The following is a 44,650-nucleotide window of genomic DNA, read 5'->3' on the forward strand; positions in this document are numbered from 1 at the left end:
CATGCGGCGAGCCGTATCCTGCTCTAAGCTGTATTCTGCTCTAGCAGTATAGCGGTCCCGTAGGGACTAGCGCTCCCATTGCCCCAGTAGCTAATTCCATCCCAGTCCTAACTCTTTCCGCCAAGCTTGCGGGTGTCCAGAGGGTGCAACCCTTGGGGCCCTCCCTTGGAAGGGAGGGTTTGGGAGGGATCGAAAATATTTTAAAGTAGCTTTTGAATTAGAGCTTTTGAATAGAGTTTTAGAATTTTTAAAAAGAAAAATAAAAACTTGCTTTTGAAATAGTTTTTTATAAAGGAGAGGTACCGTTGGCGAACGAAAGTATAATAATCAAGGGCGCAAGGGCCCATAATCTCAAGAACATCGACGTAACGATTCCGCGTGACCGCTTCGTCGTGCTGACGGGACTGAGCGGCTCGGGTAAATCATCTTTGGCATTCGACACAATTTATGCCGAGGGCCAGCGCCGTTACGTTGAATCGCTGTCTGCCTATGCCCGCCAGTTCCTGGGTCAGATGGAGAAGCCGGATGTGGATTCCATTGACGGGCTATCCCCGGCAATATCGATTGACCAGAAAACTACAAGCCGTAACCCGCGTTCGACCGTAGGTACGGTTACAGAGATTTATGACTATCTGCGGCTGCTGTTTGCCCGGGTTGGGCATCCCCATTGTCCGGATCATGGTATAGAGATTACATCACAGACTGTTGAACAGATGGTTGACCGGATTATGCAATACCCGGAGAAGACCCGCCTGCAGATTCTGGCACCTGTGATTTCCGGCCGTAAGGGTGAACATAAAGGCTTGTTCACGGATATCTCGAAGCAAGGTTTCGTTCGTGTGCGTGTTGACGGTGAGCTTCGCGAAGTTACGGAAGATATTGTACTGGAGAAGAATAAGAAGCATACGATTGAAGTCGTTGTCGACCGGATTGTCATTAAGGATGATATTGAGACTCGTCTTACCGATTCATTGGAGACTGCACTGAAGCTGTCGGGCGGTCAGATTCTGGTCGATGTGATGGGCCAGGAAGAGCTTTTATTCAGCGCAAGCTTTGCCTGCCCAATCTGCGGGTTCAGTATAGAAGAGCTTGCTCCGCGTATGTTCTCGTTCAACAGCCCATTTGGTGCCTGCACGGAATGTGACGGGCTTGGTGTGAAGATGGTAGTCGATCCGGATCTGCTGATCCCGGATGCGGAGAAGTCCATCGAAGAAGGTGCATTCTTGGCCTGGACAGGCAGTACGTCGAACTACTATCCGCAGTTTCTGAAGTCGGTATGTGAGCATTTCAAAATTCCGCAGAATGTTCCTGTCAGCAGCCTGTCGCCGGAGCATATGACCAAGCTGCTGCACGGAACGGGCAGCGAGAAGATCCGCTTCCGTTATGAGAACGACTTTGGCCAGCGCAAGGATGCACTTGTTGCTTTTGAAGGGATCATCCCGAATCTGGAGCGCCGTTACCGCGACACTGCCTCTGAAGGCATCCGTGAGTTTATCGAAGGCTTCATGAGCGCCAAGCCATGCCATGTCTGCAAAGGCAAAAGACTGAAGAAAGAGATTCTGGCCGTGACGATCAATCAGCAGAATGTTGCCGATGTAACGGATCTTTCGATTGGAGATTGTCTGGATTTCTTCGAGAATCTCAAGCTCAGTGAAAAAGAAACGGCCATCGCTAACCTGATTCTTAAGGAAATCAGCAGCCGCTTAGGATTCCTCGTAAATGTAGGGCTGAACTATCTGACGCTTAGCCGCGCAGCGGGCTCGTTATCCGGCGGTGAAGCGCAGCGGATCAGGCTGGCTACACAGATTGGCTCCAGTCTGATGGGTGTCCTGTATATTCTGGATGAGCCGAGCATCGGGCTTCATCAGCGGGATAATGACCGGCTGATTGCCACGCTGGCTCATATGCGCGACCTGGGCAATACTCTGATCGTCGTTGAGCATGATGAGGATACCATGATGGCTGCCGACTATATTATCGATATTGGTCCCGGTGCCGGAATACATGGCGGACAGGTAATTGCTCAAGGTACACCTCAGGAGATTATGGACGATCCAAACTCTCTCACTGGTGAATACTTAAGCGGACGCAAATTCATCCCTGTTACCTCCACACGCCGTCCTACCGATAATGAACGCTGGATAGAGATTCGCGGGGCTAAAGAGAACAATCTGAAGAATGTAAATGTGAAGATTCCGCTTGGTGTCTTTACAGCGGTCACCGGAGTATCCGGTTCCGGCAAATCTTCGCTTATTAACGAAATTCTCTATAAGAGCCTGGCACGCCAGCTCAACAAGGCCGTCAAGGTCCGTCCCGGTGTGCATAAAGAAATCCGCGGTCTAGAGAATCTGGATAAAGTAATTGAGATTGACCAGTCACCGATCGGGCGTACACCACGCTCCAATCCGGCCACGTATACAGGTGTGTTCGATGATATCCGCGACCTGTTCTCCAAGACCAATGAGGCTAAGGTACGCGGCTTCCAGAAGGGGCGCTTCAGCTTCAATGTGAAGGGCGGCCGCTGTGAGGCTTGCCGTGGAGACGGGATTATCAAGATTGAGATGCACTTCCTGCCGGATGTGTACGTGCCTTGTGAAGTCTGCAAGGGCAAACGGTATAACCGCGAAACGTTGGAAGTGAAATATAAAGGCAAGAGTATCTCCGATGTATTGGAGATGACCGTCGAGGATGCAACGGAATTCTTCAAGAATATCCCGCGTATCCACCGCAAAATGCAGACGCTGCTTGATGTGGGGCTGGGCTATATCAACATCGGCCAGCCGGGGACAACCTTGTCCGGTGGTGAAGCGCAGCGCGTGAAGCTGGCTTCCGAGCTGTACCGCCGCAGTACCGGCAAGACGCTGTACATTCTGGATGAGCCGACAACCGGCCTGCATGTAGATGACATTGGCCGTCTGCTTGAGGTGCTGCACCGTCTGGTGGATTCCGGTGAATCGGTCCTGGTCATTGAGCATAACCTCGATGTAATCAAGACTGCTGACTATATTATTGATATGGGGCCGGAAGGCGGCAGCGGCGGAGGAACGGTGCTTGCGACCGGAACGCCGGAGAAGCTGATTACTGTTGAGGAATCCTACACAGGCCGGTATCTGAAGCCGGTCCTCATCCGCGACACCGAACGCACTCAGGCGCTTGAACTTCAGACCTCTGATACGGTGTAACCGGAGGAAGCTGCAAGCTGCAAACTTAAATAGCCCATGGTCCACTGCGAGGTGGGCATGGGCTGTTTTTTTACTACAACTCACTCCAGATACCAAAGATCAATTTGAATTGATTGCGCGCTTTTGTGGTTTTCTTGAAGCCGTCCTGTGAATCCAGAATCCATACCGTTCTTCTGATCCAGACTCTTATATACAGGGAACGGCATTTAACAGTTAGCTGTCAGAATTCCCCCACTTCTCTAAGTGGCTGGATGAATGTCAGCGGTCTTTCTCATAGACAATTACAACCTAAAATATTACAATAAAACTATTCAGTAGTATTATGAAATAGGTTGTGATATCCGTGGAATTAGACACAAATAATCATTCAGTATTCTCTCTTCATTATCACCTTGTTCTAGTCGTGAAGTACCGCAGAAAAGTAATAGACGATGACATTTCGAATCGGTTACAAGAGATATTTGAGTCTATTCAGCCTAATTACAATATCACCCTGCAGGAATGGAAGCATGACAAGGATCATGTTCACATTCTAATGAAAGCTCATCCCAATAGCGATATTTCTAAATTTCTGAACGCTTATAAGAGTGCATCCTCCCGTCTAATTAAGAAAGAATTTCCTGTAATTCGTCAACAGCTGTGGAAGGAATATTTCTGGTCCAGAAGTTATTGTCTACTGACGATTGGCGGTGCGCCGATTGAAGTCATCCGGAAGTACATCGAATCTCAAGGTCAGAAATGAGGTGGGCAGGTGTTAAAGGCTTATAAGTATCGAATCCATCCCACCTATGAGCAAGAGCAGTACTTCACTAAAGTATTCGGCGCTGTTCGCTTCATCTACAATCGAATGCTTGCAGATAAGATTGAACATTACAAGCAAACGGAAACGATGCTCAAAACGACACCTGCGCCATACAAAAAGGATTTTGCCTGGCTGAAAGAAGTGGATAGTCTAGCCTTAGCCAATGCCCAGCTTCACTTAGAGAAGGCTTATCAGAATTTCTTCCGTGAACCGAACGCGGGATTTCCAAAATTCAAGAGCAAGAAGAAGAATAGCCATAGCTTCACAACCAATAACCAGAAGGGAACCATTGCCATTACAGATGGAAGGATCAAAATTCCCAAACTAAAAACGAAAATCAAAATCAAGCTGCACCGTCCATTCGAGGGACGTATTAAATCATGCACCATTTCCAAAACACCCACGGGAAAATATTACGCTTCCGTATTGGTGGAAACGGATATCATCCCATTGCCCCCACTCGAGACGAAGATCGGTGTGGATCTGGGGTTGAAAGACTTTGCGATTCCTTCACATGGCGAAATCATACCGAATCCGAAGTACTTGGCGAAGTCTGAACAACGATTAGCCAAGCTGCAAAAGGACTTGTCACGAAAGAAGAAAGGGAGCCGTAACCGGTATAAAGCAAGGCTGAAGGTCGCCAGACTGCATGAAAAAATAGCGAATCAACGGAAAGACTTTTTGCACAAAACGTCCACCCAAATGATAAACGAAAACCAAGTGATCGTGATGGAGGACTTGCGTGTAAAGAACATGATGCAGAATCATAAGTTAGCGAAAGCCATATCCGAAGTGTCTTGGAGCCTGTTCAGAGACATGCTGACCTACAAAGCGAAATGGTACGGCAGAGAATTAATCATTGCTCCCAAACACTTTGCAAGCAGTCAATTGTGTTCCTGCTGTGGCTACAAAAATGCAGAAGTAAAGAACCTAGCCGTACGGGAGTGGTCCTGCCCTGCCTGTCATACGGAGCATGACAGAGACCGGAATGCGGCACTGAATCTTCTACAACTAGCCATGTAAATGTTCCTTAGCGGGTTAGGAACTAGCCTATAAGCTTGGGTAAACTTGGAGCAGTAGCTCTATTGACCAAGAAGCACCCACCTCTTAGGTGGTGTGTAGTTCACCAGGCCCGATAATTCCCTGTGTTTCGGTCTCTGTACCATCAGGATTCTCGGTCTCAGTTCGTACCACCCATCTGTTTCCTAATCCGAATTCAGCGGGTTAGGAACTAGCCTATAAGCTTGGGTAAACTTGGAGCAGTAGCTCTATTGACCAAGAAGCACCCACCTCTTAGGTGGTGTGTAGTTCACCAGGCCCGATAATTCCCTGTGTTTCGGTCTCTGTACCATCAGGATTCTCGGTCTCAGTTCGTACCACCCATCTGTTTCCTAATCCGAATTCGATGTATTTCAAGCCGGCGGGCACCTCCAGTTCTGCATGACTGATCATAACATCGTCGTCCGGAATTTTACAGTGAGGGTTGTGGCATGCGATTTCATGTGTGCAGACAAAAATTAAGCTGGCGGCAGAGAAGCAGAACTGGCATAACTACAGCATGTCCGCAGTAAGATTCAAAGAGAGGGTTTTGCGTTGAATGATTAGCAAAGGCTGTTTGCGGTTGCAATAGGAATCAGCTCCTTGAAAATCACATATCACAACGAATGGTCAATGATAAATATCTCTGTATTTTAGCTGATTTCCGGCTTCGGAAATATTTTTTATGACAAATGCATAATTTTTAGACAATTTCTATTGCGTCACTGAAATGGTAGCGATAACATAGAAGGTGATATGGATTAGATGAACTTGCTTGACAACACTTTCAGGGAGGGATTGCCATGCTGCTTGCAGAAGCTGCCGCGCAAGAACCGTCTACATTTCATACCTTCGATGTATTTATGATTCTATTCACGATTCTTATTCTTATCGGTGTGGTCCGGCTATTGAAAGCTCCGCAGAAGAACAAATTTGCAATCGGCTTCGGAGTGGTGAGCCTGCTGGTTTTTGCAGTCTCTGACTATGCAATGATTATGAATTGGTTCAGCTAAGTTCAGGCACAACTAACTTCAGAAGCAAGGTCTTTCAAAGACACCTTTATCCGCCACCCGGCGAGCCTAAAGGCGTCTTTTTTTTAAACGATATGTACAGGAGAAAGGGGGAAGGCGATGAACGGGGGAAAGAATGCAGTTGCCCGGAGTGGCGTTGTTCTGTTGTGCGGGTTGCTATTATCAGGATTCACAGGTAGTCCGCTGTCTGCACTTGGCGCAGTGTACGGAGGGACAGGTCCTGTAACGGCTGGACAAGTAGGCGGAGTCAAACCCGTTAACAAGGAGCAAGTGGCTAAACCCGCAGTGGATCCGGTTCCGCAAATCATCCGCGCGGTGTCGGCATCGGTCGTGGGCATTATCGGCAAAGCCAGTGGTGAATCTGGAGGCCCGGATGACCGCTACAATCTGACACACGGGTCCGGAATTATCGTCAAAGCAGATGGGTGGATTATTACCAATGCCCACGTCATGGAGGGGCTGCAGAATGCAGTAGTGGTTACCTCAGACGGCAAGAGCTATAACATTACGGATACATATATGGATGAGGTAAGTGACCTCGCTCTGATCAAGATTACAGCCAAATCCCTGAAGCCGGCAAAGTTCGCCGCTAGCCCAGCAGGGTTACAGGTTGGAGAGAAGGTCATAGCGATTGGCACACCTATTTCGTTCTCCCTCAGAAATTCGGCTACCGTAGGAGTGATTAGCGGCCTCAACCGTTCGGTGGATGCGGCTTACCGGCTGATTCAGAGCGACACGGCGATTAACCCCGGCAACAGCGGAGGGCCGCTGGTCAGCATGAAAGGTGAGGTGCTTGGGGTCAACAGCTTGAAATTTGCGGCAGTAGGCGTGGAAAATATGGGCTTCTCCATTCCGGCAGATACGGTGCAGTATATTATGAATCAGCTGCTCAAATACGGTGAGGTCCGTCGCCCGAGCCTTGGAGTTGAGCTGGAGGAGAGCTGGCCCGTCATTGTCGGGCTGCCTACCCAGGAGCCTTTAACGGTTACGAAGGTGGTCACTGCAGAAGCACGGAAGGCGGGGATTGCCGAGGGAGATGCACTGTATGCGATAGACGGCCACCGGGTCACGTCACTTGTGGACATTAACGAACGGTTCAAGCAATACAAGCCGGGAGCAGTGGTCAAGCTGCTCATGCAAAGTGACGGCGATATCGTCGCCAGAAGCCTTGTTCTGGGGCAAGGTGATCCATTGGTGAATACGGAAGAGGCGGAGGGGGATGGCGATGATCAGGCGGAAGAGTAGAAGACTTGCAGAAGCAGGAACGCGGCGATTGGGGAGGAAGTCTATACCCCGCGGACTGTCTGTCATGCTGGTAGTGCTATTGTTGCTTGCCGTATTTCCGGGCATGAATGCCTATGCGGCAGAAACTCCGATTCTAAAGCTAAGCCTCAAAGTAGGCAGTACATCTGCAAAGGTTAACGGCGAACCGATAGTGATTCAGAAGCCTTTTACGGAGAGCGGGGCGGTCATGGTGCCGCTGGGGATTTTCAAAAAAGCATTCGGCAGCACAGTCTCTCTTGAAGGTAACGATGTAGTGAAGGTGATGTACGGTCCGCATACCGGAGCGATGACGATAGGCAGTACCACTGCATGGAAGGATGGCGTCAAAATTAAGCTTGCTGCGCCGCCGCGTATGGTTTCCGGTGTGCTGATGGTGCCCCTGCGGTTCGTGACCGGAGTGCTCGGTGCGCGGATTACTGCGGCAGATGGCGGGGGATTGCTGGTTACACTTACTCCTTCGGAGAAGGAGGCGGCAGCAGAACCGGAGAGCGGCATCGACAGTGATGTCGGCAAAACCCGGATCGGCAACAGTTATTTTGAATGGAGCATGAATTATCCGTCCGGACTTGTTGTGGGTGACAGCGGGGGGAATGAGAATGTAGCGACTTTTATGAGTGCGGAGAATAATTATTATCTGGAGGTCCATGCTTCACCGCAGGAGGTGCCGCTTGATCCGGAAGGGCTGCTGGAGAATCTGGTGCGGTCATCGGAGGAGGGCGGAGAGACTGTACTGGATCGGGAGGTCGTGCCTGAAGCCAAGGCTCCTTACGCCCGGATAGTCAGCAAGGATTCCAGCGGAGCGCTGTGGGAAGGCAGGCAATATTATGCTGACGGCAGGCTGTATGAAATTTATCTGACGGACGATAACGCGGTGAACTATAAAGATCTGGATCAGTATGCCGTGCTGCTGGACTCATTCCAACCTTCCTATAATTTTTCCGACAAAAGCATCCGTGATCTCTCCACAGTCACAAACGGGTTGCGCGAAGGATACAACGAAGACTACGGAATCTCGCTGCTGGTGCCGGCAGACTGGAGTGTGGATGACCAGCATTTATATTATGAGAGCAAACAGGGAAGCTATCTGCGTGTAAAAGTGAGCTCCGCCCCCGCGGGCTCAACGCTCGAGAGCTGGAGCCGGGAACTGGAGTCGCAGCTACGTGACACCTATGTGACCGAAGCTTATACCCTGAAGAACGGCATTGCAGGCAAAGTCTCCGGTGAGCCGGTATTGATCAATGAAATCGGACTCAATCCAGGAAACGGCTGGAGTACAGAATATCAAATTCTGCTGCTGAAGAACGGCTACCGCTATTATTTTGAATACCGGACAGCATCGGGACAGGATGGCGACAAGGCGCGGTTCACAGATGTGCTAAATTCCATCGATATTGATTTTGCGCAGATCAAGGAGAACTTTGGCCGTCTGGAAACCGATGATTACGCGCTGCTCAGCACAAAGTCGATCCCTAAGAGCTCCAAAGCTTACGGCTACAGCATTGATATTCCGCAACTGTGGACGCCGTATCAGGATGTTTTTGAGAGCCAGACCGTGGAATACCGCTTCACCGGCGGACGGCTCCAGATTTATGCCAGTCCGGATGTTACCATGGAATATGCCGTCAGCCAGCTGCAAAGCTATTATCAGAACACCAAAAAAGACCCGAAAGGGCCGCAGGTGAAAAGTGTGGAGGAAACCACCTTTGCGGGAGTGCCCGCCACAATCCTCACAGTAGAACAGACTAAGAGCAGCATCCCTGTGAGCACGCGAAACATCATTTTCGGCAAAAATGATGTGGTCTACACGATCACCGTCACGCTGAACGCTGCCAATGCAACGGCCAGCCAGCTGGCGGTGTTGGAGAGGGTGCTGGGGTCGTTTGGGTGGGGGGAATCCTCATAGTTTAATGTTAGCGTAAAATTAGCTATGACTAAGAACGTCTCAGTTGCCGGCAGGCAGCGGGACGTTTTTTTATGATGGGAAAGAGTTTGTGGAGTTTGTACGGATATTGGAAAAGGTTGATCGACTACAGCCGGACGGTATTTCGTACACTGGTGATTTGCGATGTAAAAGACAAAAAAATGCAGCATGATGCTTCTGTCCTCCTATTATTCATATAATTCTTGCCATTTTGATGGCGCAGAGGTGTGATATTTGATACAATTAATAAGTTAAAAAGCTGTAAATGACCCGCCGAACAGGCGGTTTAGGAGGATATAAATGAAAGAGCAACAAATACGCAGAGAAGACGTAGAACTGCTGGCTCCGGCGGGAGACTGGGACTGCATGCGTGCAGCGGTGGCGAACGGGGCGGATGCTGTCTTTTTTGGCGTAGAGAAATTCAATGCACGGGCCAGAGCCAACAACTTCCGTATGGACGAGCTGCCGGAGATTATGGCCTTTCTGCACAGCTATGGAGTGAAGGGGTTTCTGACCTTTAATATACTGGTGTTTGAGAATGAGCTGCCGGATGCAAAAGAACTGATCGATGCCTGCGTGGATGCCGGTGTGGATGCAGTCATTGTACAGGACTTGGGTCTGGTTCAAATGATCCGTGAGATCTCTCCGGATTTCCCGATTCACGGTTCTACGCAAATGACGATTACTTCACCGGAAGCGGTGGAATTCACGAAGCCTTGGGGGCTTGAACGTGTAGTCCTTGGCCGTGAAAATAATTTGAAGCAGATCCGCACGATTGGCGAACAAGCCCGCCTGCCGATGGAAGTCTTCGTGCATGGTGCACTATGTGTATCCTATTCCGGACAATGTCTGACTTCCGAAATGTGGGGCGGACGCTCTGCGAACCGCGGAGAATGTGCCCAGGCCTGCCGCCTGCCGTATGACCTGGTGGTAGACGGAGAAGTGAAGCCGATGGGTGATGTAACCTACCTGCTGTCCCCGAAAGATCTTGCCGCCATTGATCTGATGCCCGAACTGATTGAAGCTGGAGTGACCTCTTTCAAAATTGAAGGCCGGCTCAAGACTCCCGAATACGTTGCGAATGTGGTTAGTAAATACCGCAAAGCGATTGATAAGTATTTTGACGGTAACTGGACACCGACCTCGAAGGAGGACATGCGAGAGCTGCAGCAGAGCTTCTCGCGCGGCTTCACTCATGGTTTCCTGGACGGTACTAACAATAAGAAATTAGTTGATGGCACCTTCCCGAAAAGCCGGGGTGTATTCATGGGAACCGTCGAACAGATTCTGCGCGACGGTGTAGTCTGCCGTATTCATGCTCCACTTAAGCGCGGAGACGGAATCGTGTTCGATGCCGGAGATCCGACCAAGAAGGAAGAAGGCGGCCGCGTCTACGATCTGCGCCGCAAAGGCGTCAAGCTGGAGGGCGAAGCCGGCGAAGGCTGGATTATCGACATCGTGCCCGGCCGCAATGATGTGGATCTTCGCCGTCTCCATGTTGGCGACCGCATCTGGAAGACGAATGATCCGGCACTCGACAAGGCGCTGCGGCAGTCGTATGAGACCGAGAAGCCTTACCGGGTATTCCCGGTTCACGTGAGAGTGCAAGGCTGCGCCGGTGAGAAGCTGACGACTTGGTGGACGGACATTCAGAAGAAGGTAACCGTCCGTGTGGATTCGGAGCTCGCGCTGGAGACAGCGCAGAAGCGTCCGATGGATACCGCGCTGCTGGAAGAACAATTCGGGCGCCTGGGCGGAACCGTGTTCCAGCTTGAAGCGCTGGAGTCGCATCTGCAAGGCGACGTGATTGTGCCTATGCGCGAGCTGAACAGCATCCGCCGCCAGGCGGTGGAGCTGCTTGCAGGCGAGCGCCCGAAGCCTCCCGTGTATGTGAAACGGGAGGTAGAGGTCTACGGCGGCGCTTCCCGCAGGGACGCCGCAGAGGCGCGCGGTGAAGCGGAGCTCACCGCGCTATGCCGCAGCCTGCCGCAGGTGCAGGCTGCGCTCGAAGCCGGCGTGACGAGCATTTGCCCGAAGCCTCCCGTGTATGTGAAACGGGAGGTAGAGGTCTACGGCGGCGCTTCCCGCAGGGACGCCGCAGAGGCGCGCGGTGAAGCGGAGCTCACCGCGCTATGCCGCAGCCTGCCGCAGGTGCAGGCTGCGCTCGAAGCCGGCGTGACGAGCATTTACGCCGATTTCGAGTTCATCAAGCAGTTCCCGGCGGCAGTAGACGCTGTGCGGGCTGCAGGGGCCAGCATCACGCTGGCCACACCGCGCATCCATATGCCGAACGAGAACGGCTATCATGCCAACATCCTGCGGCTGCAGCCGGATGCTGTGCTGGTGCGCAATACCGGCGCACTTTATTATTACCTGCGCCACCGGATGGAGCATCCGGCTGCTGTGCATCCGCGGTTGATCGGCGATTTCTCGCTGAACATCGCCAACCACAGAGCGGTTGATCTGTTCCTGAATGCTGGCTGTGACGTGGTGACACCGTCGTATGACCTGAACATCCAGCAGATGGTTGATCTGCTCGGACACAGCGACACCTCGCGGATGGAGGTTGTTATTCACCAGCATCTGCCGATGTTCCACACCGAGCACTGCGTGTACTGCACCTTCATGAGTGAAGGTACAGACTATACTAACTGCGGACGTCCTTGCGAGGAGCAGCGTGCTTCACTGCAGGACCGGATCGGTATGTCTCATCCCGTCCGTGTAGATGAAGGCTGCCGTAACACTGTTTATAACGCTGTTGAACAGTCAGGTGCAGAATACCTGAATCACTTCCGTGAGCTTGGCGTATCTTCTTTCCGTGTAGAGTTCCTAGAGGAAACGCCGGAGCAGGTAGCAGAGGTTATCAGCCTTTACAGCCGCGCACTTCGCGGAGAAATCTCCGGAACGCAGGTTTGGAAAAGCCTGAAGGCCACCAATCAGCTTGGGGTTACACGCGGGCAGTTGGTTAATGCGAAGTAAGGATTAAAAACTGTATACAAGGCCAGTCTTACCGAAGTATCAATGGATAATCTTCGGAACAGGCTGGCCTCTTTTTTTAGACTTTCATTTGAAAGTGCCTCTTCTATCATAAACAGCATTACATATACATCCTATGTATCATAATTGATCTGCCCAATATAGCCCATAACTGCTATAATTGAATCAAATATGCCATTTTTCTTTAAGGAATTAGTGATAAAACATGAAGCCAGAAGGAGCTATGAGATGAAGATCCGTAAAGCAATTATTCCCGCAGCTGGTCTGGGTACCCGCTTTCTGCCTGCGACCAAAGCGATGCCCAAAGAAATGCTGCCGATTGTAGATAAACCGACAATTCAATATATTGTTGAAGAAGCAGTAGCTTCCGGGATTGAAGATATTATCATTGTGACGGGGAAAGGCAAGCGTGCGATTGAGGACCACTTCGACAATTCCTTCGAACTGGAATTCAACCTGGCTGAGAAGCAGAAGTGGGAGCTGCTGGAATCGGTACGTAAATCCTCGGAAATGGCCGATATCCACTACATCCGTCAAAAAGAACCGCGCGGCCTCGGACATGCCATCTGGTGCGCACGTAAATTCATCGGCAATGAACCTTTTGCTGTTCTGCTTGGGGATGACATTGTAGAGTCGGATAAGCCATGTCTGAAGCAGATGATTGATGTATACGATCAGTACAAATCCTCTATTGTGGGAGTTCAACAGGTGCCGTGGGAAGAAGTTTCCCGGTATGGACTGGTGGATGGAACTGAATTAGCAGAACGTGTCTACAAGGCCAACCGCCTAGTCGAAAAGCCGAAGAGAGAAGATGCTCCATCCAACCTGGCGATCCTGGGACGGTATATCCTGACTCCGCGTATCTTCGACATGCTTGGCGAACAGCAGGTGGGCGTAGGTGGAGAGATTCAGCTTACGGATGCTATCTCACGTTTAAGTGAAGTAGAGCGGATTATTGCTTATGATTTTGACGGCAAACGTCATGATGTCGGTGAGAAGATGGGCTTCATTCAGACAAGCATCCATTATGCACTTCAGCATGAGGAGCTTAAAGAAGGGCTATTGCAGTATCTTAAAGAGGTTATAGAAAATGAAGAGAAGCTGTACAGCAGGTAGCTGATTGGACTAGTATCAACTACAGTTCTAGGCGAATCATTTAATCATAAAAAAGCGGTCTACTGTACTCAGACAGTGGACCGCTTTTCTCTATGTGTTCTTATGATGTTTCCTTTGAACGATTAGTACTGTGTATTCACAATGACGTCAATCTCTGCAGCCTCTGCAGGATCAGCGGCAATGAGCTTATCATAGACCGTCTGGTCTTGCGCGGACTCAGATTTCTTCAGTGCCGCTAAATACCAGCGGGCTGCATCGCGGTTGGCTGCATCGCTGTAGTCATCGCTCAAGGCAAGTTTTAAAGTCGCCGCAGCTGCCTGTACCTGACCTGCCATATACTGAAGTTTTCCTGCATTCAAGTTGATTGACGAAGGAAGAGGCTGGCCTTGCAGATCAGATGCCACTTGATTGTAGGCATCCAGTCCAATATTGAGATGAATCATCTTGTTAGCCTCATCCTGCTGAGTGAAGGATTGTTGTGCCAGTTCGAAGGCGCGGGCAATCAGAGAGCTATACCAGTTAGTATCCCATAGTGTTGTGCTACTGACGATATCTGCATAATTGTCTGCAAAACCGAGCTTCAAGGTAGCAGCAGCTTGCTCAGCTTGTCCTGATAGCAATTGCAGCTTTCCGGCATTCAATGCAATTGTTGGCGTGATTGAGAACGGGCGGCCCTGCAACTGTTCAGGCGGCAAAGTCTTCAGGTGCTCTACCCCGTCAACCACATGCTGGTACGCTTCAAGACCGGCAGTCAGGTACTCCTGTTTCTTAGCTTCGTCTTTTTGCACATCGGCAGCAGCTGCAAAAGCCTGTGCACGGCGACTCAATGCTTCATACCAATCGATATCCCAATTGAATTTATCTGCGTTGTCGCGGTAGACATTGAAGCCCAGATCATTTTGTCCTTTGAGATCGTAGTAACTGATCAATTGTTTCAGTAGATCTTTATTGTAAGGCTCATCCTTGAGTGCACGGCTCAGAACATCATAAGCTTCAGCCAGATACTGCTCATCTTGTGATTGTTTAAACACCGTGAGGTCAAGGGAAGCAAGGTAGATTGCTGCTTCCGGCTGGAACGGACGGCTCTTCAGCGCCTCGACCAGCGGGGTCTTAATCTCTTCATAGGATTGACTCACGCTAACTAGATTTTTACCTTTGAGTGCAGCATTGCTGGACCCGATGTAGCTGATGGACAGGAAGAGCAGGAACACAGAACCGATGGCCAGCACAGCAAAGTACCCGAAGCGCAGTCCAGCTTTGTTCCAGCTCTGGCGTAGAGGCTTGTTGTCCATAACAGCTCCCATACCTGCCAAACCAATGAATACCAGAATCCCCATGAACGCGTAACTCATGTTAAAGTCCAGCAGACTGTGAACAAGAATGGACAGAGCAATAATGTAGAAGAAGAATCCATTATTGAACTCGTCCTTGTCCCGTTTCAGGTATGCACGGATGTATTTATAGAAAATATATCCGATAAAGCCCATAAACACGATAAATCCGACAATTCCAACCTCAATCAAATACTGCAGGAAGAAGTTGTGAACCTGCCGGCTTACATAAGGGTTGTTCTGATAATGTTCATAAAGGGAAGCCCAGCCTCCACCACCGGATCCAATGATCGGATAATCCTTCACAACCTTCATAGCATCCTTATAAAAAGTGATGCGCTCCAGTACACTATGCTGTTTGAAGTTAATGTTCTCTAGCCGGGTTTCGATATTATCAGGTAATATACTGCGTACGCTTGTTCCAATAAGCAGGAAAGCAACAATCGCTACAAGAACAATGGAGCCGAGTGGAATCCACAGCCCAGTCATTTTACGTGTTTCCCAGCTTCCCAGCTTCTCTTGCAGCCATGGAGCGGCGAAACGCTGAATCGCCCAGCCAAGAGCTGCAACAACTGCTGAGGCCACAAGCAGGTACACCCAGGCTTTTAACGCAGCTGACGAAGTGAAAGTAGTATTCAGTTCAGTTCCAATCGTAGTTAGCGGGCTGGTAACCAGCAGAGCGGCGATACCAGAAATCGCAAGATGAATAATCCACAGAATCTGCTGAGCAGGCTTCAGGAACAACAGTAGAAGAATAAACACTACAGGCAGCATTACGAGCCCGCCACGGGATAAGGTCAGCAGCAGAGACACAATAATCGGTACAAGCATGAAGCTGTGAGTCAATGTGCCGTACCACTTTTTAGAGCGGACGAGTGCAAACACTGCAACAAACAAGAAAGCCATCAGGAAAGCAGCGTAAGTGTTGGCATACTGGAAAATAGAAGTCAGACGCAGGCCGTTCGAGTCTGTCATCACGGCGTCCAAGTATTTACCACTGCGTACTGTGTTGGAGAACCAGCCTACAAGGCCTCCAGCGAATTTCCAGCTTCCAAGCCAATTCAACAGGCCAAACCCCACGATGAAATAGGCAATCGCCAGAATAGCATTTTGAATGACAACATTTAGTTGCTTTTGCTGAAGCAGATATAACGCTATAATGAATATTGCGACATACATGCTCTGTATAAACAGCAGGTTCATCGCCATATAATGCGATACAGCGCCAATAAGCGACAACGCATACGTAGCGGGAAGCAGGAGCGAGGCTACAGCCAGCAAGTCACGCTGACCCTCCAGCTTGAACTTTGTGAAGTACAAGCCTACCCATATCAGCAGCAAGAGGCTGCTAAGCAGCGATGACACATAAATCGGCTTCTCGAAGTCGATCTGCTGCCCATTAAACAATCCCACTTGAAACGGGGTCCAAACCAAAAACACAATGAAACCAATAACCAAAGCCCATATGTAACTGGATATCTTTTCAACATTTCTCGACTGTACAGCATTTTTACCGTATACTGGTTTCGACACGTTATGATCTCCTTTTCCTGTAGGTACGACAATATTTTAGCATATAGAATTATAACAGAGCTACTTTGCTCGGATTTTTGTGTTGTTTTTTGCGATATAGTTAAATGAATGTTTCACCTAGACATATTATGGGGGCTTTGTTAATGGAATTCAATATAGGGTTGAATGTTAGATATGAGTAATATTAAATCTTTACTTTATAAAAGGCTTTATAAGATTGCTGTTAAATTAAAACCAATTGCAGTTAAGGTGTTTTCCTTTGAAAAGAGACAAAATATTAAACGGAAATTGCTTAAAACTGCTTTTCCGCTTGATAAAAGTGGTGATACAAGTTCCATTAAAGGAAAAGTAACAGGTGTTAATTTGGTGGGGTATTCAAGGGCTGAAATGGGCATTGGAGAATCTTGCAGGATTGCCGCTAAAAGTATAAATGCTGCTGGAATACCCTTCGGTATGATAAATTTTACAGGCACTAATTCGGCTAGGATGAGTGATACGACTTGGATGCACAAAGAAACGGAAGAACCCGAGTTTAATCTCAATGTATTTCATATTAATGCCGAACAAATGATCGAAATATACGCTCATTACGGGAATTCTATTTTTAAGGACCGATACAATATAGGATTTTGGCACTGGGAGCTTCCGGATTTTCCAGATGAGTGGAAGGAAAGCTTTAATTTAGTGGATGAGATATGGGCTCCTTCAACCTTTGTTGTTGATTCTATCGCGATGAAAAGTCCGGTGCCAGTTGTGAAAATCCCTCACAGCATCGAAGTGAGTATTGCTGATAAGCGTGATAGAAGCTATTTTGGTTTACCAGAGCATGCTTTTCTATTTCTCTCAATGTATGATTTAAAGAGCTATCAAGAGAGGAAGAATCCACAAGCATCCATTAAAGCTTTTCAACTTGCATTTGAGTCTGATGATATGTCTGTTGGTCTTGTTATCAAAGTGAACAGTGCGGAGCAAGGCTCCAAAGAACTCGAAGAATTACATCAATTGATTGGAGTCTACAAGAATATTTATTTAGTAGACAAAACCCTATCCAGGAATGATACAAATGCTCTGATCTCAGTAACGGATAGCTATGTATCTCTGCATAGAAGTGAAGGATTTGGACTTGGCCTCGCAGAGGCGATGTTTTTAGGTAAGCCCGTTATCGGTACAAACTGGTCATCTAATACCGATTTTATGAATCATAACAACTCATGTTTGGTTGACTATTCACTCATACGACTTAACCATGATCACGGTCCTTATAAAGCGTATCAGACTTGGGCTGATCCTAGTGTTGAACATGCAAGCCGTTATATGCGTAGACTTTGTGACGATAAGAACTTTTATAAAGAGATCTCGTCTAAAGCTGAAGAACATATAAAACAAAATTACTCACCAGCAATAATAGGTGAAATGATTAAGCAAAGATTGGAATACATTTCTTTGTGGAAATTTGGAGGATGAAATGACAATTACATGCGTGATTATGGCAGGCGGTAAAGGGGAACGTTTTTGGCCTAAGAGCCGGACTAATCTCCCCAAACAATTTTTAAACATATCGGGTAATAAATCAATGATTCAACAATCAATTGCCCGGCTGGAACTGCTGATCGATATCAGTCAAATCTTCATTGTTACCAATGAGTTGTATGCTGAATTGATTAAGGCTCAAATTCCACATTTGCCTCATGAGAATATCATCATTGAACCGGTAGGTAGAAATACAGCTCCTTGCATTGGATTGGCATCTATAATTATTGAAGATCGCTTTCCTGACAGCACTATGATTGTTATCCCTTCCGATCACATCATTGAGAACGAAGAAGGATTCGTTAAAATATTGCAAACTGCGGTTGAGGTAGCACAGGATAACAGTAATCTGGTAACTCTTGGAATACAGCCAACTTATCCGGAGACAGGGTATGGCTATATTGAAAGCAGTGATCAGTCAGAGCAAATTAATGAACTCTTCGTTCATAAGGTGAATAAATTCGTTGAGAAACCTGATTTGGCAACAGCCCAGTCTTATCTGGAATCAGGTAATTTTTACTGGAACAGTGGAATCTTTGTCTGGAAGATTGAAACGATTAGAGGGTACATACAAGAACTGATGCCTGAGATGCATGATATCTTGGAAACTATGAAAACTGTTCTTGGTTCAAAAGATCGTGATGCGATTATCCGCTCTGAATTTTTGAAGATGCCTGATCAGTCAATAGACTACGGTATTATGGAAAAGGTCAATAATATCTATGTAATCCCGTGTGTGTTCGGCTGGGATGATGTTGGCAGTTGGACGGCGCTGGAACGAATCAACGATTTGGATGAGAATGGAAATGTCATAAAGGGCAATATTTTAAATCTCGATACTAAACATTGTATTATTGAAAGTAATGGCAAACTGATTGCTACCTTAGGGATTGAGAATTTGATTATTGTTGATACTGAAGATGTTACTCTTATCTGCACCAAAGACAAAGCACAAGAAGTGAAACTTTTGCTTAAAGAACTGCGGATGCAAAAGCTTGAACAATATTTGTAAGTTGATTAAACTAAATGTTTAATCTTTAATCCATATAACGGCAAAGGGGAATTTTAAACATGGCTAAGAGTGCATTAATTACAGGAATCACAGGACAAGACGGATCATATTTAGCAGAGCTTCTGCTGTCTAAAGGATATAAGGTGTTTGGTTTGCGTCGTAGAACAAGCATGCCTATTATGGATAATATTGAACACCTCAAGAATGATATAGAATTTATCGATGGAGATCTGATGGATCTGGGTTCATTAATTAATGCTGTGCGGATCTCTGATCCAGATGAAGTTTATAATCTGGCTGCTCAATCGTTCGTAGCAACTTCCTGGATTCAACCCGTAGCAACTGGACAAGCAACGGGAATTGGTGTTACCAATATGCTGGAAGCTGTTCGTTTGACCAAGCCAGAAGCGAGATTTTATCAGGCTTCAAGCAGTGAAATGTTCGGTAAAGTAGTAGAGACACCACAAAAAGAAACAACTCCTTTCTATCCACGTAGTCCTTATGGTGTTGCCAAGGTTTATGGTCACTGGATCACTGTTAACTATAGAGAAAGCTATAATATGTATGCTTGCTCTGGTATCTTGTTTAACCATGAGTCCCCACGTCGTGGGATAGAATTCGTTACCCGCAAAGTTACTGACGCTGTTGCTAGAATCAAGCTCGGCTTGCAAACAGAACTTCGGATGGGTAACCTGGATGCGAAGAGAGACTGGGGATTCGCCGGCGATTATGTAAAAGCAATGTGGTTGATGTTGCAGCAGGATAAAGCTGATGACTTCGTTATCTCGACTGGGGAGACTCATACTATCGAAGAACTTGTGGAAATTGCATTTAGTCATGTTGGTTTGAATTGGAGAGATTACGTTGTAGTTGACCAGAAATTTGTTAGACCAGCGGAAGTGGATTTGTTGCTTGGTGACTGCAACAAAGCTAAACAGGAACTTGGTTGGGATCTTGAGGTTGGGTTTGAGCAGTTAGTGAAAATGATGGTGGATAGTGATATGGAGAAAGTATCTAAAAGCTGGCACAACGATTTGAAAAAAGGTGTCTGACATGCGAGCTTTGATTACAGGTATTACTGGATTCGTAGGAAGTAATTTGGAGAAGGCGCTAAAACAGCAGGGATATGAGGTATGGGGGACAACTAGGAATAGTTGTTCCCGTGCAGATCATTCAGGAATAGAAAACAATATTATACAAATTGACTATAATAGTGAAGAGAAAATTATAGAATTAATTAATAAAATTAAACCGGATGAAATTTACCATTTAGCAGGGCAAAGCTCTGTGAAATATTCATGGGATAATAAAATTGAGACGTTTGAAACAAATATTATTATTACATTACGATTGCTGGAAGCATTACGTAAAAGTGATATGGCGGAAATTACAAAATTAATTTTAGTTGGCTCTTCTGAAGAATATGGATCGATTGATAATGGTGATATTGCTATTAGGGAAACGGAAAATCTACGGCCAATAAGCCCATACGGCGTATCAAAAGCCTCAACATCACTGTTATTTCAACAATATGTTAGAGTATATGGATTGAAGCTTATATATACCAGACCATTTAATCATATTGGTCCTGGTCAGGAGCTTGGTTTTGTTACGTCTGATTTTGCACAACAAATTTCTAGAATAGAGAAAAACATATTAGAACCTGTGATTTCTGTTGGCAACTTGGAGGCGCGAAGAGACTTTACTGACGTGCGCGATATAGTTAGAGCTTATATTATGTTGGCCCAAAGAGGCAAGGTAGGAGAAATGTATAATATTTCGTCAGGAGAGCCTTTGTCCATAAAATATATTTTAGACTACTTGTTATCACTAAGTACTCATAAGAACATCAAAATACAACAAGATGATAAAAAAATGAGACCATCAGAGTTTCCAATTTATATTGGTGACTCCACCAAAATAAAGGAAGCTATAGGCTGGGAAAAAGAATATTCAATTGAACAGTCGTTGCAGGATATTCTAGATTACTGGAGGAATTTGGCCTAAGGAGATTGCGAAATGTTAAGGAAAGTAAAAGAAATATTTAACTACAGACAAATGCTTGAAAGTATGGTTTTGACAGATTTGAGAACACGATACAAAGGGTCGTTTTTAGGTTTTTTTTGGACGCTACTTAACCCTTTACTAATGCTCGCAGTTTACTCAATGATTTTTAAATATGTAGTCAGAATCTCTCTTGATAACTATACCTCTTATTTATTCATAGGGATTATTACTTGGAATCTTTTAAGTCAGTCACTTACATCTGGAGCTTCCTCGATAATTAGAAATGCTAGTCTTGTAAAGAAAATTTATTTCCCTAAAGAAATATTGCCTTTGGCCGTAGTTATAGGAGGCATTATTAATTTCTTGCTGAGCTTAATAGTTCTTTTTCCAGTTCTGATAATATCGCGTATTGAATTGGGATGGTCTTTGTTACTTGTACCAGTGATCTTGCTGGTATACTCAATCTTTACTCTTGCTTTAACTACGTTAGTCTCTTGTCTAAATGTCTATTTCCGTGATTTAGAACATATTATTGGCGTTGTTATCATGGCATGGTTTTACTTAACACCAATAGTTTTTACAGCGGATATGATTCCGGAGGCTCTACAGACTGTATTTAGGCTCAATCCGATGACTACTATAATGGGAAGTTTTCATGATGTCTTTTTCTTTAATAAAACTCCGGATTTATTCAGTCTCGGTAGCATAGCTATTATATCAATAATATTATTAATGGTCTGTTACGTTATTTTTGCTAAGTTAAGTAAGAATTTCGCAGAGGAAATCTAAGGAGGGGGCTCTAATGGATGCAATCTCCATTAAAAATGTGACTAAATCTTTTAAAATATTTACGGAAAGATCAGCGACACTTAAAGATAGAATTGTTAATCGAAGAAGGAATAATTTTCAACAATTTTTTGCATTAGAAAATGTTTCGCTTGAAATTGAGAAGGGTCAAACTGTCGGCTTCATGGGAAGAAATGGTTCAGGCAAGAGCACCCTACTCAAACTTTTGACCGGAATTATTTATCCGGATGCTGGCGAAATCAATGTTAAAGGGAAGGTTTCGAGTTTACTTGAACTTGGAGCTGGATTTCATCCTGATTTTACGGGCAGAGAGAATATTTTTATGAATGCTGCAATACTGGGGCTTACAAAAAAAGAAATTAAAATGAAATTAGATGAGATAATTTCATTTTCAGAATTGAAAGAGTATATAGATAACCCTGTTAGGAACTATTCTTCAGGTATGTATATGAGACTTGCATTTTCAGTTGCAATTATGGTTGAACCTGATGTATTGCTAATAGATGAAGTATTGGCAGTTGGCGATGCAGCGTTTCAACAAAAATGCATGGATCAATTACTCAGAATGAAATCTAAGGGAACTACAATCGTTTTTGTCTCGCATGACTTAGGTGCAATGGAGAAGTTGTGTGATCGGGTGGTCTGGATCAACAAAGGGAAAATGATGAGTGATGGCAAGCCTAAAAAGGTTATTGACCAATATTTGTCATTTCTTGCGGAGGAAGAAAATGAACGATTAATTAATGAATCGTCGTCTGCAAGAATAGAAGCAAAAGAAGAAGTTGAAACAATACCTGGATTATCGGAAAGAAAAGGGGAAACCGAATCAATTGATATTCTTGAAGAAAACAGATGGGGAAATCGATTTGTGGAAATAACGGAAGTTTATTTTACTGACTATAATCATCAGAATAAGTTTAGTTTTATGTCAGAAGATAATATGATCATCAAAATCAAGTACAAAGGTATAAAAAAAGTGGAAAATCCTATTTTCGGATTGGCTATTCACACGATTGATCAAATTCATTGCTATGGAACAAATACATTTATTGATTACTTTAAGATAGATAGTATACAACCTAAAGAGGATGGCTTGGTTAAATTTAATATTCCTTCCTTGAATTTATGTGCAGGAACCTATCTTGTAACTGCTGCTGTACATGATGAACATGGAAATCAATTTGATTTTCATGATAAAAAATTTTCATTTAAGGTTACTAGTCTTGTGAATGATGTAGGGGTAGCGAAAATATCTCATACATGGGGAATTAATCGTTAAAGAAGGAGGGTTTTTAATGCCTGAAAAGAACAGTGATCCTGCCAGTATTATGCAACAAATTCGTTTAGGTGTTAGAAAACAAGAAATATTAAAGCCAATTAATAATAGGGTTGAAGATGATATTACAATTAATAATTCACTACACATGGACAGTGGGTTTAATGAAGAATTTCAAAACATGAACATTAAAATCAATAGATTGGTTCATCGTATTACACCTAATATACCGGTTGCTTTTTTAGAACCCCGTTTAGTCTCGCGATACAAAATATTAAATAAATTTGTTACACCGATTAGAAAATTTGGTAACAGGTTTTTTTCGAAATGGTATATGGATACATTATCTAATCAGCAAAAATATTTAAATAATGATTTATGGTTTGGATTAAATAGTTCAATTGAGGTTTTAGTGGATCAAAGTAGATTAATTGCACAATTAGCGAATAAGGTTTCCACTTTAGAAAATGAAACTGTGCACTTAAAAAGTGAAGTTGAGCAATTGAAAATTGAAGGGGAAAATAATAACGTTGTTCAGGAGCAGTATAACAAATTTATTGATGAATTTAATTCTAAATATAAACTAGAAGATTTTCAGTATTCGGATTTCGCTAAACAGTTTAGTGCTTCTGGGGATGAAGTTAAAGGGATTTTGAAACAATATTTACGTTTTTTTAAGCCGACTGACACAATAATTGATATTGGTTGTGGAAAAGGGTTCTTTTTAGAGCTTTTAACTGAAAACAATTTGAAAGGTATTGGAATTGACACAGATCCTCAACTAATTGAGGAATGTAAGAGTAAGAATTTGGAGGCTTATGTTTGTGAGGGGAGCCAATATCTTTCAAAACAAAATGACATGAGCATCGACGCTGTGTTTTTTGCTCATGTAATTGAACATCTAACTGTACCACAAAAGATTTCTTTTTTTAGACTGTGTCATCAAAAACTAAAAAAAGGTGGGGTTTTGGTTATTGAAACACCCAATACCACCTCAGGGTACGTATTGAACAATTTGTATTATTTAGATCCAACTCACGAAAGACCGTTATTACCCGAGGCATTGAAACATTTGGCAAAAATGACTGGCTTTAATGTGATCAACTCTTACTTAAGTGGAGAGATAGGTTCAATAGTGGATGGTGTTCAATATTACAATTACTCATTGATTTTGGAAAAATAAGATAACAAGGGGATAAGTAATGAAGATAGCAATTGTAACTCCTTGGTTTACTGACAGCATATCCGGGGGCGCAGAACGGTTTGCGGGTGGAATTGCTAACAGCTTAATAGAAGCTGGATGCGATGTTGAGTTACTAACTACCTGTGGAAAGGACTCTTTTTGGGATTGGGGGGAGGATTTTTACGAAGAAGGAGTTTATGAAATAAATGGATTATCAGTGCGTAGATTTGAATTGCGAAAAAGAAATAAGAAGAAATATGAAGAAATATTAGTAAAGATAATTAATAAAGAACAGATTTTATATACAGAAGAAATGCAATTGTTGCACGAAACAGTGAATAGTGATTCTATGTATGACTTTATAGCTGAAAATAGAGAAGAATATATATTTTTATTCATCCCGTATTTGTTTGGAACGTCATACTGGGGGAGTAAAATTGCACCTGAAAGGAGTTTCTTAATTCCTTGTCTGCATGATGAGGATATGGCGTACTTAGAGTCTATAGGTCATATGTTTAATAGAGTAAAAGGAGTTTTATTTAATACTGTTGAAGAACAGGAACTGACGAAAAAACTCTATGATTTTGACACTTCTAATTCTGTAGTTTCGGGTGGAGGAGTAGAGGTTAAACATATTCCTAAAAGTGCAGCTTTTCGTGAAAAATATAGCGTTGATTATGATTACTTTATATACGTAGGTAGATTAGTAGGCGGGAAAAACGTGCCTCAAATGATTGAACAATTTAATAAATACTATGAAGAGAATAAAAATGTAAAGCTTTTAATAGTGGGTAAGGGTGAAGAACAAATAGTTGAGACTATTAGAAAATCATCAGGAATTATTCACATGGGGGAACTTAACGATGAAGATAAGTTCAATGCAATTGCTGGCAGCATAGCATTGATGCAACCTTCATTAATGGAGAGTTTTTCAATAGTAATCATGGAAAGCTGGCTATGCGGTACCCCAGTTATTGTGAATGGATACTGTGAAGTAACCAAAGGACATTGTGATCGGAGTGAAGGTGGACTTTACTATAAAGATTATGACTCTTTTAAAACAGTTTTAAACGAACTTCTTGCGTCAAAAGAAGAGGCGGAACTAATGGGTCAGAGAGGGAAAAACTATGTTGAGAAGGAATATACATGGGAAATGACAGCTGAACGGATTATAGATTTTCTAAGTGTGAGAGGATTTAGTAAGGAGGTACTGCTAAAATGAGAGTATTAATAGATATTCAAACTCTTTTTACGGATGAAAAAAAAAGAGGCATTGGTATATACACTTATAATTGGATTAAAAGTTTAATTAAACTAAGTAATACCGATAGGTTTTACTTAATGAGGAAAGTTTCTGATAAATGGTATTTTACGTTTATATCTAATTCCCTTAATTTTGATGAAAGGATTAATGAAATGAGGTTTTGGCATCCTCAGGAATTAGAAGATTTTATAGAACAAAAAGAAATAGATATTATACATTTTACAAGTCCGTATATGTTTGATATAGAAGTTCCTAGGGTGACGAATCCAAGAGTGAAAAAATCCTATTTAGTTTATGATTTGATACCATTGGTTATGAAACAGGAGTATTACTTAAAGTGGCCCAAAAATATACAATCACTTTACGATGAAAGATCTGAGAGAATAAAAGAATCAGATATCATCTTAACAATATCAGAAGCATCTAAACAAGACCTTGTTAAGTTTTTGAATATAGATTCAGATAAAATTAAAGTAATCTTTGCCTCTACTAATGAAGAATTATTCAATCCCAAATCATATGTTAAACAATTAAATTTATTAAAAGAGTTGAATATAAATTCTTCTTTTGTATACTCTTTAACTGGATATGATCCGAGAAAAAATAATAAGGGTTTAATCAGTGCATTTTCACAAGTAGCTAAGGTTAATGAAAATATTATATTAGTGATTGGTGGTATTAAGCGTTCTGAAGAACAAAAGGAGCTTGTGGAATATGCTGAAAGTAGAGGATTAAGTAAAGAAAGGTTGGTTTTATTAGGGTATGTTTCGGAAGAAGCCTTAGTTGAACTATACCAAGGTTGTGAAGTTTTCGTATTTCCATCTCTCTATGAAGGATTTGGTTTGCCTGTCTTAGAAGCAATGAGATGTGGAACTGCAGTAATTACAAGCAACCGATCTTCACTGCCAGAGATTGCAGGAGATGCTACATTACTGGTAGATCCTCTTAATGAACAAGATTTGGAACGTGAACTCAAAAAAATAATTTTTGATAGTACTTTGCGAAATGAATTGACCGAAAAAGGATTACGACAAGCTACAAATTTTTCATGGAGTAACGTGGTTACAAAGAGCATGGAGCACTTTCGTGACGTGTTTTTTTGGAATAATAATGTCCTACATCATATAAATAATGATAAACCTCGATTAGCGTATTTTAGCCCACTTAATCCTCAAGTTTCCGGAATCTCAGACTACAGTGAAGAGCTTTTATTATACTTGAAAGATTATTATGATGTTACTATTTTTGTGAAAGGTTACAAACCCTCTAACACTATTATTAACGGATTGTTTGAAGTGATCGATATTGATCGTGATAAAGTTGATTTGGAGAGTTTTGAAAAAAGAATTTATCACATAGGGAATAATGAGTATCATGAGTGGATTATAAAAACATTAGAGAAGTATCCTGGATTTATAGTTTTACATGATTTTAATTTATTTGGATATTATGTTTATTCCACTTATCTTAAGGGAGATAAGGATAAGTTTATTCAAGAAATGATTTATAATAGCGGGGAACAAGCGCAAGGTGCAATTAAGTCAATGATAGAATCAAATATCATACCAGAAAGTCAACAATTTCCGCTAAGTAATAAAGTCGTTGATTTGAGTAGTGGTGTTATTGTTCATAGCAATTGGGTTAAGAAATCTCTGCTTATTAACAATGATTTCAAGGGTCCGATAGAAGTGATTCCACTTGGAACTATTTTTGAGAACTCTGAGGAGAAAGTGTCCACAAGAGAAAAGCGTAAGTACAACAGTGAGTTTAAAATAGGCGTGTTTGGAAATGTAATTCCTAACAAAAGAATTGATGTTATTATAAAAACTTTATACAGACTTGTTGAAACAAATCCTGAAGTTCAATTAAATATTATAGGATATGTAGAGGATAACTATAAAAAAGAATTGAATAGTTTGATAGAGAGACTAAATCTCAAAAAGAAAATTTCGTTTATTAATGCTCCTAATATTGAAGACTTCAAAAGATATATTAAAGAAAGTGATTTGTGCGTAAATTTAAGATGGCCGACTATGGGAGAAACTTCTGCTACCCTTGTTCGAGCGTTAAGTTATGGGGTACCATGTATAGTTTCTTGTACCGGATCCTACACGGAGTTTCCAGATAATTGTGTGTGGAAAGTTGATGTGGATCAATACGAAGAAGAATTACTATTAGCGTATTTGTTGGAAGTTTGCAATAACCCAACTGTTTTAGCAGAGATGAGTAATAATGCTATAGAATATATAAAAAATCATTGTGATTTTAATATCATTTCTGCTAAATATCAATCTCTGATTAAATAATCTAATTAACTCAACTTTCGCAGCTCAAATCTCCAAACAAAGCTTTGATATAGCTGGGTAAACCGGAGATCCATTCCTGTAGTTGACAAAAAACAGCTGTTTTGTTCTTCTTGGTTTTCGCCTGGGACATTTCGAGAAACTGATTTTTTCTTACGCACTCAAGGGTTTAAGCCATTTTTCTAGGTGCGAAAGTTGAGTAATTATTTGTTTTTTGGTTTATTTAATTATTTTGTCTGCAAAAGATGTTTTTTTGTGGAAAATTATTATAGTAAAAATCTTAAGGATACATTTATTGTATCCTTTTTTGGGGGTTATCATAGTAGTTACCCTATACCTCAACTGTAGGATCTCTGTTGTTGTGAAACTAAATTATTGTAGCCTAATTATTTTATGAATAATGGGTAGAAGGGGAAAAATCATGTTATCTAAATTCCGTACTTCTGTTCCTCGTTTTTTTCTTGTATTAACTCTTTTCATTTTTGCTTTTTATTTTTTTAATAAGTTATCTTGGCGAGCAATGCCTAACTCTGACTATGCGAGTATAATATTAGAAGCCCAATCTTTTCTTAAGGGAAATTTTATTTTGAAAAATTGGTCTTTGACTAACATTAGCTTTTATACCACTGACTTACCCTTCTATGTTATAGCTATGTTCTTTGAAGGCTTTACTCCAAAACTCATGCACCATGTGCCAGCTTTAATATATACTCTTATATTAGTACCAACGTTTTTTCTAACTAACTTTTCTAAACTCAGACATGTCTCCAATTGGTCAGGAATCATCTTTGTATTTGTGATTATTTGTTTTCCGTCCATTTTTTATATTAATAATGCTCTTGTGGGTCCTATTCATATTGGTACATTGCTATATCTCCTAATAGCCTTTGTTTGTTTAGAAAAGTATCTGGAAAATGATGAAAAAAATGCATTCTCTCTTTACGTTTTTTTTGCGTTCTTATTACTCGCTTTTATTGGCGATTCATTAGCCTATTATATTGGGGCTATACCTATAATAGTTGTATCCTCTTATTTTATCTTTTTAAAAAAAATGTATATAAAAAAACATATTACTCTAATTATGAATGTAATAATGGCTGTTGTAGTTTCTAAGGGTTTCTCTTTTCTTATCAGTTATTTAAACGGGTTTGAAATATTTGATACGAATATGCGTTTTACAACATATGATAAAGTTGATAATAATCTCTCTTTGGCGGTAGAGGGATTAATCAAATTATTAGGAGCGGATATTTTTAATCATCCTCTATCTTTAACTTCACTATTAACATTGGCTCATCTTTTTGTTGCTTTATTTGTTTTAATGTTACCTTTGAGTTGTCTGAAAAATTGTAAGAATTATCTTGAATCACATGACTATATCTCGTTGCTTCTCTCTGCTTCAATGTATATTTTGATTATTGCATTTATTCTAAGTAACATGGCTATTGATATAAATAGTACGCGATATTTAGTAGCTTTTGTTTTATTTGGTGCTATTGTGATCGGAAGGTCTACTTATTCTCAACTTCGGATTTTTAAGATTAGTTTACCTATTTTAATTTTGATCTATGCAGTTTCTACAACTCAAATCCTACGATCTGAGATTCCTATATCATCTCAGGCTAAGCTCAGTGAATTTTTGATTGCAAATAACTTGAATTATGGCTACTCTTCATTTTGGGCTAGTAACATCGTCACAGTAGAAAGTAATGACAGAGTTAAAGTTCGTGCTATTTCTGAAGTGGAGGGAGAACTGCGTCCATTCAATTGGTTTTCAGAACAAAATTGGTATAAGGAAAATACAACCTTTTTAATCTTAAATGCTGTTGGCTCTAATTTGACTTATAATACTGCAGTTAATCAATTCGGTATACCAAATCAGAATTTATCTTTTGAGGAATATGATATACTTGTATGGAATTACAATATCAGTACAAAACTTATGCCAAAGCCGTAACTATTAAATCATTAAATTATATTAATGGAGGATTTTAAATGGATCTTAGTATTGTAATACCAACGTTTAATGAAAAGGATAACGTAGTTACAATTTCTCATCGAATTATGAAAGCGATGGAAAACACAGGCTCAGAGTACGAAATATTATTTGTGGATGATAGTAAAGATGAAACCCCGCAAGTGCTCGATAATCTATCTAAATTACATCCTCAAATACATTATATACATCGTAAGAATGGAAGAGGCTTAGGTACAGCTGTTGTGGAAGGATTTAATAAATCTACAGGGAATCACATTATAGTTATGGATGCGGATTTACAACATCCGCCAGAACTTTTGCCACTAATCTTTCAAAGATTACAGGAAGGTACTGATCTAATAATTCCAAGTCGTTTTGTTGATGGCGGTTCCGACGGAGGATTAAATGCATTTCGCAAGCTGGTCTCGTGGACAGCAAGGATGATAGGAAGAGTCTCTATAAAGCGTATGCGAAATATCACGGACTGTACAGGAGGCTTCTTCGGACTGAAAAGAGATGTATTAATAGATGCTAATCTTGATCCGATTGGCTGGAAAATTCTTATGGAAGTTTTGGTGAAGGGGAATCACAAAACGGTTCACGAGATTCCTTATTCTTTTGTTTCCAGAGATGCTGGTGAATCTAAAATGAGTGGTAAAGAGCAATTCAACTATCTGCGTCATATTATGAAGCTGATTTGGAGCAGTGAGGAAGATCGGAAATTTTATTTGTTTTGCCTAATTGGTTTTTCTGGAGTATTTGTAAACTTATTTGCTCTCTACATTATGATTGATGTCCTCAATCTAGGACATCTTCGGTCATCTGTAATCGCTTCGCTTATCGCTATGGTTAGTAATTTCGTTCTAAATGATACTTTGACATGGAGAAATATAAACAAAGGTTTATACCGACTCGTTCCAAAAATAACAAAATTTGTGTTGGTTAGCTCTATTGGAATTATAATTACTGCTATATTTGCGCAATTTGCTTCTTGGATAAATATTAATATTATGTTTGGGCAAATGGTTGGTATCGTAGTGGCTACCTTCTGGAATTTTAAAATTAATAATATTTGGACATGGTCAGATAAAGAAGAAGTTTTAACAAAAAAGTATAAAGAAATAGTGGTTAGTCAAGAAAGTGTACAGCTATCTAATAATGCTAGTTAGCATAAAAGGAGCATTGAATGTTTGTGAATTATTTTAAAAGTCGGCGATTTTATATTTCTTTAGCGATTTATTTACTAATATGCTACTTTTATTTTGGTAAAGTTATCCTACATCCTTTTACAATGCATATTGGAAGAGAAGGTGACCCCGAACAGTTTTCTTGGTATTTGGGCTGGTTCTGGGAAGCCCTTTTAAACGGACGGAATCCATTTACAACAACCATGTTGAATTATCCAGAAGGAGTAAACATGATGGCCAATACTTCGGTGTTGGCAGAGGGCTTTTTATTTGGGCCACTCATCCTAATTACTAATACTATATTTGCATATAATTTCATCACCGCACTAAACCTAATCATATCTGCTTTTTTAGGAGAGTGTATTTTAAGAAGGCTGGGTGTAAGACCTTGGCTCTCCACTGCAGGAGGAGTACTCTTTTCTATTATTCCTTATGCAACGGGGCATTTACTAGGACATATAAATTTAACAACTGCAGTAATAGTCTATGCTATTATCTATGTAATCATTAGAGGCGTACAAACCTATGAAATTCGCCCGATTAAGCATGGTTTATTGTTTGCGAGTCTTCTTGCTTTCCAGTTCTATACTTCGAGCGAAATTTTCGCCACATCTTTCTTTGTAGGTGCGATTGTATTTGTTATATTCATGTTTGTAGATAGAACTGGCATGGTATCTTTTCTGCGAAAGATACCTTGGTTGTTTTAAGCAGTTGTAAGCTTTAGTTTGTTTGTCCTTTTGTCTCCAGGACTATATTATCTTTTTTTTGGACCATACTATAACATTCAAGAACAAGGTTATCAGGCAAGGAATGTGTATGTTAGTGACTTACTAAATTTCATAATTCCTACATCTATTGAACAACTTAATGGTGATGTTTTTCATGGAGTGGCTCAAAAATTTACTGGGAATGATTACGAGAATAATGCATATTTGGGTATACCAGTTATAATTTTATGGTTGTTTGCTGTTCAATACACTTGGAATTCAAAATTAACACGTATGTTTTCTGTTGTTTTTGCGATTATTTGTATATTATCAATGGGTTCTAATCTACATGTGTTAGGTTTTTCATCTATTGAACTTCCTTGGAGATTTATTGAATATTTACCTTTGATTAAACACGCTTTGCCATCTCGTCTTATGCTTTATGCTGATATTATATTAGTATTAACTATTATGTTAGCTTATGAGAAATTACTTCGCCTAAAAGAGTCGAAGAAATATTGTTATATTGTAATTCTATGTCTGGTTCTTAATTTTATATTTTGGCTTCCTGTTCAGCCTTTTCCATATACCACGAAACCGGAAATTTTTAAGGATGTGCAGTCTGGTGCTCCAATTTTAAGCCAGATAGACAATGAACCAACTGTGATACTAACAGATACATTTAGTGGGGCCATGCAATTATTGGTGGACACGGGATATAGTTTTCCTGTTTCAAATGTATATGGTTTCGCATCTGCTGATGCTTCCTTAATAAATTATCGTACCTTATTGAATTACAAGAGTGAAAATATAAGTGAAGATTTTATCGCGAGTGCGATTGGCAGATTAAATGTAGGTAAAGTTCTCTATTTACCTGTACATCACCAGATGTCACCAGATGTTATTGAATCATTTAATAAGCTATTAGGAATACCATTAATTGGTGATAATGGTGCTATGCTATGGAGTGTGCCGTTAAATTTATCCTATACCGCTTTTAGCGGGGATATATATGTTCTAGATAAGCAATTTGAGCCTAATTTGAAGTTTGAAGATTGGGCAGGAGAAGCATGGAATGTTAAAGCAAGTAAGCAATCCGTGAATGTGACTTTAAAGGCTCCAGCCTATGAATTAATGCAAAGTGGAATTTCTATTGAAACTACTTACGATGATCATTCTTCAGTTATTAAACTAGGACCGGGAGAGTCAAAAACAATTACCATCTCAAATGAATCCGTAAAATTTCGCGCCTTGAAAACATTTATACCTGACGAGATCATTGGTAATAACGATACTCGTAAGCTAAGTTGTTTGATTCAATTAGATATTATAAAATAAATATTACTTGAGTTTATAAGTATATCAATGTTTTACAATAATAAAGGGGAGGAGCAAGTACATGAAAGGCATAATCCTAGCCGGAGGAACAGGCTCTCGCCTTTATCCTCTGACCAAAGTAACCAATAAGCATTTGCTCCCTGTAGGAAAATACCCAATGATCTTTCACTCTATATATAAGCTCAAACAGGCCGGTGTTCATGACATCCTTATTGTCACTGGTAAGGAGCACATGGGTGACGTAGTCAACTTATTAGGAAGCGGAAGCACAATGCACGTCACATTTACCTATAAGGTCCAAGATGAGGCTGGCGGCATAGCACAAGCTCTTGGGTTGGCTGATCAGTTCGTCGGTCAGGATCAATGTGTTGTCATTCTTGGGGACAATGTATTTGAAGGGGATATGACTCCGTATATCCAGAACTTTCGGACGCAAGGGAATGGAGCCAAAATATTAATCCAAAAGGTTTCTGATCCCCAACGCTTCGGTGTGCCAGAACTGCAAGATGACAAGATTATTTCTATTGAGGAAAAACCTCAAATTCCAAAGAGCAGTTATGCAGTAACCGGCATATATATGTTTGACAGTAAGGTTTTTCAAATTATCAAGACGCTCACCCCTTCTAAACGTGGAGAGCTTGAAATAACGGATGTAAACAATGCATATATTCTAAGGAATGAACTCACCTACGATGTTCTAAATGGTTGGTGGACTGATGCGGGTACACACGCATCGCTGGCCAGAGCGAATGAATTGGCGCAGAATATTGTTTTTGAGGAAGAGTTCGGTAAGCTGAAACTATAGATATGAGGAGGAGCTCCAGTATGAATGTCACTCCTTTAAAACTTCAAGGCGCAAGCCTACTTGAACCGGTGGTCCATGGCGACAACCGGGGTTTTTTTATGGAGAGTTATAACGAAGAAATCATGCATAAGGCTGGGGTGAACTTTAACTTCATCCAAGACAATCAATCTCTCTCGGCAGAGGTTGGCGTACTTCGGGGACTTCACTACCAGTTGAATCCTAAAGCACAGACCAAGCTCATTCGTGTACTTAACGGGGCTATCTATGATGTGATTCTTGATGTACGCCGCAATTCCCCCACATTTGGACAATGGGTCGGTGTTATTCTCAGCGAACATAACAAGCGTCAGCTACTCGTGCCTAAGGGCTTCGCCCACGGATTCTGCACGCTCGTACCCAACACCCAAGTGCTGTACAAAGTGGACGAATATTATTCCCCTGAGCATGACCGTGGCATACTATGGAATGATCCGGCGCTGGGGATTGACTGGCCGGCAACGAATCCGGTGTTGTCTGACAAAGATCAGCGGCACCCGCTTCTAAAGGATGCAGAACTGAACTTTGAAGTGTAAGTTATATTTGATTTATAGGTATTATTGATAACCCCTTACCTCGCGGAGTTGGAGCGCTTCAATCATCATTACTAGTAAAAGGTGGGCTACAAATGAAACTCCTCATTACCGGCGGAGCCGGCTTCATCGGCAGCAACTTCGTAATTTATATGCTGCAGCAACATCCTGATTACCAGATCGTCAACGTAGATGCGTTGACTTACGCAGGGAATCTTGAGAACTTAAAATCAATCGAGAATCATCCGAACTATACATTTGTCAAAGCGGACATTACCGATGTAGCGGCGATGGATGCGCTGATCGGCGACGGTGTGGATGTCGTGGTTAACTTTGCCGCAGAGTCGCACGTGGACCGGAGTATTCTGGAGCCGGAAGTATTTGTGAAGACGAATGTGCTGGGTACTCAAGTACTGCTGGATGCAGCTAAGAAATACAGTATAACTAAATTCGTGCAAGTATCCACGGATGAAGTCTATGGATCGCTTGGCGCTACTGGCCTGTTCACTGAAGAAACACCGCTTACGCCGAACAGCCCTTATTCCGCGAGCAAAGCGGGCGGTGATTTGCTGGTGCGTGCGTATCACGAGACATTCGGATTGCCGGTTAACATTACGCGCTGCTCCAATAACTACGGTCCTTATCAGTTCCCGGAGAAGCTGATTCCGCTGATGATCTCCCGTGCGCTGGCTGATCAGGCACTGCCGGTATATGGTGATGGATTGAATATCCGTGACTGGCTGTATGTTGAGGACCACTGCAGTGCAATTGATCTGGTTATTCATGAAGGTGTTAACGGTGAAGTGTACAACATCGGCGGCAATAATGAGCGGACGAATGTACACATCGTGAATACCGTACTTCAGGAGCTGGGCAAACCGGACTCGCTGATTTCGTATGTTCAGGACCGTCCTGGACATGACCGCCGTTACGGCATAGATCCGACTAAAATTACGAACGAGCTGGGGTGGAAGCCTAAGCACACGTTCGAAACTGGCATTAAAGAAACCATTCAGTGGTACCTGAATAACAAGGAATGGTGGACCCGCATTCAGTCGGGAGAATACCAGAAGTATGCCGCACTCCAGTACGGCAGCCGTCTGGGGGATTCACTCTAATGGCGAAAATGAAAGTGTTCGTTACAGGTTCGGGAGGACAGCTGGGGCAAGATCTTATGCTCTTGCTTCAAGGTCAGGATTATGAGGTTCTGGGCTGTGACCGTCAGGAGATGGATATTACTGATCTGGACCAGTGCCTGGAGGTTATCGGCGCGTTTGCTCCTGATGCTGTCATTCATTGTGCGGCCCATACAGCGGTTGATGTGGCAGAGACCGATGTTGACGCAGCGTATCTGATTAATGCTATCGGAAGCCGAAATGTCGCTCTTGCCGCAGAGAAGGCTGGAGCTAAGCTGGTCTATATCAGCACGGATTATGTGTTCGATGGTATGGGTGTAGAGCCTTATCATGAATATGATAATACAGATCCTAAGAGTATCTACGGTAAGTCTAAACGGGCTGGAGAGATCCTGGTCCAGTCTTTATCGTCTAAATTCTTTATCGTACGTACCTCTTGGGTCTATGGAAAATACGGCAATAACTTTGTGAAAACCATGCTGAAGCTGGGGCAGGAAAAGCCGCTACTGCAGGTTGTAGATGACCAGAAGGGCTCACCTACCTATACGGTGGACTTGGCAAGATTCTTGCTTGAGCTTATCCAGACTGAAAAGTATGGCGTATATCATGCTTCGAATAGTGATTCTTGTACATGGTATGAATTCACCCAGGCCATCTTTGCGGAAGCAGAGGATATCTTGGGAGTGAAGTTTACTGCGAAGCTTGAGCCGTGTGCTACCGAACAGTTTCCACGTCCAGCGCCGCGCCCGCGCAACTCGGTGATGGAGCATCTGGCCATCCGTACCAACGGGTTCCAGGACATCCGCCCATGGCGGGAAGGTCTAAGAGACTTTTTGCTGGAGCTGAAGTAACCACTGGCGCGGGATTTGCAGAAATAACTAACTAACTAACTATATAAGACGCACTAAAAAAATAAACAAAAAGCGAAAAAAGCGGAGGGGAAATTTGGAACTGTAGGAGCGGTAGCGACCGCCTTTGTCACCGGATTTCTACCGCGAATAGCGGTTCAAATCAAGAAATCTGGGGACAACAGCGGCCGGAAGTCCAAATGTTCACCGCAGTGACGACTAAGCTTCAAGTTCAAATCAAAAGTGCGTCTTATATAGCAACAAATGAAACTCCTGATCGCTTATGCGGTAAGGAGTTTTTAGCTGTCTTAGACAATATAGCAATAGGGGTGAACCACAAACTGTAGGAGCGGTAGCGACCGCCTTTGTCACCGGATTTCTACCGCGAATAGCGGTTCAAATCAAGAAATCTGGGGACAACAGCGGCCGGAAGTCCAAATGTTCACCGCAGTGACGACTAAGCTTCAAGTTCAAATCAAAAGTGCGTCTTATATAGCAACAAATGAAACTCCTGATCGCTTATGCGGTAAGGAGTTTTTAGCTGTCTTAGACAATATAGCAATAGGGGTGAACCACAATAACTATGTAACTAACATTACCATCTATTATGCTTAACATAGCCTGTCAACCTTATTTTCGCTATAATAGATATAGATTTCCCAATAAATAACCAGGAATTCGAGGTCACCTATGAACCCTAAAACAGTCAGTGTACATATCGTTACCTATAACAGCGCAGATGACATTATTGAATGCTTGTCGGCTGTATTATCTCAGGATTATCCGGTCAAAAAAATTGTCATAGTGGACAACGCTTCAACGGATGGTTCCGCGGATAAAGTCAGAGCGTTTTATAACCAGCTACATTCATACTCAACTAAAGTAGTCTCAGCGGACTCTCAGGCACCCAGCTCTGCAGGTAGCAGTACCCGGACACCTTCACTTGTCTTACTTGAGAATGAACATAACACCGGCTTTGCCCCCGCACACAATCAGGCTATTGCCGGTACAAATACAGATTATGTACTGGTGCTGAATCCCGATCTTACATTGGCTCCGGATTATATATCCAGACTAGTCGCCTGCTTTGAAGCTAATCCCCGGATCGGCAGTGCCACAGGCAAGCTACTGCTTAGGGCGGACCACTCACTTGTGGACAGTGCAGGGCTGCGGATGAATAAAGCCCGGAGGGCGTTTGACCGCGGAGCGGGTGAGTCTGCTGACTTGTGGAATGAGTCTGGGGTTGTATTCGGTGTATCCGGTGCGGCGGCGATGTACTCCCGGCGGATGATTGAGGATATCAGCGTCGAAGGCGAGTTTTTTGATGCGGACTTTTTTGCCTATAAGGAAGATGTGGATGTAGCCTGGCGCGCCGGGTTGTTTGGGTGGCAGGCCTACTATGATGCGGAAGCTATAGGCTACCACGAACGGGGCTGGAAAACATCCGGACGGAGCGGCAAGGCGATGTTCATCAAGCGGATTTCTTATATCAACCGCTATAAAATGATCTATAAGAACGAGTCCTCCCGCAGGATGCTGCTTACCCTTATCTATTCTCTGCCTTACGAAATCGCCGCACATGGCTACTCGTTATTGAAGGAACCTAAGTTAATGGGAGCCTGGTCATCCTTCTTCGAACAGAGGACTGCTCTGAAGCGCAAGCGCCGTTATATTCAGGAGAAAACTAAGCGTCAGGGATTATGAAGCGAAACGAGAGAGAACTCAACCGATTGTGAAAAAGATTCTTCTATTCCCCGGATTTCCGTCAGCTATTTAGATTGAACTTAAAAATAAATGGACAGGGAAAAGTGGCGGAGGAGAATTTTGGAACTGTAGGAGCGATAGCGTCCGCCTTTGTCTGCGGATTTCCACCGCGAACAGCGGTGAAAATCAAGAAATCTGCAGACAACAGCGGCCGGAGGGCCAAACATTCTTTGGAGTCACGGCAATCCGATAATAGAAAAAATACAAGTTCAATCTTATAGCACTGTTCCTCCCACATTATCCTCACACTTGTAAAAACCTCCCTGAACAGGCTGCGCCTATCAAGGAGGTTTTTGTGTTATAATAATTGTCGATAGATTACTATATTTGTCAGGAGAGTATAGCAGTGAATGTAGATGTTAGTATAATCATTCTAAATTACAACACATGCCGCCTGACGATGGACTGTCTGAGGTCGGTATATGATTCCGAGACCCGCTACTCCTATGAAATTATTTTAATAGATAATAACTCCCATGATCACTCGGTAGAGACGATAAGCAAGGAATTCCCGGATGTGCTGCTAATTGCGAATTCAGAGAATGTAGGGTTTGCCAAGGGTAATAATCAGGGGATGGAAGCGGCCTCCGGGCGCTATGTGCTCCTGCTCAACTCCGATACGGTGGTGCGTAAGGATACGCTGGAGACGATGGTTGCTTTTATGGACAGCCGTCCGGATCTTGGCGCGTCTGGCTGCAAGGTGATACTGCCGGATGGTTCGCTGGATAAGGCCTGCAAAAGAGGATTCCCGACACCATCCGCTTCCTTCTATTATGCTTTTGGCTTCAGTAAGCTGTTCCCGGACCGACCAAGGTTCAACGGCTATCAGCTGGGCTATCTGGACCCCGATGACTCCTACCCGGTAGATTGTCTGGTTGGAGCGTTCATGCTGCTGCGGCGGGAGACCATCGAGCAGGTGGGCGGCCTGGATGAGACGTTCTTTATGTATGGAGAGGATCTGGACTGGTGTTACCGGATCAAAGCGGCCGGCTGGGGGATTTATTACTATCCGCAGACATCGATCGTGCATCTCAAAGGTGGCAGTGCGCGCCGCAGACCGTTTAAGATCGTGTACGAATTTCACCGGGCTATGATTTTATTCCATAAGAAGCATTATAGCAGGCGGTACAACAGTATGATAAACGGAGCGGTATATGCGGGAGTCGGCGTCAAGTTCACGCTTTCGCTGCTGCGCAATGCGCTGATTGCTCCACGCAAGGTTCCAACACCAGCACAGAGTCTGACTGTCCCCGGGGAAGCCGGTTTACGCAATGAATCGAATGCTGAGGTGAGATTATGATCCGCCGTAATCAAAAGTTTCTAACACAGTTATACATGGTTGCCGATTTCCTGGTCATTCAAGTGGCCTTCCTGGCTGCCTGGTGGCTGAAGTTCAAAAGCGGTTTGCTGGAATCCTACAGGACTCTTCCTGTAGAGTCTTATGCTTACTGGAGTATTATCTACGGAGCCATCGCTATTCTGATCGGAATTGTGCTTCAATTGTATTTGCCGAAGCGCAAGAAACGGTTCATTGACGAATTCATCAAAATCTTTCAGGTTCACGCCATGGGTATCTTCATTCTGCTCGGCCTGATGTTCTTCCTGAAGGAGATTGACGTCTCCCGTCAATATCTCGCTATATATATGGGCTTCAATATTCTTTCCATTATGCTGTACCGTTATGTGCTGAAGAAGATGCTGAAATCGCTGCGTGAAAAAGGCTTTAACCGCCAGTTTGTGCTGATTCTCGGTGCAGGTACGCTGGGTAAGAGATTCTACAACAATCTGGAGCAGTATCCTGAGTTGGGGTACGAGGCAATCGGCTTCCTGGATGATTTTCATGAATGGGATGGTCTTGAGGAACAACGGTATAAGCCGATTCTCGGCACCGTGGATCAGCTGGAAGGCATGCTGGAGATGCTGCCGGTCGATGAGGTGATTCTGGCGCTTCCGCTGGATGCCCATTCGAAATATCCGACCATTATCGCTACCTGCGAGAAGGCGGGTGTACGGACGCTGATTATCCCTGACTTCTTCGACTACCTGCCGGCCCGTCCTTACTTCGATAACTTCGCGGGGATGCCGATGATTAACGTACGCGACATTCCGCTGGATATGGCCGGGAACAAAATGGCGAAGCGGGCGTTTGATCTGGTGTTTTCCCTATTCGCCATTATTATGCTGTCTCCTGTAATGCTGATTGTAGCGCTGGGTGTGCGCCTAACCTCGCCTGGACCTATTATTTTCAAGCAGGAGCGCGTAGGACTTAACCGCCGTAACTTCATGATGTACAAGTTCCGTTCGATGAAGATGCAGACAGACGGTGAAGTGGATACGGGTTGGAGTACGCGTGAAGATCCGCGCCGCACACGTTTTGGGACCTTTATCCGGCGAACCAGCCTGGATGAGCTGCCGCAATTTTTCAATGTGCTGTTTGGCCAGATGAGTGTGGTCGGTCCGCGTCCGGAGCGCCCGTACTTTGTAGAGCAGTTCCGCGGTGAGATTCCGAAGTATATGGTGAAGCACCATGTGCGTCCGGGGATTACCGGCTGGGCTCAGAGCAACGGCCTGCGCGGGGACACGTCGATTGAGGACCGGATCAAACATGACATTTTCTATATTGAAAACTGGTCACTATTGTTCGACATCCGGATCATCGCCAAAACCATCCGCAACGGCTTCAAGAACGCTTATTAATGGACCGGTCTCATACTATATTATTTCATAGAAACGGTTGCTGCCCCCCTGAGGACGACACAGCCGTTTCTTCTTGTTTTCAGGCCAACTACTCTAACACATGCAAAGGAAACTGCCATCATGGATAGAAAAAAGATTATCGCCTCCGTCATTATGATCGGAGCTATTGCACTCCTGCTTGTACTCACGCTTGGGGGAAAAGAGAAACAGCCGGCTACCGGCTTTGCAGCCCATAGAATTGTAGCACATGCTATGGGAGGGATTCATAACTATACGTATACGAATACACTGGATGCTTTTATCGCTAACTATGAGCAGGGAACCCGGGTTTTTGAGGCGGACCTGCTGCTGACAAGTGATGACAAGCTGGTTGCCCGCCATGAATGGACGGCCAATATGAGCAAGCTGCTGGGCCAGCAGGCGGTTCTTCCTGCCGCGAAGCAAGGGATCGTACTGAACTATGCGGATGTCATGAGCAGTCCGATTCTTGAACTCTACTCCCCGCTGGATATCGAGAAGATTATGGACCTGCTAATGATCTACCCGGATGCTTATATTGTAACGGACACGAAAGAGCTGGAACCGGAACGGGTAACGAAGCAATTTCAGCTTATCGCGGATGCGGCGGAGAAGAGGGACCCCGCCCTGCTGCAGCGGATTGTTCCGCAGATTTACAGCCGGGATATGCTGGATGTGGTGAACCGGGTGTACGCTTTTCCTGAAATGATCTTTACGCTGTATCAGACACAGGATAGTGATGAAGTGGTCATTGATTTCGCCAGTCAAACCGGAGTGGATATCACAATGCCGACGGTAAGAGCTACCAAAAGCTTTGTAAGGAAGCTGAAGAATGCCGGGGCAAGAGTCTATGTGCATACGGTGAATGACGAGAAGGAAATTTCGGAGCTGTCCCGGATGGGAGTCGACGGATTCTATACCGATTTTGTCTCTGAGGACGACTTAAGCAGGATCAAGGGTGTCCGCTAGTAGTTGAACATGCAGGCTTCTGTACATCAAAAATCTTATACTCTAAAAATGCGAAAAAATGTTCGCATTTTTGTTCGCTTTAAATTGACACCCGCCTTCGTACTGACTTAGACTAGAGATACGGCTTTTGCATGTGCAGGAGTATATTTGTTGTTTTGAGATACTGGGAAATAGAGTATTTACTTAGATGAACATTGAGGATGGACGATAATGAATGGAATGCGGCAAATGATCAAGCCGTGGCGGCATGTGTTCAAGCTGGACCCGGACCGGGAGCTTGCTGACAGGGATCTGGCGGCTGTCTGTCTCTCGGGAACCGATGCGATACTGGTAGGCGGCTCCACTGGCGTGACTTATGAGAATACGGTGAGTCTTCTCTCGAGAATCCGGCAGTATGATCTGCCTTGTGCGCTGGAGGTGTCGGATCTGGAAGCCGCTGTGCCCGGTTTTGATCTGTATATGATTCCCATGGTGCTCAACACTGCCGATACTTCATGGATTCTTGGCCATCACCGCCGGGCTATTGAACGATTCGGCAGTCTGATTCCATGGGAATTGCTGCTGACTGAGGGCTATATTGTGCTCAATGGTGATTCATCCGTAGCACGGCTTACAGGGGCAGACCACTCGCTTAGCGCATACGGGGCAGCGGCTTATGCGCAGATTGCGGACAAGCTGATGAATCTGCCGGTGGTTTATCTGGAGTACAGCGGAAGGTTCGGAGATATGGAGACTGTGCGTGAGGTCAGGACAATGGTCGAGCACAGCCAGCTTTTTTATGGAGGCGGTATTACAGGTGAGGAAGAAGCCATGCAGGCAGCTGCTCTATGTGATACAGTAGTGGTCGGCAATATTATTTACTATGATGTGGAGCAGGCGCTGCTGACCGTTCAGGCAGTGAGAAATACGCCGCAGCTGGACCGGGAGAACTTATAAATTTCAAGCTTATATTCAGAAAGGAGCATGTCACACATGCAACTTGTTAACATACACGACGCCGTAAGCCGGCTGAACCCCCCGCAGCGTCAGGCTGTTGAAGCTACCGAAGGGCCTTTATTGATCATGGCCGGAGCGGGCAGCGGTAAGACCCGCGTGCTTACCCACCGGATCGCCTGGCTGATTGCGAACCGCAAGGCACCGCCTTGGGCGATTCTGGCGATTACTTTTACGAACAAGGCCGCCCGCGAGATGCAGGATCGTGTCTCCAAGCTGGTAGGGACGGAGGGCCGGGATATTTGGGTATCCACCTTCCACTCAATGTGTGTGCGGATCCTGCGGAAGGATATTGAGCGAATCGGCTTCACTTCGAACTTCTCCATTCTGGATTCGACGGACCAGTTATCCGTTATCCGCAATTGTATGAAGGATCTGGACATTGATACCAAGAAATTTGAGCCGAAGGCCATTCAGGCTGTGATCAGTACGAACAAGAATGAGCTGATCACACCGGCGCAGTATGAGCAGAAGATTGGCGATTATTTCGAAGGCCTTGTGGCCAAAGTGTATACCAAGTACCAGCAACGGCTGAGAAGCAATAACTCGCTGGATTTTGATGACCTCATCATGAAGACGATCCAATTGTTCAAGGAAGTTCCTGAGGTATTAGATTTCTACCAGAAGAAGTTCAAATACATTCATGTCGATGAGTATCAGGATACGAACCGGGCGCAGTATATGCTCTGCCGGATGCTGGCTGAGGGTCATCACCGGATCTGCGTAGTCGGGGACAGTGACCAGTCGATCTACCGCTGGCGCGGGGCGGATATTTCGAACATCCTTAATTTCGAAGAAGACTATCCGGAAGCCAAAACCATTCTGCTGGAGCAGAATTACCGTTCAACCTCCAATATTCTGAACGCAGCCAATGGTGTTATCGCACTCAATACCGGACGCAAGCCGAAGAAGCTGTGGACCGATTCGGACGAAGGAGCGAAGATCAAGGTGTTCCGCGGTGACTCCGAGCATGATGAGGGATACTTCGTCACCGGAGAGATCAGTAAGAATGTGAAGCAAGGCCAGGCCTACCAGAATCATGCGATTCTGTACCGTACGAACGCCCAGTCCCGTGTAATAGAAGAAATTCTGATCAAATCGGATATACCTTATCAGATCGTTGGCGGGATCAAGTTCTACGACCGCAAAGAAATCAAGGATCTGCTGGCGTATCTGCGCCTGCTCTCCAATCCCGATGATGATATCAGTTTGACGCGGATTATCAATGTTCCCAAGCGTGGCCTCGGGGATACGACTGTCGGTAAATTGGCGGCAGCAGCGGCTTCCCAGGGAGTATCAATCTTCCGGGCGCTGCAGACGGTGGATGATTTGGGTTTTGCCGGCCGGACACGCAATACGCTGGTAGAGTTTTATGATATGATCGAAGCCCTGCACCGCATGGTGGAATTCCTCTCGGTGACCGAGCTGACAGAGAAGATTCTTGAACTGTCCCAGTACCGCCATGAGCTGCAGAATGAGAATACCCTTGAATCCCGCTCCCGCCTGGAAAATATCGACGAATTCCTGTCCGTAACGATGGAATTCGAGAAGAACAACGAGGATAAGTCGCTGGTCTCCTTCCTGACGGATCTCGCGCTGATTGCCGACATTGACAGCGTGAATGACGAAGAAGAGCGCAGCGATGCTGTCGTGCTGATGACGATGCACAGCGCGAAGGGTCTGGAGTTCCCGACCGTCTTCATTATCGGGATGGAAGAGGGCGTGTTTCCGCACAGCCGTGCCTTCCAGGACAATGACGAACTGGAAGAAGAACGCCGGCTGGCGTATGTGGGCATTACCCGTGCGGAGAAGCAGCTGTTCCTCAGCTGTGCACGGATGCGCACGCTGTTCGGGCGGACGACCGCGAATGCGCCGTCCCGCTTCCTGGAGGAGATTCCGGAGGAGCTGAAGGAAGACACCGTGAAGGAATCGGACCGCTTCCGCCGCGGAGGCGCGGAGGTTGGCGGTGCTTATGGCGGCCGCGGCTTCGGCGGAGGCGGAGGCAGCCGCGGGAACTTCGGCAG

Annotated in this window: 33 protein-coding genes and 2 pseudogenes; 31 read left to right on the forward strand and 4 right to left on the reverse strand. The window is 44.0% G+C overall.

What is annotated here, in order from left to right; genetic code table 11:
• The first annotated feature begins 305 nt into the window (after positions 1–305).
• Positions 306–3,182 carry an excinuclease ABC subunit UvrA gene (gene uvrA, locus QW71_RS27845; RefSeq protein WP_039307097.1) on the forward strand — a complete coding sequence of 959 codons (2,877 nt, stop codon included), beginning with the start codon at positions 306–308 and terminating at the stop codon, positions 3,180–3,182.
• Positions 3,183–3,255: 73 nt separating this feature from the next.
• Here uvrA and QW71_RS42300 read toward each other — a convergent pair whose 3' ends face one another.
• On the reverse strand, positions 3,256–3,378 hold the full coding sequence (locus QW71_RS42300) for a DUF3977 family protein (protein WP_152679878.1): 123 nt from the start codon (positions 3,376–3,378) through the stop codon (positions 3,256–3,258).
• A gap of 147 nt (positions 3,379–3,525) precedes the next feature.
• On the opposite strand from QW71_RS42300, the gene tnpA reads away from it, so the two are divergent.
• On the forward strand, positions 3,526–3,924 hold the full coding sequence (tnpA, locus tag QW71_RS27850) for an IS200/IS605 family transposase (RefSeq protein WP_152679875.1): 399 nt from the start codon (positions 3,526–3,528) through the stop codon (positions 3,922–3,924).
• 9 nt (positions 3,925–3,933) lie between these two features.
• On the forward strand, positions 3,934–5,007 hold the full coding sequence (gene tnpB / locus QW71_RS27855; protein ID WP_039307101.1) for an IS200/IS605 family element RNA-guided endonuclease TnpB: 1,074 nt from the start codon (positions 3,934–3,936) through the stop codon (positions 5,005–5,007).
• A 105-nt stretch (positions 5,008–5,112) separates the two neighbouring features.
• Here the strand turns inward: tnpB and QW71_RS40120 are convergent.
• A pseudogene (locus tag QW71_RS40120) lies at positions 5,113–5,202 on the reverse strand (DUF3977 family protein); the annotation flags it as partial.
• A gap of 96 nt (positions 5,203–5,298) precedes the next feature.
• A pseudogene (locus QW71_RS40125) lies at positions 5,299–5,400 on the reverse strand (DUF3977 family protein); the annotation flags it as partial.
• Positions 5,401–5,825: 425 nt separating this feature from the next.
• Between QW71_RS40125 and QW71_RS27860 the strand changes: the two are divergent.
• The 5 genes from QW71_RS27860 (at position 5,826) to galU (ending at position 13,371) form a co-directional block, all read left to right on the forward strand.
• Positions 5,826–6,035 (forward strand): DUF2759 family protein, encoded by a 210-nt coding sequence (locus QW71_RS27860; RefSeq protein WP_039307102.1) that lies wholly within the window; start codon positions 5,826–5,828, stop codon positions 6,033–6,035.
• Between the two features lie 117 nt (positions 6,036–6,152).
• On the forward strand, positions 6,153–7,298 hold the full coding sequence (locus tag QW71_RS27865) for a S1C family serine protease (protein ID WP_047014023.1): 1,146 nt from the start codon (positions 6,153–6,155) through the stop codon (positions 7,296–7,298).
• Positions 7,279–9,240: a stalk domain-containing protein gene (locus QW71_RS27870; RefSeq protein ID WP_047014024.1), complete on the forward strand. Its 1,962-nt coding sequence runs from the start codon at positions 7,279–7,281 to the stop codon at positions 9,238–9,240. The genes QW71_RS27865 and QW71_RS27870 overlap by 20 nt, the downstream gene beginning before the upstream one ends.
• Positions 9,241–9,558: 318 nt before the next feature.
• Positions 9,559–12,237 carry a DUF3656 domain-containing protein gene (locus tag QW71_RS27875; RefSeq protein WP_039307106.1) on the forward strand — a complete coding sequence of 893 codons (2,679 nt, stop codon included), beginning with the start codon at positions 9,559–9,561 and terminating at the stop codon, positions 12,235–12,237.
• A 246-nt stretch (positions 12,238–12,483) separates the two neighbouring features.
• Entirely contained in the window at positions 12,484–13,371 is an 888-nt protein-coding gene (gene galU, locus QW71_RS27880) for a UTP--glucose-1-phosphate uridylyltransferase GalU (protein ID WP_039307107.1), read from the forward strand.
• Positions 13,372–13,493: 122 nt separating this feature from the next.
• On the opposite strand, the gene QW71_RS27885 is transcribed toward galU, so the two are convergent.
• Positions 13,494–16,235 (reverse strand): O-antigen ligase, encoded by a 2,742-nt coding sequence (locus QW71_RS27885; RefSeq protein WP_039307108.1) that lies wholly within the window; start codon positions 16,233–16,235, stop codon positions 13,494–13,496.
• A gap of 174 nt (positions 16,236–16,409) precedes the next feature.
• Between QW71_RS27885 and QW71_RS27890 the strand changes: the two genes are divergently transcribed.
• The 23 genes from QW71_RS27890 to pcrA form a co-directional block, all read left to right on the forward strand.
• Positions 16,410–17,699: a glycosyltransferase family 4 protein gene (locus QW71_RS27890; protein ID WP_039307151.1), complete on the forward strand. Its 1,290-nt coding sequence runs from the start codon at positions 16,410–16,412 to the stop codon at positions 17,697–17,699.
• Between the two features lies 1 nt (position 17,700).
• Positions 17,701–18,777 (forward strand): mannose-1-phosphate guanylyltransferase, encoded by a 1,077-nt coding sequence (locus tag QW71_RS27895; RefSeq protein WP_039307109.1) that lies wholly within the window; start codon positions 17,701–17,703, stop codon positions 18,775–18,777.
• A gap of 59 nt (positions 18,778–18,836) precedes the next feature.
• Positions 18,837–19,829: a GDP-mannose 4,6-dehydratase gene (gmd, locus tag QW71_RS27900; RefSeq protein WP_039307110.1), complete on the forward strand. Its 993-nt coding sequence runs from the start codon at positions 18,837–18,839 to the stop codon at positions 19,827–19,829.
• A 1-nt stretch (position 19,830) separates the two neighbouring features.
• Complete coding sequence (locus QW71_RS27905) at positions 19,831–20,784, forward strand: GDP-mannose 4,6-dehydratase (protein WP_039307111.1); 954 nt, start codon at positions 19,831–19,833, stop codon at positions 20,782–20,784.
• Between the two features lie 12 nt (positions 20,785–20,796).
• Positions 20,797–21,573 (forward strand): ABC transporter permease, encoded by a 777-nt coding sequence (locus QW71_RS27910; protein ID WP_039307113.1) that lies wholly within the window; start codon positions 20,797–20,799, stop codon positions 21,571–21,573.
• A gap of 13 nt (positions 21,574–21,586) precedes the next feature.
• Entirely contained in the window at positions 21,587–22,870 is a 1,284-nt protein-coding gene (locus QW71_RS27915) for an ABC transporter ATP-binding protein (RefSeq protein ID WP_039307115.1), read from the forward strand.
• Between the two features lie 16 nt (positions 22,871–22,886).
• Positions 22,887–24,050, forward strand: a complete 1,164-nt coding sequence (locus QW71_RS27920; protein WP_039307117.1) for a bifunctional 2-polyprenyl-6-hydroxyphenol methylase/3-demethylubiquinol 3-O-methyltransferase UbiG — start codon at positions 22,887–22,889, stop codon at positions 24,048–24,050.
• Positions 24,051–24,069: 19 nt separating this feature from the next.
• Positions 24,070–25,272, forward strand: coding sequence for a glycosyltransferase family 4 protein (locus QW71_RS27925; RefSeq protein ID WP_039307119.1), 1,203 nt, complete (start codon positions 24,070–24,072; stop codon positions 25,270–25,272).
• The gene (locus QW71_RS27930) at positions 25,269–27,620 is read left to right on the forward strand and encodes a glycosyltransferase (RefSeq protein ID WP_039307121.1); all 2,352 of its coding nucleotides are present in this window, start codon (positions 25,269–25,271) and stop codon (positions 27,618–27,620) included. Before QW71_RS27925 ends, QW71_RS27930 begins: the two co-directional genes overlap by 4 nt.
• Before the next feature lie 418 nt (positions 27,621–28,038).
• Complete coding sequence (locus tag QW71_RS27935) at positions 28,039–29,574, forward strand: hypothetical protein (RefSeq protein WP_039307123.1); 1,536 nt, start codon at positions 28,039–28,041, stop codon at positions 29,572–29,574.
• 38 nt (positions 29,575–29,612) lie between these two features.
• On the forward strand, positions 29,613–30,764 hold the full coding sequence (locus tag QW71_RS27940) for a glycosyltransferase family 2 protein (protein WP_039307125.1): 1,152 nt from the start codon (positions 29,613–29,615) through the stop codon (positions 30,762–30,764).
• Positions 30,765–30,787: 23 nt separating this feature from the next.
• Entirely contained in the window at positions 30,788–31,489 is a 702-nt protein-coding gene (locus tag QW71_RS27945) for a hypothetical protein (RefSeq protein ID WP_152679876.1), read from the forward strand.
• A gap of 105 nt (positions 31,490–31,594) precedes the next feature.
• A complete protein-coding gene (locus QW71_RS27950; RefSeq protein WP_152679877.1) occupies positions 31,595–32,827 on the forward strand; it encodes a hypothetical protein in 1,233 nt (410 codons plus the stop codon).
• Positions 32,828–32,888: 61 nt separating this feature from the next.
• Positions 32,889–33,632, forward strand: a complete 744-nt coding sequence (locus QW71_RS27955; RefSeq protein ID WP_039307132.1) for a sugar phosphate nucleotidyltransferase — start codon at positions 32,889–32,891, stop codon at positions 33,630–33,632.
• 20 nt (positions 33,633–33,652) lie between these two features.
• Positions 33,653–34,204 (forward strand): dTDP-4-dehydrorhamnose 3,5-epimerase, encoded by a 552-nt coding sequence (gene rfbC, locus QW71_RS27960; RefSeq protein WP_039307134.1) that lies wholly within the window; start codon positions 33,653–33,655, stop codon positions 34,202–34,204.
• Between the two features lie 92 nt (positions 34,205–34,296).
• Complete coding sequence (rfbB, locus tag QW71_RS27965; RefSeq protein WP_039307136.1) at positions 34,297–35,319, forward strand: dTDP-glucose 4,6-dehydratase; 1,023 nt, start codon at positions 34,297–34,299, stop codon at positions 35,317–35,319.
• Positions 35,320–35,327: 8 nt separating this feature from the next.
• Positions 35,328–36,188 carry a dTDP-4-dehydrorhamnose reductase gene (gene rfbD / locus QW71_RS27970; RefSeq protein ID WP_039307153.1) on the forward strand — a complete coding sequence of 287 codons (861 nt, stop codon included), beginning with the start codon at positions 35,328–35,330 and terminating at the stop codon, positions 36,186–36,188.
• Positions 36,189–36,875: 687 nt separating this feature from the next.
• Positions 36,876–37,889: a glycosyltransferase family 2 protein gene (locus tag QW71_RS27975; RefSeq protein WP_039307138.1), complete on the forward strand. Its 1,014-nt coding sequence runs from the start codon at positions 36,876–36,878 to the stop codon at positions 37,887–37,889.
• A 460-nt stretch (positions 37,890–38,349) separates the two neighbouring features.
• Positions 38,350–39,249 carry a glycosyltransferase family 2 protein gene (locus QW71_RS27985; protein WP_047014025.1) on the forward strand — a complete coding sequence of 300 codons (900 nt, stop codon included), beginning with the start codon at positions 38,350–38,352 and terminating at the stop codon, positions 39,247–39,249.
• Entirely contained in the window at positions 39,246–40,646 is a 1,401-nt protein-coding gene (locus QW71_RS27990) for an undecaprenyl-phosphate glucose phosphotransferase (protein ID WP_039307143.1), read from the forward strand. The genes QW71_RS27985 and QW71_RS27990 overlap by 4 nt, the downstream gene beginning before the upstream one ends.
• A gap of 120 nt (positions 40,647–40,766) precedes the next feature.
• Positions 40,767–41,633, forward strand: a complete 867-nt coding sequence (locus tag QW71_RS27995; RefSeq protein ID WP_039307145.1) for a phosphatidylinositol-specific phospholipase C/glycerophosphodiester phosphodiesterase family protein — start codon at positions 40,767–40,769, stop codon at positions 41,631–41,633.
• A 219-nt stretch (positions 41,634–41,852) separates the two neighbouring features.
• Positions 41,853–42,569, forward strand: a complete 717-nt coding sequence (locus tag QW71_RS28000; RefSeq protein WP_039307155.1) for a heptaprenylglyceryl phosphate synthase — start codon at positions 41,853–41,855, stop codon at positions 42,567–42,569.
• A gap of 36 nt (positions 42,570–42,605) precedes the next feature.
• The coding region (gene pcrA / locus QW71_RS28005) for a DNA helicase PcrA (protein ID WP_039307147.1) at positions 42,606–44,650 on the forward strand (2,045 nt) is incomplete at its 3' end.

The organism is Paenibacillus sp. IHB B 3415 (assembly GCF_000802655.2).
Taxonomy (GTDB): domain Bacteria; phylum Bacillota; class Bacilli; order Paenibacillales; family Paenibacillaceae; genus Paenibacillus_AQ; species Paenibacillus_AQ phytohabitans.

Coding starts and splice junctions, on each gene's coding strand:
- QW71_RS27860 (WP_039307102.1), top strand. CDS start 5,826: ATGCTGCTTGCAGAAGCTGCCGCGCAAGAACCGTCTACATTTCATACC.
- QW71_RS27865 (WP_047014023.1), top strand. CDS start 6,153: ATGAACGGGGGAAAGAATGCAGTTGCCCGGAGTGGCGTTGTTCTGTTG.
- QW71_RS27870 (WP_047014024.1), top strand. CDS start 7,279: ATGATCAGGCGGAAGAGTAGAAGACTTGCAGAAGCAGGAACGCGGCGA.
- QW71_RS27875 (WP_039307106.1), top strand. CDS start 9,559: ATGAAAGAGCAACAAATACGCAGAGAAGACGTAGAACTGCTGGCTCCG.
- galU (WP_039307107.1), top strand. CDS start 12,484: ATGAAGATCCGTAAAGCAATTATTCCCGCAGCTGGTCTGGGTACCCGC.
- QW71_RS27890 (WP_039307151.1), top strand. CDS start 16,410: ATGAGTAATATTAAATCTTTACTTTATAAAAGGCTTTATAAGATTGCT.
- QW71_RS27895 (WP_039307109.1), top strand. CDS start 17,701: ATGACAATTACATGCGTGATTATGGCAGGCGGTAAAGGGGAACGTTTT.
- gmd (WP_039307110.1), top strand. CDS start 18,837: ATGGCTAAGAGTGCATTAATTACAGGAATCACAGGACAAGACGGATCA.
- QW71_RS27905 (WP_039307111.1), top strand. CDS start 19,831: ATGCGAGCTTTGATTACAGGTATTACTGGATTCGTAGGAAGTAATTTG.
- QW71_RS27910 (WP_039307113.1), top strand. CDS start 20,797: ATGTTAAGGAAAGTAAAAGAAATATTTAACTACAGACAAATGCTTGAA.
- QW71_RS27915 (WP_039307115.1), top strand. CDS start 21,587: ATGGATGCAATCTCCATTAAAAATGTGACTAAATCTTTTAAAATATTT.
- QW71_RS27920 (WP_039307117.1), top strand. CDS start 22,887: ATGCCTGAAAAGAACAGTGATCCTGCCAGTATTATGCAACAAATTCGT.
- QW71_RS27925 (WP_039307119.1), top strand. CDS start 24,070: ATGAAGATAGCAATTGTAACTCCTTGGTTTACTGACAGCATATCCGGG.
- QW71_RS27930 (WP_039307121.1), top strand. CDS start 25,269: ATGAGAGTATTAATAGATATTCAAACTCTTTTTACGGATGAAAAAAAA.
- QW71_RS27935 (WP_039307123.1), top strand. CDS start 28,039: ATGTTATCTAAATTCCGTACTTCTGTTCCTCGTTTTTTTCTTGTATTA.
- QW71_RS27940 (WP_039307125.1), top strand. CDS start 29,613: ATGGATCTTAGTATTGTAATACCAACGTTTAATGAAAAGGATAACGTA.
- QW71_RS27955 (WP_039307132.1), top strand. CDS start 32,889: ATGAAAGGCATAATCCTAGCCGGAGGAACAGGCTCTCGCCTTTATCCT.
- rfbC (WP_039307134.1), top strand. CDS start 33,653: ATGAATGTCACTCCTTTAAAACTTCAAGGCGCAAGCCTACTTGAACCG.
- rfbB (WP_039307136.1), top strand. CDS start 34,297: ATGAAACTCCTCATTACCGGCGGAGCCGGCTTCATCGGCAGCAACTTC.
- rfbD (WP_039307153.1), top strand. CDS start 35,328: ATGAAAGTGTTCGTTACAGGTTCGGGAGGACAGCTGGGGCAAGATCTT.
- QW71_RS27975 (WP_039307138.1), top strand. CDS start 36,876: ATGAACCCTAAAACAGTCAGTGTACATATCGTTACCTATAACAGCGCA.
- QW71_RS27985 (WP_047014025.1), top strand. CDS start 38,350: ATGGACTGTCTGAGGTCGGTATATGATTCCGAGACCCGCTACTCCTAT.
- QW71_RS27990 (WP_039307143.1), top strand. CDS start 39,246: ATGATCCGCCGTAATCAAAAGTTTCTAACACAGTTATACATGGTTGCC.
- QW71_RS27995 (WP_039307145.1), top strand. CDS start 40,767: ATGGATAGAAAAAAGATTATCGCCTCCGTCATTATGATCGGAGCTATT.
- QW71_RS28000 (WP_039307155.1), top strand. CDS start 41,853: ATGCGGCAAATGATCAAGCCGTGGCGGCATGTGTTCAAGCTGGACCCG.